The organism is Flavobacterium sp. HJJ, assembly GCF_015351475.1.
GTDB lineage: Bacteria > Bacteroidota > Bacteroidia > Flavobacteriales > Flavobacteriaceae > Flavobacterium > Flavobacterium marginilacus.
This window is the reverse complement of record NZ_JADKPR010000014.1, coordinates 57,672-115,342: the sequence shown is the minus strand read 5'-3', so window position 1 is coordinate 115,342 and position 57,671 is coordinate 57,672. Positions and strand designations below refer to the sequence as shown.

Genomic DNA, 57,671 nt, shown 5'->3' with positions numbered 1-57,671 from the left:
CAAGAATTGGCCGAAGCACTGCGTATTAAAGGCTTGCCTACCTTGATGATATATAAAGAAGGAATGATGATCTGGAGACAATCCGGCGAGCTTGATGCCAATACTTTAATTGGAATTGTACAAGAACAATTGTAGATAATCCTTGTTTTTAATGGATTGTGTCAAATGTAAAACCTCTTTCTTTTAGGATTTGTAATGACCGAGGGAGTACATATTTCAGATTTTTATAAGCTTTTACACTGTCGTGGAAAATAATTATACTTCCCGAAACAGTATTTTTGAGTACGTTTTCAAGACATTTTTCTGGTGTTATGGTTTGGTCAAAATCGGCACTGAGAACATCCCACATGATTATTTTGTAACCCAGTCTTCGCAATTCTTTAGATTGTGATTTTTTTATTTTGCCATATGGCGGACGGAATAATCTGCTGTTTTCAGGATGCAGTTTGTCGATGAGATTTTGACATTCTGTGACATTTGTTAAATAATCATCTGCTTTTGTTTTCCAGCCATTAAAATGATTAAAAGTGTGATTTCCTATTGCATGACCTTCATTGATTACTTTTTGAAATAAACCTGGGCTGTTTTCTATATTCTTTCCAATGCAAAAAAATGTTGCTTTTGCCTGATGCTTTTTTAGTTCTTCCAAAACCCATTCAGTTACTTCATGAGTTGGCCCGTCGTCAAAAGTGAGGTAGATTTTATTCTCTGCATTGGGAATATCCCATGTAAAATTGGAGAATATTTTTTTTATAAACGTATTTGTCTTAATCCAATAGAATTTCATAATTCAATAGTACAATTAAATTCAATTTTAAGCAAAAAAAATGTAGTGCCTTTTTTAGTTGCACTACATTTTAATTGTTTTGATTTATATCAGATAATTATTCTTTTTTGCGTCCAAATCGGGCAAATATTTCAATATAAGTGTTAAATGTTTTTTTACTTGAATTGTAATATGCCTGATCTTTACTTTCCTGCATTACGGTCAACAAGCTTCTGTAACGCTCAATGTCGGTAATGATTTCAATACTTACATCAGATTGTTCTGAAGGAGCTAATTTGGCATAATAATTAAGGTTTTCGCGATATTTGTTTATCAATTTTTCTAATAAATCATGTGCTTTAGCCTTTTCGCCAACATCATAGTAACCTTTAGCAAATGGTTCAACTAAGGAGTAATATCCAAATTTTTCCAAAGGCATTTTTGTCATTGCTAACTCAATGATTTTTTTGGCTTTGTCAATTTTTCCTTCAGCGATCAGCTGTTTCATCAATCGGGCCAAATTCATTCGGTAAGTAAGACTTTCTCTGCGCGTTTCTGGATCATGATATATTTTGTCACTGTCGCTGTTCCCCCAATCCCACGCCATTACTTTGGCATACATGTTTTCAGTGTCAATTCGTCCCATATCCATTTGACCAGAATCTTCAGTGAATGCTGTTTTTATTGGAACTAATTTATAAACCATACCTTCTAATTGAAGATAATCTTTCATCCATAAATAATCTTCCGCATCAAATGCGCCTCCGCTAAAATAAACAGGTCTTTTCCAGTTGTTGTTGTTGATAAGGTCAAGCATCATCAGTCTGTTTTTGTAGATGGCACTTCCTTTTATATCAATATCAATATAAGGAACAATTGAATCGTATAATTTTGGATTGACAATTTTGTTCTTTATAATGTTGTCTTTATTAATAGGAATTCTGATTTTATTAGTCGGATAAAAATGTATGGTTTGTCCATTTTGCATTTCTACAGTAGATCTAGGGTCTTTTATGAATTTTATAAAAGCGGGTAAATCCCAGCGGCTTTCGGTTTTTTGAATATGTGCTACATAGTCAAGTTTATCTCCCACATATTCATTATGTGTAAATGAAATTGGCAGGGCATTGGATTGATATGCTTTTCTCTTCATTTGATCAATATACCAATCTGTCATAAATAAACTTGTATTTACAATTTTAATATCGGTACGGATGCCTTCTATTTCCTGAGCATACCAAAGAGGAAATGTGTCGTTATCTCCAATGGTAAATAAAATAGCATTTGGATCACATGATTCTAAATAGGCTTTTGCCATAGCGGTTGCTGTGTATTTCCCTGAACGGTCGTGATCATCCCAGTTTTGATAAGCCATTAATACTGGTGCTACCAATAATGAAGCTCCTATGAATACAGGACCTGCAATTTTTGGAGAAAGGTATTTTTGAAAACTTTCATATAATGAATATACGCCAAAACCTATCCAAATGGCAAATACGTAAAATGATCCTACTAAGGCATAGTCTCTTTCACGCGGTTCAAATGGTCTTTCGTTCAGGTATATTTTTAACGCAATTCCCATAAAAAGGAAAAGTGCTAATAAAACATAAAAGCTTTTTCTGTCTTTGCTCGCATGATGCATAATTCCAATTAACCCAAGTATAAATGGTAAAAAGAAATATACGTTTCTTCCTTTATTGTTTAAAGTATCTGTTGGTAAATTGTCTTGAGAAACTAAGTGTAAATTGTCTACAAATGGAATACCGCTTATCCAGTTTCCGTCAAGATAGTCATATCTGCCCTGTTCGTCGTTTTGTCTTCCAACAAAATTCCACATTAAATACCTCCAGTACATGTATCCAAATTGGTATTCGAACATAAAGCTGAAGTTGTCTGCGGTGGTTGGTTTTTCTATAATTAAATAGTCGCTATAATGTTTTAGAAAAGCAACATATCCTTCATTGTCAATTTGTTTTTGAGCATAAGCCTGTCTGAACTCAGATACCGTTTTTTCAGTTTCATTTTTTAATTGTGCAACTGCTTTGTTGTAATCTTCTTCACTTAATTTGCTTGGATCCAATCCATATTTTACAAGATCTTCATCATAATCATGGTTTGGATTTATTCTAAATGCCGGCGGATGTGTGAAGTTAATATAGTTTTCAATATGTTCTGTGCTCCACATTCTTGGAAGAATTGTTTTTTGGCTGTTGTCTGAATTTTGTTCGGCATTCTTGTAATTGTTTACAATAACATATTTGCCGGTTTTGTAATCTCTCTCGTAGTTAGGAGCTTTGTCTAAATATGGAGTTTCTGGGTCTAATCCTGTAAAAGCCTCGGTGTATTGAGGACCATAAAATAATGGGTTAACTCCGTATTGCTCTCTGTTGTAATATGCTAAAACTTCGGCAGCATCAGATGGTTTGTTTTCATTGATGACAGTTTCAGAATTGGCACGAATTGGCAACATCAGCCATGTTGAAAATCCTATAAGAATGAAAAGAATACAAAGAATAAGAGTGTTATAGTGTACTAATCCTTTACTGCGGGTATAATTCAATCCAAAATAGAAGAAAGCTATTAGAAGCAGTGTTACAAAAATAGTTCCTGAGTTAAAAGGCAGTCCCATTGAATTAACCATGAAGACTTCGGTTTTACCAAAGAAAGCCATTGTTAAAGGTAATAATAATTTGAAGATGAAAAGTAAAACAGAAACAACTACAATGTTGGCAATTATGAAATTTTTTACTGTTACTACTTTGTAGTTTTTAAAATAATATAAAAATCCAATAGCAGGAATAGTTAACAAGGCCATGAAGTGCACTCCAAATGATAATCCAACTACAAGTGAAATTAACAATAACCATTTATGACCTCTAGGAGTATCCATATCCTGTTCCCAGCGTAATCCCAGCCATAAAAGCAGAGAAATTAATAAACTGGCCATTGCATAAACTTCAGCTTCTACTGCATTAAACCAAAAACTGTCCGAAAAAGTATAAGCAAGCGAACCTACTAAAGAACTTCCAAGTATTACAATAGCATTACTGCTGTTTATTTCGGTATACTGACTTATAACTTTTTTCAAAATTATAGTTGATGACCAAAACATAAATAATATGGTGAAAGCACTTGAAAATACAGATGTCATGTTTACCATCAATGCAATATGTTCTTTGTCTAAAGCAAACATTGCAAAGAAAGCACCAATCATTTGGAACAAAGGTGCTCCTGGCGGATGCCCAACCTCTAGTTTTGCAGCAGTAGCAATATATTCTCCACAATCCCAAAAGCTCATGGTAGGCTCAACAGTAAGCGTATAAGTTATTAAAGCGATTGAAAAGGCAAACCAACCTGTAATGGTATTCCATTTGTTGAAATTGAATGATGTCATATACTTGTCTTCTGTTTTTTTTTACATGTTTTAAAAAGTGATACAAAGAAAATGTTTTTTTTTTTAAAGTGAAGTCGCATTATTATAATTTTATTGAAAATAATCATTTTGGTAAAGGCTTTGTAATTCAATGTTTTAATCAGATTTTGATTTTTAAATTGAAATTTGTTTCAATTTTTTTGAAGAAAAAGGCAAAAAAAGTTTGCACAACTAGGAATTTGTTCTAAATTTGCACTCGCTAAGCAGAAATGCTCGCAGAAAAGCTGGTCTATGGTGTAATGGTAACACAACTGTTTTTGGTGCAGTCTTTCTAGGTTCGAGTCCTAGTAGACCAACAAAAAAAGCCTCTCAATCGAGAGGCTTTTTTTATGAAATTATTTTAAACTGTACGCGTTTGAAAAGTAAAGCCTCTCTTTTTTTTGGAGAGGCTTTCTTTTTTAAAATTATACTCTAAAAGTTAATACTGGCTTTTGAGAGTGATTTACTAGATCTTCAGAAATGCTTCCAGTGAAGAAATGGTTTAATGCAGTTCTTCCATGTGTGCAGAAAGCAATTATGTCTCCATTGTTTTCATTAGAGTAATTTATGATTCCTTTTTCAATGTTGCTTTCGTTGTATGTTTCAAAAGTGTACTCTGGCATATCAAATTCAGCAACGAATTCATTTATGATTTTGCGTGCAGCCGAAGTGCTTTTGAAGCTGTTTGGAGTGCAGATCATTACAAGGTTTAATTTTGCTTCAAATATTTTAGCAAATTCAATAACCTTTTTGAAAGGTTTTTTGATTTCGTTAGAGAAATCTGAAGCGAAAATGATGTTTGCTGCTTTGAAGTTTTCTAGTTTGTTTTTGATTACTAAAACTGGAACTTCAGATTGTCTTACGACTTTTTCGGTATTTGAACCTACTAGGATTTCATTAAGACCGGTTGCTCCGTGAGATCCCATTACAATTAAGTCAAAATCGCTGTTTTGTTTAATGTAGTTGTTGATTCCTTTGTAAGCACCATCGAGTCTGACAACTTCGGTTACAGTGATTCCGTCTAGATATGGACGGTTTTTTATGCTTTTTAGAGTTTCTTCTGCTTTGCGTTTGAATAGCATAATTTCCGGGATGCTTGTTTCGCCGGATATGGCGTCATTCATGTGTGTAGGTAGTTCCAGCATGTGAATTAAGACAATTTCGCTGTTGTTTTTTTTTGCAATTTGTGCGCCAACTTCTATAGCTTCATCAGCATATTTTGAAAAATCAGTTGGGATAAGAATTTTTTTCATTGTAATTGGGGTTTGTTTAAGTATGAATTATTTGTTAATTGATAGATTAAAGATATATTATTTTTTAATAGTAATCAATTTTTTTGATTTAAAAAAAACACTATATTTGCACCGTTATTTAGTAAAGTTTAAATAATGAGGGGACTAACGTCCCCTCTTTTTATAAAGATATGACATTTAAAGAGAAAGTAAAGCGGGTATTAGAAGAGGTTCTTCTGGAAAAACCATCTATTTTTTTAATTGACTTGACTGTAACGGATAGTTTTAAAATTATTATTGGGATTGATGGGGATAATGGAGTGGTTTTGCAGGACTGTATTGATATAAGTCGTGCTGTTGAGGGTAACTTAGACAGAGAAGAACAGGATTTCTCATTAGAAGTCGCTTCGGTAGGAGTAGGTTCTCCTTTAAAATTAGTTAGGCAGTATAAAAAGAATATTGGCAGAACATTAATTGTTAAAACCAATCAAGAAAATATTGAGGCAGAATTAGTTGAAGCTAATGATCTTTTTATAATTTTGTCTTGGAAAGCTAGAGAAGCCAAAAAAGTGGGTAAGGGAAAAGAGACGGTTCAAAAGGAATTGCAGATACCTTATGCAGATATTAAAGAAGCAGTTGTTACAGTAACATTTTAATTTAAAGAATTCGCATGGAAAATTTAGCATTAATCGATTCATTTTCAGAGTTTAAAGATGATAAACTTATTGATCGTGTAACGCTTATGGCAATTTTGGAAGATGTATTTAGAAATGCATTGAAAAAAAAATACGGTTCAGATGATAATTTTGACATCATCATAAATCCTGACAAAGGAGATATGGAGATTTGGAGAAGAAGAGTAATCGTTGCTGACGAGGATTTGGATTTTGAAAATGAAGAAATTACATTAACTGAAGCTAGAAAAATCGAAGCCGATTTCGAAATTGGAGAGGAAGTTTCAGAAGAAGTTAAATTGATAGATTTAGGAAGAAGAGCGATATTGGCTTTAAGACAAAATTTAATATCAAAAATACACGAACACGATAATACGAATCTTTACAAGCAATTTAAGGATATTATTGGTGATATTTATACTGCAGAAGTGCATCATGTTCGTCCAAGAGTTGTAATTTTGGTGGATGATGACGGAAACGAAATCATTTTACCAAAAGAAAAACAAATTCCTTCTGATTTTTTCCGTAAAGGAGATAATGTTAGAGGTATAATTGAAAGTGTTGAACTAAAAGGAAACAAACCTCAGATTATTATGTCCAGAACTTCAGATAAGTTCTTGGAAAAATTATTTGAACAAGAAATCCCTGAAGTTTTTGATGGTTTAATTATGGTTAAAAATGTAGTGAGAATTCCTGGTGAAAAAGCAAAAGTAGCTGTAGATTCTTATGATGACCGTATCGATCCAGTTGGAGCTTGTGTTGGTATGAAAGGATCTCGTATTCACGGAATTGTTCGTGAATTAGGAAATGAAAATATTGATGTGATTAACTATACAAGCAATGTTCAATTGTATATTACCAGAGCGTTAAGTCCTGCGAAAGTTTCTTCTATCAAAATTAATGAAGAAGCTAAAAGAGCCGAAGTGTTTTTGAAATTAGAAGAAGTTTCTAAAGCAATTGGTAGAGGAGGTCATAACATTCGTTTGGCTGGACAGTTAACAGGTTATGAATTAGATGTAATTCGTGAAGGTGATGTTGCCGGAACTACAGCTGATGATGATGATGTTGAATTAACTGAGTTCTCAGATGAGATCGAAGAGTGGGTTATAGAAGAATTTGCAAAAATTGGTTTGGATACTGCTAAAAGTATTTTGAAACACGATGTTGAAGATTTAGTTAGAAGAACTGACCTAGAAGAGGAAACGATTTTAGATGTAATTAGAATATTAAATGAAGAATTTGATAGTTAACAGACTGTTAATTCCTCATATAAAATAAATTTCTATTTTTAATGTAAGGTAAAAATGGAACAACGAATAAGGTAAAAATAAAAAGATTTTATGTCTGAAGAGAGAATTATTAGAATAAACAAGGTTTTAAGGGAATTAAATATTTCGTTAGAAAGAGCTGTGGATTATCTTAAGGATAAGGGAATTGCTATTGAGGCAAATCCAAATGCTAAAATTTCTGACAATGAATTTAATATCCTACAAAGTCAGTTTGCAGGCGACAAGGGGAATAAAGAAGCTTCCAAGGAAGTAGGTGAAGAGAAAAGAAAAGAAAAAGAGGCATTGCGTATTGAGCGTGAAAAAGAAGTTGAAGATAAACGCAAACTAGAGGAAGAGCGTTTGAAACAACAAGAAGTTATTAAAGCCAGGGCTACATTGTCTGGGCCGGTTCAAGTTGGTAAAATTGATCTTAATCCTAAAAAAGCCGCTCCTGCTCCTGAACCTATTGTTGCTGAAAAAGTAATTACTCCTATAGATATAACTTCAAATGAAGCACCTGTTTCTAAAGAAGATGTGAAAAAAGTTACTGCTGAAACTGTAGAAATAAAACAGCCAGTAGTAGAAAAAATCATAAAAGAGATACCTAAGGTTCAAGAAAATGAGGCTGTTGAAAAACCTAAATTCAAGGAAGTTAAAAGTGCCGAAAAACAGCCTGAAGCTGTAGTAGAGAAAAAGGCAGTAAGCACTGCTAATGAAGCTCCAGTCGAAGAATCGATTACTACACAATACCAAAAACTTTCTGGTGCAACTCTAACCGGTCAAGTGATTGACTTGTCTCAGTTTAATAAACCGAAGAAGAAAAAAGAAGATCCAAAAATTACGCCTAACAAGCCTGGTACTCCTGGAGTTGCTGGTGCTAATAATGCGAATAAAAATAAACGCAAGAGAATTGCTCCTAAACCGGGAGCTCCTAAATCTCCTGCAACTCCAGGTGTTCCTGGAGCGCCAAATCCTAATAAGATTACTCCGAATACAGGTGGAGGCGGTTTTAATGCAAATAGAAGTGCAAGACCTGGATTTGTAAAAGGCAATAGACCTGCAATTGTTGCAAAAGTTGAGCCAACAGAAGAAGAAGTTAAAAATCAAATTCGCGAAACTTTAGAGAAACTTCAAGGTAAAGGAGGGAAGTCTAAAGCGGCAAAATATAGAAGAGATAAAAGAGATACGCATCGTCAAAAATCTGATGACGAGCAAAGAGCTTTGGACGAAGGAAGTAAAACGATTAAAGTTACTGAGTTTGTTACTGTAGGTGAAATTGCAATAATGATGGATGTGCCGATTACAAAAGTGATTGGAACTTGTATGTCTCTTGGAATCATGGTTACGATGAATCAGCGTCTGGATGCTGAAACATTGACAATTGTTGCTGATGAATTTGGTTATGACGTTGAATTCATAACAGTAGATATCGAAGAAGCTATTGAGGTAGTTGAAGATAAAGAGGAAGATTTAGTTACCAGAGCACCAATCGTTACTGTAATGGGACACGTTGATCACGGTAAAACATCTTTGCTGGATTACATTCGTAAAGAAAATGTTATTGCAGGTGAGTCAGGAGGTATTACACAGCACATTGGAGCTTACGGAGTAACATTGGATAACGGACAAAAAATTGCGTTCCTTGATACACCAGGTCACGAAGCGTTTACTGCGATGCGTGCCCGTGGGGCTCAGGTTACCGATATTGCTATTATTGTGGTAGCTGCGGATGATGATATTATGCCACAGACCAAAGAGGCTATTTCTCATGCTCAGGCGGCTGGTGTTCCGATTATATTTGCAATCAATAAAATCGATAAGCCAAATGCTAACGTTGAAAAAATTAAAGAACGTTTGGCAGGCATGAATTTACTTGTGGAAGATTGGGGTGGAAAAATTCAATCTCATGATATTTCTGCAAAAATTGGTACAGGTGTTAAAGAATTATTGGAAAAAGTATTGTTAGAAGCTGAAATTTTAGATCTGAAAGCAAATCCAAATAAAGCTGCGCAGGGTACAGTTGTTGAAGCTTTCTTAGATAAAGGAAAAGGGTATGTTTCTACAATTTTAGTACAGCATGGTACTCTTAAAATTGGTGATTATATGCTGGCAGGAAAGCATCATGGAAAAATTAAAGCGATGCACGATGAAAGAGGTAAAACTGTTACTATAGCAGGGCCTTCTACTCCTGTTTCGGTTTTAGGACTTGATGGAGCTCCTACAGCTGGTGATAAGTTCAATATTTTTGAAGATGAAAAAGAGGCAAAACAAATTGCGGCGAAACGTTCTCAATTAATGCGTGAACAATCAGTACGTACACAGCGTCACATTACATTAGACGAGATTGGACGTAGAATCGCATTAGGTCAGTTTAAAGAGTTGAACATTATTCTTAAAGGTGACGTGGATGGTTCTGTAGAAGCCTTGTCTGATTCGTTCTCTAAATTATCAACCGAAGAAATCCAGATCAATATTATTCATAAAGGTGTTGGAGCAATTACAGAATCTGACGTTATGTTAGCTTCTGCTTCTGATGCGATTATTATAGGATTTAACGTTCGTCCTGCTGGAAATGCTAGACAATTAGCTGATAAAGAAGAAATCGATATCCGTTATTATTCTATTATCTATGCTGCTATCGATGATTTGAAAGATGCGATGGAAGGAATGTTAGCTCCAGAAATGAAAGAGGAAGTTCTTGGTACTGCTGAAATCAGAGAATTGTTCAAAATTTCTAAAGTGGGTACAATTGCCGGCTGTATGGTTACGGATGGTAAAATTACCAGAAATGGTAAAATTAGAATTGTTAGAGACGGCGTAGTAGTTCATGAAGGTGAATTAATTGCACTGAAACGTTTCAAAGACGATGTAAAAGAAGTTACCAAAGGCTACGATTGCGGTATTCAGATAAAAGGTTATAATGACATCGAAGAAAGAGATGTTATTGAAGCTTACCACGAAGTGGCTATCAAAAAGAAATTGAAGTAATATTCACTTGTTATATAATTTAAAATCCCAATTCGTTGGGATTTTTTTTGTTTAGAATGTCGTTTTACTTAGGTGTTGATTGTTTAATTGAGAGCAGTAATATAAGGTGTTTTTTTATATGATTATTGCTCTTGCAAGTGAATTGTTACGCTGGGAGTAATTTTAAAGCTTCTTTGTTGTTATTGTTAAATGTTTTCACAATGATGCAAGGTATTCGCTTTTAAAGAATAAATATTACTTTGTCATTTTGCAAAACAGTTAAATTTGCACGTATCCCAAGGATTAAACAGATTAGGATGGGTTTTTTATAACTCCGTTAAGAATTTAATTGGAATCTGTGCAAAATCCATTCAATCCGAGTCATTTGTGTGCCATTTTTTTATACTTTGAGTGTGTTGAAATTAAAAGTTTTAAAAGCAAATGTCTTATCAATGATGGTTTGTGATTTATTGTATAAATGGTTTTTGTTATGAATAAAAGACGGATTAATGCCTAAAGAAATTAATGGCATTGTCACTCTCCTTGCAGATAAAAAGGAAATTGTAAAAGGAATGCGAACTTATTATACAGGTACGATAAATAATGTTGAAGCTATAGTAGTGTTTTTACGGTGGGGCAAAGTCGCTTCTAACTCACTTGATTGCAGAATTCGGAATAACTGAATTTTTATTTACAGGAGTTGCCAGTGCAGTAGAGCGGACTTAAATATCGGTGATATTGTTGTTGCGAATAGCCTTGTGCAGCATGATTTGGATGCCCGTCCTATAATCAAATAAATTGGAATCCCGTTCTTAGGTATAAGTGAACTCTTTCTTCCAAAAGAAGTTTTGGATAATTACAGTAGAAAGGATTGGTGAGTTAGTTAAATGGAAACCTGATTGATTTAGTTTCTTTAAAACAACAGAAAGATATTCATTGATAATTCAAAAAAAAGTAATGGTTGGATAAAATATAAGCGGGAATCAATTCTTTTTAGTAATCTTGAATAAGAAAATATTCTAGCTGTCTTTCCAGATGTTTTGTGTGTAGTATGGAAGGATCAGTTCTGGTTCAGGTATGTTTTGAATATAATATTCCTTTTGTGATTATCTGTACAATTTCTGATGATGCGAATGAGAATTCTGTAATAGATTTCAATGAGTTTATATCACAGGTTGCTTCTAAATTTAGTCTGTATATTATTAAAAAATTTATAAAACAGCTTAGATTTTAAATGTAGTTTAGTGTTTAAAAATTTATTTGCTAGGCTTTATTAAAAAAACGTTTTTATATCTTTTTTTAATATCAATAAGATTTCGTTCGGCTTCCATTCTAGTTCTGAAATTTCCAACCCAAACTTTATAATTTGGTGTATTGAAAATAATTGTTCCGTCGAGGTCTTTGAATTCTTGTTTAAATTCTGACAAAGTTTTTTTGGCAGTTTCACTTACACCGTTGAATATTTGAATTTTGTACCTGTCATTATAAGATAAATTAGGGTTTGATTTTCTTTTTTCTGTCAGTAATTGTTCGAATTTTGGATCCTGATTAAGTGTTAAATTCGAATTTTGAGCTCCTGTTTTTATTGTAGTTAAACAAAATAAAAGAGCTGATACTAATGGCTGTGCTAATCTTAAAAATCTCATAATCTGATTATTTATTTTACAAAAATAACATTTTAACAGGAAATTGAAATTACATTCCTTATTTAGATTTGATATAAATTATAATTAAGATTATTTTAAGGTTTTGAGAATAGTTCTTAAGTCGTATTTTTGTCGCAGTTTTTAAAATAAGGAGGGTTTCGTCTTCTAGTTTATTTGACAATAAGCGAACAATTTTTAGTAGATAATCAATATATTAATATGAAAAAGGTGGGTAACCATAATTCGAATTCAAGGAAATTATTTTTAAGCTTAGCATTAATGTTGAGTATTTCCGTAGCTTCGCTTGCACAAGATGCTGCTCCAGCAGCAGATGCTGCAGCTGCTGCGCCAGCTGCCAGTTCTGGAGGTGATGCGGCAAAAGGGAAAGAGCTTTTTAATACCAATTGTGCCGCATGTCATAAGTTAGATGCAAAATCTACAGGTCCTGCCTTGAGAGGTGTGTCTGCAAGGCATGATATGGCTTGGATTTATAAATGGGTTCACAATAGTTCTGATTTAATTAAATCAGGAGATAAAGTTGCAGTAAAACTTTTTGAAGATAATAATAAAGTTCCGATGACTCCTTTTCCTCAGTTATCTGAAGGAGATATTGATAATATTATAGCATATACTTCTGAACCTAAGGCTGAAGTTGCTGCGCCAGCTGGTGGTGTTCCTGGTGCTGTAAAAGACGCTTCGCAAGAGGCTGGTATTTCAAATAATGTTATTTTAGGTGCTTTGTCATTAGTAATGGCAATACTTATTGTGATGTTGGTTTTGGTAAACAAAGTTTTAAGAAAAGTTGCAGCTGCAAATGGTATTGAAGTTGCTGCAAAAGAACCTACTTTGCCTATTTGGAAGGCTTTTGTTAAAAATCAATTCTTAGTATTGGTTTCGGCTATTTTCTTACTGCTGGCTGGGGCTTATATGGTTTATGGTTTTTTAATGCAGGTTGGTGTGGATCAAAACTACGAACCAATTCAGCCAATTCACTACTCTCATAGAATACACGCAGGAGATAATGAAATCAACTGTAAATATTGCCACTCTGCTTCTAGAGTGAGTAAAACTGCTGGAATTCCTTCTTTAAATGTTTGTATGAATTGTCATAAAAGTATTAGTGAAGTTGCTGAAACTACTGCAACTCCAGAATACAGTAAGGCTTTCTATGACGAGCAGATTAAAAAATTATACAAAGCTGTTGGCTGGGACGCATCTAGTCAGTCTTATACTGGAAAGACCGAGCCTGTAAAATGGGTGCGTATTCATAACTTGCCTGATTTTGTTTATTTTAATCACTCGCAGCATGTTACTACAGCTGGAATTGAATGCCAGACTTGTCACGGTCCTGTTCAGGAATTTGAAATCATGAAACAGTTCTCTCCATTAACAATGGGATGGTGTATTAACTGCCACAGAAAAACTGATGTTAAAATGGAAGGTAATGAGTACTACAAAAAAATACACGAACAGCTTTCTAAAAAATATGGTGTTGATAAATTAACTGCTGCTCAGATGGGCGGGTTAGAATGCGGTAAATGCCACTACTAAAAAGTTTAAAGTTTCAGCTTTCAAGTTTAGTATAATTTGAAAGCTGAAGCAAATAAAGCTTGAAACTAAAAAGAAATTATTAAGATTAATATTTATATATAATATGTCATCAAACAAAAAATACTGGAAAAGTGTTGAAGAACTAGACGGAAATAGTTCTATTGTTGAGGCGCTTAGAAATAACGAATTTGTTGAAGAGATTCCTACTGATGAGTTTTTAGGAAATGAGTCGGCTTTGTCTTCTTCTTCAACTACACGTCGTGACTTTTTAAAGTACGTTGGTTTTAGTACAGCAGCGGCTTCTTTAGCTGCTTGTGAGGGTCCTGTGCATTTGTCAATTCCTTATGTGCTGCAGCCAGAACAAATTATTCCTGGAGTAGCAGATTATTATGCAACTTCGGTTTTTGATGGATTTGATTTCGCAAACCTTTTGGTTAAAACTCGTGAAGGGCGTCCAATTAAAATTGATAATAACACTATTGCTGGGGCTAAGTTTGCTGCTAATGCCAGAGTTCATGCTTCTATATTATCATTGTATGATAATATGCGTTTGAAAGAGCCTAAACTTGATGCTAAAAAAGCTTCTTGGTCTGCAGTTGATTCAAAAATAAAATCTAGTATTGTTGATGCTAAAGCAAAAGGAGGGCAAGTTGTATTTTTGACAAATACATTGGCAAGTCCGTCTACTGAAAAGTTGATTGCTGACTTTATCGCTAAGAATCCTAATGCTAAACATGTTATATATGACGCTGTTTCTTCTTCAGAAGCTTTAGATGCTTTTGAGGCTGTTTATGGAGAAAGAGCTTTAGTGGATTATGATTTTTCAAAAGCTTCATTAATCCTTTCTGTTGGTGCTGATTTCCTTGGAGATTGGCAAGGTGGGGGGTATGATTCAGGTTATGCTAAAGGCAGAATTCCATCTGGAGCAGTTGGAAAGAAAATAATATCTAAACACGTACAACTAGAATCTAATATGACGTTGTCTGGTGCAGCTGCTGATAAGCGTATTGCTATGTCTACGGCTAACCAAAAACAAGCATTAGTTCATATTTATAATATTATTACCGGATCATCTGTTGCTGCATCATTAGATGCTGCTTTCAAAGCGGATGTAACTAAAGCGGCTCAGCAATTGAAAGCGGCAGGTTCTAAAGGAGTTTTAGTATCTGGTATTCAAGATAAAAATGCTCAGTTATTAGTTCTTGCCATTAATCAAGTTTTGGCAAGTGAAGCTTTTAATACTTCGGGAACAAGACAAATCCGTAAAGGATCTAACGAAAAAGTCGCTCAATTAGTAAAAGACATGAATGCTGGAAGTGTTCATACTTTAATCATGAGCGGCGTTAATCCAGTTTATACTTTAGCTGACAGTAAATCATTTGCTGAAGGATTGAAAAAAGTAAAAACTTCAGTTGCATTATCTTTAAAAGAAGATGAAACTGCTTCATTGACAACAATTGCTGCTCCAGTGCCTCATTATTTGGAAGCTTGGGGGGATTTAGCATTGACAAAAGGAACTTATAGTTTGACACAGCCAACTATTCGTCCATTATTCGACACAAAACAATTTCAAGATATTTTATTATCTATAAACGGAATTCCTGGAACTTATTATGATTATCTGAAAGCATTTTCAGCTTCAATAATCGCTGGTTCTTCTTGGAATAAAGTTTTGCATGACGGTGTATTTGTAGGTGCTGTTCAAGTTTCTGCCGCAGGTACTGCTGATTACGCTGGTGCTGCAAGTGCTTTAGCGCAGTCAAAAGCTGCTGGTCTTGAATTAGTATTATATACAAAAACTGGAATGGGAGACGGGCAGCAGGCAAACAACCCTTGGCTGCAAGAGTTTCCAGATCCATTAACAAGAGTTTCTTGGGATAATTATGTTACTGTTTCAAATGCTGATGCTAAGAAATGGGGAATGACAAATGAAATCGTTGCTAACGGTGGATTGAATGGTAGTTATGCTAATTTGAGTGTTAATGGCGTAAAACTTGAAAAAGTTCCAGTAATTGTTCAGCCGGGTCAAGCTGTTGGAACTGTTGGTATGGCTTTAGGATATGGCCGTAAAGCTGCTTTGAAAGAAGAGATGCAGGTTGGTATTAATGCTTACGCTGTATATGGAGGATTCAATAATGTGCAGTCTGTTACTATTGAAAAAGCAAATGGAGAACATGAATTTGCTTGCGTTCAAGGTCAGAAAACATTAATGGGAAGAGGTGATATTATTAAAGAAACTACTCTTGAAATATTTAATACTAAAGATGCTGAAGTTTGGAATGAAAAACCAGTTGTATCTTTAGATCACAAAGAAGTTCCAACTACTTCAGTGGATTTGTGGGGTTCATTTGACCGTTCTACTGGACATCATTTTAATCTTTCTATCGATCTGAATGCTTGTACTGGTTGTGGTGCCTGTGTAATTGCTTGTCATGCTGAAAATAACGTACCAGTTGTTGGAAAAGATGAAGTAAGAAGAAGCAGGGATATGCATTGGTTGCGTATCGACAGATACTATTCTTCTGAGAGTACTTTTGAAGGTGATAACGAAAGAAAAGAGAATATCGCTGGATTATCAAGTTCATTGTCTACTTTCAATGAAATGGAAAAAGCAGGAGATAATCCACAAGTTTCTTTCCAGCCAGTAATGTGTCAGCACTGTAATCACGCTCCTTGTGAGACTGTTTGTCCAGTTGCTGCAACTTCTCACGGTCGTCAAGGTCAAAACCAAATGGCTTATAATAGATGTGTTGGTACTCGTTACTGTGCTAATAACTGTCCTTATAAAGTTCGTCGTTTTAACTGGTTCTTGTATAACAAAAACAGTGAATTCGATTATCATATGAATGATGATTTAGGACGAATGGTTTTAAATCCTGATGTAAATGTTCGTTCTCGTGGTGTAATGGAAAAATGTTCAATGTGTATTCAAATGACACAAGCAACAATTTTGAAAGCTAAAAATGAAGGAAGAGCAATTAAAGACGGAGAATTCCAAACTGCTTGTTCAAATGCTTGTTCTACTGGAGCAATGATATTTGGAGATGTAAATGATAAAGAGGCTGCTGTCACTAAATTGGCAGAAGATGATAGAAGCTATCATTTATTGGAGCATGTTGGTACTAAGCCAAATGTTGTTTACCACGTTAAAGTTAGAAATACCTAGTACAAAAATTATTAATTAAGAATCAAATAAAGGATTATGTCGTCTCACTACGAAGCAGCCATTAGAAAACCCTTAGTTATAGGTGATAAGTCTTATCACGATATAACTGTTGATGTAGCCGCACCTATTGAAGGTAAAGCAAATAAACAATGGTGGATTGTATTTTCAATCGCATTAATAGCCTTCCTTTGGGGATTAGGCTGCATTATATACACAGTGTCTACAGGTATTGGTACTTGGGGATTAAATAAAACAGTTGGCTGGGCTTGGGATATTACTAACTTCGTTTGGTGGGTTGGTATTGGTCACGCAGGAACACTTATTTCTGCAGTACTTTTGTTATTCCGTCAGCGTTGGAGAATGGCAATTAACCGTTCTGCAGAGGCAATGACCATTTTCTCTGTAATCCAGGCAGGTTTATTTCCAATTATTCACATGGGGCGTCCTTGGCTGGCATATTGGGTATTGCCAATTCCAAATCAATTTGGATCTCTTTGGGTGAATTTTAACTCGCCATTGCTTTGGGACGTATTTGCAATCTCAACTTATTTATCTGTTTCGTTAGTTTTCTGGTGGACTGGTTTATTGCCTGATTTCGCAATGCTCCGTGACAGAGCTGTTACACCTTTCAACAAAAGAGTATATTCTATCTTGAGTTTTGGATGGAGCGGTAGAGCAAAAGACTGGCAGCGTTTTGAAGAAGTTTCATTAGTTCTTGCTGGTTTGGCAACTCCTCTTGTACTTTCGGTGCATACTATTGTATCCATGGACTTTGCTACTTCTGTAATTCCAGGATGGCATACTACAATTTTCCCTCCATACTTTGTTGCTGGAGCAGTTTTCTCTGGATTTGCGATGGTAAATACCTTACTTATCATTATGAGAAAAGTTATTAATCTTGAAGCTTATATCACTATTCAGCATATCGAATTAATGAACATTGTAATTATGATTACAGGTTCTATCGTAGGTGTTGCTTATATAACTGAGTTATTCATTGCATGGTACTCTGGTGTGGAGTATGAACAATATGCTTTCTTGAACAGAGCAACAGGGCCTTATGCTTGGGCATATTGGGCTATGATGACATGTAATGTGTTCTCTCCACAATTTATGTGGTTTAAAAAATTAAGAACGAGTATTATGTTTTCTTTCATAATCTCAATTGTGGTAAACATTGGTATGTGGTTCGAAAGATTTGTAATTATCGTTACTTCATTACATAGAGATTATTTACCATCTTCATGGACTATGTTCTCTCCAACTTTTGTTGATATTGGTATTTTTATCGGAACAATAGGTTTCTTCTTTGTTTTATTCTTATTGTACGCAAGAACATTCCCTGTTATTGCACAAGCAGAGGTTAAAACTATATTGAAAGCTACAGGAGAAAATTACATTAAAGAAAGAGAAGCTAATAAACATTCACATCATGAGTAATAAAGTTATATACGCCATTTATAATGACGATGATATTTTGATGGATGCAGTAAAAAAGACACGTGCAGCCCACCACCATATCGAAGAAGTATTTACGCCATTTCCAGTTCACGGATTGGACAAAGCAATGGGGCTTGCTCCAACGCGTTTAGCAATTTGTGCTTTTATCTACGGATTGTGTGGTTTGTCTTTTGGAACTTTCTTGATGGACTTTGTTATGATTCAGGACTGGCCTCAAGATATTGGAGGTAAGCCAAGTTTCAGTTATATTGATAATATGCCGGCTTTTGTGCCTATTATGTTTGAAGAGACTGTATTTTTTGCAGCTCACTTAATGGTTATTACTTTTTATATGAGAAGTAGATTATGGCCATTTAAAGAAGCTGAAAATCCTGATGTAAGAACCACTGATGATCACTTCTTGATGGAAGTAGCAGTTAACGGAAATGAAGAAGATCTGGTTTCTTTTTTTGAAGGTACAGGTGCAGTAGAAGTTAAAGTAATTGAAAAGCATTAATTGTAGATATGAAAAGTTTATATAAAATAACGCTTGTATTGGGTTTAATGATATTGGTTTCATCTTGTTTTAATAAAGATAAACCGAACTATCAATATTTTCCAAATATGTATGAAGCTGTAAGTGCAGAAACTTATGCACCGGCTCCAGTTGATGTATTTAAAAACGGTAAAGAAGGCCAGCTTCCTGCTGTTGGTTCAATAAACAGAGGTTTTGAACCTTTCGAATATGAAAATACTCCAGAGGGATATGCTTTAGCGAAAGCTAATTTAAAATCTCCTTTAGATTCATTAGCTAGAAATTCTGATAAAGGAAAAGAGCTTTTTGAAATTTACTGCATTAGCTGTCATGGTGCTGCTGGTGACGGTAAAGGAAAATTGGTAGAAAGAGAAAAATTTCTTGGTGTTCCTAATTACAAAGACAGAGAGATTACTGAAGGAAGTATTTTCTTTGTTGAAACTTATGGTTTAAATGCTATGGGTTCACATGCTAATCAAATGAGTGCTCACGAACGCTGGTTAGTTGCTGACTATGTTCTTAAACTAAAAGCACAATAATAATTGTTGAACAAACTGATCGTAATAGATATGTATACATTTTCAAGTAAATTAAAAACTTTTTCTTTCGTCTTAATGGCCATTGGTTTTTTAGGAATTGGATATGGTTTTTTGAGTGCACCTAAAAATATTCAAGAAGTTGAAGCTCTTCTTGCAGCTGATTCACATGGAGGACATGGTTCTGAAAGTGCTCATGAAGCAGCTTCTTCTGAACATGCGTCTGCTGAGGCAAAACATGATGTTAAAGCTGATTCTGAACATAAAGAACATTTAGAGCATGTATTTCACCAATTAAGCAATAAACCTTGGTCTGCATTATATGTGGCTTGTATTTTCTTTATGTTGCTTTCTTTGGGAACTTTAGCTTTTTACGCTATTCAACAAGTTGCACAAGCTGGATGGTCTCCAGTTTTGTTTAGAGTAATGCAAGGGATAACTGCTTATTTGCCTGTAGGTTCAGTTATATTCTTTATTATACTTGTACTTTGTGGTCTTCACTTTAATCATTTGTTTATTTGGTTAGATCCTGAAGTTGTAAAGCATGATGAATTAATTCAGACTAAATCTGGTTTCTTGAATTTTCCTTTTTGGATTGTTAGAGCTGCAGTATTTTTGACTGGTTGGAACTTATACCGTTATTTTTCTAGAAAAAACTGTTTAGCTCAAGATGAGTCAAATGATAATAGTTTTTATAAAAAGAATTTTAATTATTCAGCTGGATTTTTAGTATTCTTTATTGTTACAGAATCTATTATGTCTTGGGACTGGATTATGTCTATTGATCCGCACTGGTTCAGTACTTTGTTTGGATGGTATGTGTTTGCAAGTTTCTTTGTAAGCGGTATTACTATGATCTGTATGGTAACTCTTTACTTGAAATCTAGAGGATATTTAGAGCATGTAAATACAAGCCATGTTCATGATTTAGCTAAGTTTATGTTTGGAATCAGCGTATTCTGGACTTACTTATGGTTCTCTCAGTTTATGCTGATCTGGTATGCTAATATCCCTGAAGAGATTACTTATTTTATAACAAGAATTCAAGTATATAACCTGCCTTTCTTTGGAGCTGTTGTTATGAATTTCTTGTTTCCGGTTTTAATTTTGATTAATACTGATTTCAAACGAATTACTTGGGTTTTGGTTATGGCTGGAATTGTAATATTGTTAGGTCACTATGTTGACTTCTTTAATATGATTATGCCTGGTACTGTTGGAGGCAGCTGGTTTATTGGTGTGCCAGAAATTGCATCAGTTTTATTCTTTCTTGGATTGTTTATTTTTGTTGTATTCTCGGCATTAACTAAAGCTCCTTTATTAGCAAAAAGAAATCCATTCATAGAAGAGAGTAAACATTTTCATTATTAATATTTAAAGAGATAAACAGATGACAAGTTTGTTGGTAATTATAGTTTTAGTTTTATTGGCTGTTGCTGTTTGGCAATTGACGAAGATATTCGATTTAACGCAAGTTGCTTCGACTTCTGACAATTCGCAAGTTGCAACCGATGATGATAATAATGTACAGGGATATTTGATGTTTGGATTTTTAGCCTTCATCTATATCTTTACAATATATGGAGTTTACACATGGGGTCATTTAGTACTTCATACTCCTGCTTCTGATCATGGTGCATTAATTGACCGCCTAATGAATATTACTTGGGTGTTAATTTTTACTGTTCAGGCAATTACTCAGGTTTTGTTGCATTACTTTGCTTTCAAATACAGAGGTAATAAAGATAAAAGAGCCTTATATTTTGCAGATAACAATAAATTAGAAGCAATTTGGAGTGTTATTCCAGCTGTTGTTTTAGCGGGATTAATCCTTTATGGTTTATATGCTTGGACTAACATTATGTTTGTTGATGAAGATGAAGACACTATTGTTATTGAGTTATATGCACAGCAATTTAAATGGACTGCAAGGTATGCTGGTGCTGATAATGTTTTAGGTAAAGCAAATGTTAGATTAATTGAAGGTGTTAATACTTTAGGTGTTGATTTGTCAGACCCTTATGCTCAGGATGATATTGTGGTTTCTGAACTGCATATTCCCAAAGGTAAAAAGATACATTTCAAAATGAGATCTCAGGATGTATTGCACTCTGCTTACTTCCCATATTTTAGAGCTCAGATGAACTGTGTTCCAGGAATGGTTACAGAATTTGCTTTTACTCCAATTTATACTACAGCTGAATACCAAGCTTTGCCTTATATGGTTGAAAAAGTTGCTAATATTAATGCAATCAGAGCGAAAAAAAGTATTGAATTAGTTGCAAAAGGAGAGCCTGGATTAGATCCATACACTTTTGAATATTTGTTATTATGTAACAAAATTTGCGGAGCTTCTCACTATAATATGCAAATGAAAGTTGTAGTTGATACTCCTGAAGATTATAAAAAATGGTTGAGTGAAAAAACAGCTCTAGTTGCTGAAGTAAAAGCTTCTAAAACTGAACCAGCTGCACCAGAAGCTTCTTCAGCGAAAGATTCAACTGTTGCAAAAGATACTGCAGCTGTTGCGAAAATAGCAATGAAATAATTATTATTAAGAAAATTTAAAGTATAAATATATGTCAGCAGAAGGTCACGATCACGGACACGATCACGAACACGAACACCACCATAAAGACACTTTCATTACTAAATATATTTTTAGTATTGATCACAAAATGATTGCTAAGCAATATTTGTTAACTGGTATCATAATGGGTGTTATCGGTGTAAGTATGTCTTTGCTTTTTAGAATGCAATTGGCTTGGCCAGAAGAGTCTTTTAAGATTTTTAATGTTTTGTTGGGTGATAAATTTGCGCCAAATGGTGTAATGGCTAATGATATTTATCTGGCCTTGGTTACTATACATGGTACCATTATGGTTTTCTTTGTATTGACCGCAGGTTTGAGCGGAACCTTTAGTAATTTACTTATTCCGCTTCAAATTGGAGCTCGAGATATGGCTTCAGGTTTTATGAATATGATATCGTATTGGTTATTCTTTTTATCAAGTGTAATCATGATCTGTTCTCTTTTTGTTGAAGCTGGACCAGCTTCTGCAGGATGGACAATTTATCCTCCTTTAAGTGCCTTGCCACAAGCGATTCCTGGTTCGGGATTAGGTATGACTTTATGGTTAGTTTCTATGGCAATTTTCATTGCTTCTTCTTTAATGGGATCTTTAAACTATGTTGTTACCGTTATTAATTTAAGAACAAAAGGAATGTCTATGACAAGATTGCCTCTTACTATCTGGGCTTTCTTTGTTACAGCAATTATCGGTATCGTTTCGTTCCCAGTATTATTATCAGCTGCTTTGTTGTTGATTTTTGATAGAAGTTTTGGTACTTCATTCTTCTTGTCAGATATTTATATAGCTGGTGAAGTTTTACATTATCAAGGTGGTTCTCCTGTACTTTTTGAACACTTGTTCTGGTTCTTAGGACACCCTGAGGTATATATTGTAATCTTGCCTGCATTAGGAATCACTTCTGAAATTATTGCTACAAACTCTCGTAAGCCAATCTTTGGTTACAGAGCGATGATTATGTCAATTATTGCAATTGCGTTTTTGTCAACAATCGTTTGGGGTCACCACATGTTTATCTCAGGTATGAATCCATTCTTGGGGTCTGTGTTTACATTTACAACATTATTGATTGCAATTCCATCTGCTGTAAAAGCATTTAATTATATTACTACACTTTGGAAAGGTAATCTTCAGATGAATCCAGCAATGTTGTTTTCAATTGGTTTGGTTTCGACTTTCATCACTGGAGGTTTAACAGGAATTATTCTTGGAGACAGTACTTTGGATATTAACGTTCATGATACTTATTTCGTTGTTGCTCACTTTCACTTGGTAATGGGGATATCTGCACTATACGGAATGTTTGCTGGGGTTTACCACTGGTATCCAAAAATGTTTGGAAGAATGTTAAACAAAAATTTAGGTTATGTTCACTTCTGGGTAACTGCAGTCTGTGCTTATGGAGTTTTCTTCCCAATGCACTTCATCGGATTAGCTGGTTTACCAAGACGTTATTATACAAATACTAACTTCCCATTATTTGATGATCTGCAAAATGTTAACGTATTGATTACAACTTTTGCCTTAATCGGTGGAGCTTTCCAATTAGTATTTTTGTATAACTTCTTCGTTAGTATTTTCTACGGTAAAAAAGCGGAGCAAAATCCATGGAAATCTAATACTTTGGAATGGACTACTCCAGTAGAACATATCCACGGTAACTGGCCTGGAGAAATTCCTCACGTACACCGTTGGCCTTATGATTACAGTAATCCTGGACATGAAGAGGATTTTGTTCCTCAGACAGTTCCAATGAAAGAGGGAGAAGTAGTTTTACATCACTAGAATTTCACAAAAATTATATAAATGCCTTTCATTATTGAGAGGCATTTTTTTATTGCAATGATTACTTTTTTTATCTTTATCGAATGAATGAGAATTTAGATCCTACGAATAATAATTTCAGTCCAGAAGAACTTGATATCGAGAAAAGATTAAGGCCATTATCCTTTGATGATTTTTCTGGTCAGGATCAGGTATTGGAAAATCTTAAAGTTTTTGTTGCAGCGGCTAATCAAAGGCACGAGGCTCTTGATCATACTCTTTTTCACGGGCCTCCAGGTTTGGGTAAGACAACTTTGGCAAATATTCTGGCAAATGAATTGAAAGTAGGAATTAAAATTACTTCGGGACCTGTTTTGGATAAACCGGGTGATTTGGCAGGACTGCTGACTAATCTTGAAGAGCGTGATGTTTTATTTATAGATGAAATTCACCGTTTGAGTCCAATAGTTGAAGAGTACCTGTATTCGGCTATGGAGGATTTTAAGATTGATATTATGATTGAATCGGGGCCAAATGCCAGAACTGTTCAGATTAATTTGAATCCATTTACACTTATTGGTGCAACAACTCGCTCTGGACTTTTGACTGCCCCTATGCGTGCCCGTTTTGGAATTTCTTCCCGTCTGCAATATTACACAACGGAACTTTTGACAACTATCGTTGAACGCAGTGCAATGATTTTTAAAATGCCGATTACTATGGAAGCGGCTATTGAAATTGCCGGCAGGAGCAGGGGGACGCCACGTATTGCTAACGCATTATTGAGACGTGTTAGGGATTTTGCCCAAATTAAAGGAAATGGTACTATAGATATTGAAATTGCCCGTTATGCCTTGAAAGCATTGAATGTAGATGCTCACGGTCTTGATGAAATGGATAATAAAATCCTGAATACTATTATCGATAAATTCAAAGGAGGTCCTGTGGGGTTAACTACGCTTGCCACTGCCGTATCTGAAAGCAGTGAAACGATCGAAGAAGTTTATGAACCTTTTTTGATTCAAGAAGGGTTTATTATGCGAACTCCTAGAGGAAGAGAAGTTACTGAAAAAGCCTATAAGCATTTGGGTAAAATTAAAACGAATATACAAGGCGGACTTTTTTAAAATTTTGTGCCAATTGCGATGAAGAAGAAATACAATTATCCTGAAAGACTTTCAATAGTTAATTTCTTTTTAGATGCTGAAGGTATTCGTAAAAATCCGATTCCTTTTCATAAAAAATATTTTGACAAATTAGGTGATACTTTTTCTGTTAGAATAGGCAGGAATAAACATCTGGTTCTGTCAAGGGATAATGAAATAGCCATTTACATATTACAGAAAAACCATAAAAATTATTATAAGTCCAATATTCAGACAGTATATCTGTCAAAATATCTTGGGAAAGGTCTTTTGACTTCCGATGGCGAATTTTGGCTGAAGCAAAGAAGATTAATTCAGCCAGCTTTTCATAAGCAGAAAATGAATGAACTGGTTGTCAATATGGAACAGATTATAGTCTCTGAATTAAATAATTTGCCTGAAGAAAAACCAGTCGATATATTTCCTGTAATGAGTCAGCTGGCATATACTGTTGTTGCAAAATCATTATTTCATCTTTCTGCTTCAAAAGAAAAATTAAATAGAATAAAATTTATTGTTGATGAAGTTCAAAAGTTCTTAATTAAAGAAGTAAGACTTCCGCATAAAGGATGGTGGTTTTATTTGAGCGGAGAAACAAAAAAGCACTTTCTATTATCATTAGAGAACAATAATATTATTAAAGAAATTATTGAGGAGAGAACAGCTTCAGATGTACAAACTAATGATTTGCTGAATATGCTTCTTGAAACACGATATGAAGATACTGGCGAAGGAATGTCAATTTCTCAATTAATAGACGAAATTAAAATCCTTTTTGTCGCTGGTTACGAAACAACTGCAAATGCCCTGACTTTTACGCTTTATCTTTTAGCAAAACATCCTGATGTGCAGCAAAAAGTTTGGGAAGAAATTATAGAAATTGAATCCTATGAAAGTGACACTGTTACTCAGCTGCAGAGGATGACTTATATTAATGCTGTTCTAAATGAATCCATGCGTCTGTATCCGCCAGCTTGGATTGTGGACAGGCAGAATGTTACTGATGATATTATTGGTTCTTATCATATAAAAAAAGGAACGCTTATTGGTATTTCATTATATGAACTGCACCGGAATCCAAAATATTGGAAGAATCCGGACGAGTTTAATCCCGAGCGTTTTTTAGGTGATGAAAAAAAACATTCCATGCAGTATTTTTATCCTTTCGGGGCTGGGCCTAGGATGTGTATAGGTACCGGTTTTGCCATTTATGAAATGTGTCTTACGCTTTTTAAAATTGTAAAAAAATATGAGACAAAACCAGTAAGCGGAGAAGTTCAGTTTAATCCGCTGGTTACTTTGAAACCTGTAGGTGTTGAAGTTTTATTTGCAAAAAGATGACAATCAATTCTAAAGAAATCTATTCTAAATTTATAAAAGCTGAAGCTAAGCGCCTTGGATTTTTGTCTTGCGGTATCTCGAAGGCAGGCTTTCTTGAGCAGGAAGCTCCCCGTTTAGAAAATTGGCTGAATAAAAATTATAATGGACAGATGTCCTATATGGCAAATCACTTTGATAAGCGTTTAGATCCAACTGTATTAGTAGATGATGCCAAAAGCGTGGTTTCCCTATTATTGAACTATTATCCTTCGGAAACCCAAAATCCTGATTCCTATAAGATTTCTAAATATGCGTATGGTCAGGATTATCATTTTGTCATCAGAGAAAAACTTAATGAATTTTTGTTTTCAATTCAGCAGCATATTGGTGAAGTGTCAGGCCGTGCTTTTGTGGATTCTGCACCGGTATTGGATAAGGCCTGGGCTGCCAAAAGCGGTTTGGGCTGGATTGGCAAGAACAGTAATTTGCTGACTCAAAAAACAGGGTCTTTTTATTTTATCGCCGAACTTATTATTGATCTTGATTTAGAATACGATCATGCCGTTACTGATCATTGTGGTTCGTGTACCGCATGTCTGGATGCATGTCCCACACAGGCAATTGTTGCTCCGTATGTTGTTGACGGCAGTAAATGTATTTCTTATTTTACAATTGAACTGAAAGATAATATTCCAATGGAAATGAAAGGAAAATTCGATGACTGGGCTTTTGGTTGTGACGTTTGTCAGGACGTCTGTCCCTGGAACCGTTTTTCTAAACCGCACAATGAGCCTTTGTTAAAAGCCAATCCTGAATTGCTTTCTATGTCCAAAAAAGATTGGATAGAAATTACCGAAGAAACCTTCAAAAAGGTTTTTAAAGATTCCCCTCTTAAAAGATCAAAATTTAAAGGCTTAAAGAGAAATATCCTTTTCCTTGAATAAATTACGAAACTGGCAGTTTTTACTTTTTAATGACTGGTTTTGGACCTAAAAAAACAAATAGATAATTAACATTTTGCATTCTATGACAGAATTTATTTTCAGTATTTTGTTAGTTCATTTAGATTTCAATTTTGGTTTCAAAGATTAAATTTTGATTTTTTTGGTTTTTGTATATCTTTTTTTTCTAAATTTAACTTTCTAAAATTTATCTATTATGACTGTAAATCAGATACTAAGAAAAAAAGGGTCGGAGGTATATTCTATTGTTTCGGACTTTACCGTATTCGAAGCATTACGGGTTATGGGAGAAAAAAACATAGGAGCGATACTTGTAATTGACAATGGAGTTTTAAAAGGGATTTTATCGGAAAGGGATTATGCGAGAAAAATTGTTTTAAAAGATAAGTCATCTAAAAAAACATCTGTAAGTGAAATCATGGAGAGTGATGTTGTAACCGTTAAGCCTTCAGATAATTTGGAATATTGCATGGGATTAATGAGCGGAAGAAGAATAAGACATCTGCCAGTGATTGAAAATGAAGTGATAATTGGACTTGTGTCTATCGGTGATGTTGTAAAAGCTATAATTGAAGTTCAAAAAGAAACAATTAAGCATCTGGATTCATATATTTCACAGTAACAGTGAGTTGAGATTTTTATTAAATAGCTGCATTTCAATGCAGCTATTTTTTTTAGTTATAAATTACATCAAAATAGTAAAAGATTGTGATAAAAGCTTCAGTTTTAAAGCTGGTGGCTTATCTTTGTTACTAGTAAAAAAAATAAAAAATGGACAATAATAGTAAAAGAACCGAAGCGTTATTGTATCACGCTAAACCGACTCCAGGGAAAATACAAGTAGTTCCAACCAAAAAATATGCAACACAAAGAGATTTGTCTTTGGCTTATTCTCCAGGAGTTGCAGAACCTTGTTTAGAAATTGCTAAAGACATAAATAATGTTTATAAATATACGGCAAAAGGAAATCTGGTAGCTGTAATCTCAAATGGAACAGCTGTTTTGGGGCTTGGTGATATTGGACCAGAAGCTTCAAAGCCCGTAATGGAAGGAAAAGGTCTTTTGTTCAAAATATTTTCGGATATTGATGTATTTGATATTGAGATTGGAACTAAGGATGTTGAAGAATTTATACAGACTGTAAAAAATATAGCACCAACATTTGGAGGCATAAATCTAGAAGATATTAAAGCACCAGAATCTTTTGAAATTGAGCGCAGATTAGTGGAAGAACTCAATATTCCTGTGATGCATGATGATCAGCATGGAACGGCTATTATATCTTCGGCAGCTTTGATTAACGCATTAGAATTGTCTGATAAAAAAGCTGAAGATGTAAAAATGGTTGTTTCCGGAGCAGGATCTGCAGCTATTGCATGTGCCGATTTGTATGTTTTATTGGGAGTAAAAAAAGAGAACATTTTAATGTACAACAGCAAAGGTCTTTTGACAAAAGATAACCCTAATCTGTCTGAATTGCAGCTTAAATATGCAATTGATGGTGCTTCTATTAGTCTTGAAGAAGCAGTAAAAGGATCGGATATTTTCTTAGGACTCTCAACAGCTAATGTAATGTCAGCTGAAATGTTATTGTCAATGGCAGCGAACCCAATCGTTTTTGCAATGGCAAATCCAAATCCTGAAATTGCCTATGATCTTGCTGTTGCTACACGTAAAGATGTAATTATGGCAACAGGACGTTCGGATCATCCTAATCAGGTTAATAATGTACTCGGGTTTCCATATATTTTCAGAGGAGCACTTGATGTTCGTGCTACAAAGATAAATGAGGCTATGAAAATGGCAGCTGTAAAATCTCTTGCAGCACTTGCTAAAGAGAATGTGCCTGAACAGGTAAATATAGCGTATGGTGCTACAAAACTGGTTTTTGGAAGGGAATATATTATCCCGAAGCCTTTTGATCCAAGATTAATATCTGAGGTTGCTCCTGCGGTTGCAAAGGCTGCTATGGAATCTGGGGTTGCATTGAATCCAATTACAGATTGGGATAAGTATAAAGAAGAATTATTGGAACGTCTTGGTAATGACAATAAAATGATTCGCCTGATTACCAATAGAGCAAAAACAGATCCTAAACGAATTGTCTTTGCCGAAGCTGAACAATTAGATGTTTTAAAAGCGGCTCAGATTGTTTATGAAGAAGGTATTGGTTTTCCTATTTTATTAGGGAATAAAGAAATTATATCTGAGTTAAAAGGCGAACTGGGTTTTGATGCTGATCTACAGATTATTGACCCAAAACTTAATGAGGAGGAAGAAAGAAGAACCAGATATGCAGCTGTACTATGGGAATCTAGAAAAAGGAATGGAATCTCGTTTTATGATGCTGAAAAGTTCATGAGAGAACGCAATTATTTTGCGGCCATGATGGTAAACACTGGTGAAGCAGATGCAATGGTTTCCGGGCATTCCAGAAGTTATCCCTCGGTTGTTAAGCCGCTGCTGCAGATTATAGGGAAGGCACCTAATGTTTCGTTAGTAGCGACAACTAATATTATGATGACAGCCAGAGGACCAATGTTTTTATCAGATACTGCAATAAACGTGAATCCAACGGCAGAAGAATTAGCAAAAATTGCTGTCATGACTGCTAACACTGCAAAAATGTTTGGTGTCGAGCCTGTCATAGCAATGGTGTCGTATTCAAATTTTGGTTCTTCAGGAAATCCAAGTGCTTCAAAAGTAAAAGAAGCTGTAGCCTACCTGCATGAGCACCATCCTGAAATTATTGTAGATGGTGAGGTTCAGGCTGATTTTGCCTTAAACCCGGATATGTTATCTGCTAAATTTCCTTTTTCAAAATTGGCAGGCAAAAAAGTAAATACTTTGGTTTTTCCAAATCTTGAGTCAGCTAATATTACATATAAGTTAATGAAGGAACTGAATAAAGCGGGATCAATCGGGCCGATTATGATGGGAATGAAACATCCAGTGCATGTTTTCCAGTTAGGAGCAAGAGTAGAAGAAATGGTAAATATGGCTGCAATAGCAGTAATTGATGCTCAAGAAAAAAGCGCAAGATTGAAAGGATAATAATAGCAAAATACTTACGATTAAAATTTGAGGTTTTAAGAAAGAAATGACATCTGTTAGTTTACATCCGGAAATGAGTAATCTAATATCAGCAGTGCATTTATCTTTTAATCTCAAATTTTTATTATATTTGAATAGATAATTTATTTTATGATAGCACATTTGCAAGGAAAATTAGTAGAGAAAAACCCCACCGAAGTGGTAATTGAATGTGGCGGAGTTGGTTATCATGTAAATATATCCCTTCATACATATGCTTTATTGCCTAATACAGATTTTATTAAGCTGTTTACTTATCTGCAGATAAAGGAAGATGCACACACTTTGTTTGGTTTTGTTGAGAAGTCTGAAAGAGAAATTTTTAAAATGCTGATATCAGTTTCCGGAATTGGTGCAGGCATAGCACGAACAATGCTTTCGTCTCTGGAACCCAAGCAGATTATTAATGCAATTGCTTCTGGTGATGTTGCAGCAATTCAGAGAATAAAAGGGATTGGAGCCAAAACTGCCCAAAGAGCCATACTCGATTTAAAAGAAAAAGTGTTAAAATTGTATGATTTGGACGAAGTTTCAATGATGCAGAGCAATACTAACAAAGATGAAGCGTTATCTGCTCTAGAAGTTCTTGGTTTTGTTAGGAAGACTTCTGAAAAAGTTATTGAAAAAATCATTAAAGAAGATCCAGAGGCTACTGTGGAAACAATAATTAAAAAAGCTTTAAAAAATTTATAAGGTCATTTACCAAGCCTAATTGATATGCATAAAATATACATTTTTTTGCTGGTATTTTTTTGTGGCTTCGTGTCTCAGGCTCAAGTGCAGGATGCTGTTCAGGATACTATAAAAAAAGGATATGATGTTGGAGAGCTTCAATTAGCAAATCCTAAAAGCATATTGTCTGCCTATACCTATGATCCAGTTACTAATACTTATGTTTATACCAGTTCGGTAGATGATTTCAATATCAATTATCCTATTGTTTTAACTCCAGCAGAATATGAAAAACTGATGTTAAAAGAATCCATGAATCAGTATTTTGGAAAAAAACTGGATGCTATTGATGGAAATAAAAAAGGGAGCGATGCGGCAAAAAAAGATTTATTGCCTCGTTATTACATAAAATCAGGACTTTTTGAATCTATTTTTGGGAGTAATACTATCGACGTAAAACCTACCGGATCGATTGAAGTAGATTTAGGATTATTGTATACTAAACAAGATAATCCAGCATTCTCACCCAGAAACCGCACAAATACTTCATTCGATTTTAATCAGCGGATAAGTATGAGTCTGTTGGGTAAAGTTGGTACAAGACTTAATGTGAATGCTAATTTTGATACCCAATCCACATTTGCTTTTCAAAATTTATTAAAACTGGAATACACTCCGGCAGATGATGATATTGTCCGAAAAATTGAGGTTGGAAATGTCAGCATGCCTTTAAACAGTACTTTGATTCAGGGAGCTCAAAGTTTATTTGGGGTAAAAACCGAACTGCAGTTTGGTAAAACTACAGTTACAGGGGTTTTCTCTGAACAAAAATCGCAGGCCAAAAAAGTAACGGCCCAAGGTGGCGGAACCATTCAGGAATTTGAAATGTATGGTTTGGATTATGATAATGACAGGCATTTCTTCCTGTCGCAATATTTTAGAGACAAATACGATGCTTCGTTAAAAGATTATCCTTTCATTAAATCCAGAGTTCAGATTACCCGGATAGAAGTATGGGTAACCAATAAACAAAATAGGGTGAATACTACCAGCAATAATTTAAGAAATATTATTGCACTTCAGGATTTAGGAGAAGCTCAATTAACAGGTTTGCCTGATGGAAAGGTTGTAGTACTGGAAGATGGTGCTTCTGGAGGACCTCCAGCAGGAATGTTTCTTAAACCTGTGAATTCTCCTGCCGATAATGGAAACAATAATTACGATCCAGCTAGAATTAAGTCTGGGAATGGTTATCTGAATAGCAATATTAGAGAAATTGTAACCGCCAATGATGGTTTTTTGCTTCCTGGGAGCACTAAGGCCAGTGAGGGCCAGGATTATTCAAAGTTAGAAAACGCTCGAAAGTTATTGCCTAACGAATACACTTTTCATCCACAGCTAGGATATATCTCCTTGCAGCAAAGATTAGGAAATGACGAGATTCTGGCTGTAGCTTATCAATATTCGATTGGAGAAAATACATACCAGGTAGGGGAATTTGGGAATGACGGTGTCGAAGCAACAGTGGTTGGAGGAAGTCAGGGTTCTAATCAAACTGTTGTTTCTCAGACTTTAGTATTAAAAATGCTAAAAAGCAGTCTGCTAAATGTTGCAGATCCAGTTTGGAACCTGATGATGAAAAATATTTATCAGATTCAGGGAGCTTATCAGTTACAGCAAGAAGACTTTAGGCTAAATATATTATATAAAAACCCATCTGCGTTAAATTATATTACACCAGTTACAGGTCCTAAATTTCCGCCAAATCCCGATCCTGCCGTTACGGTTGATAATACTACTTTATTAAAAGTCTTAGAAGTAGACAAACTCAATTATAATAATGATCCCCAAGCAGGCGGTGACGGTTTTTTTGATTTTATTCCTGGGATGACCGTCGATACTCAAAACGGAAGATTGATTTTTACAACTAAAGAACCTTTTGGGGAATTACTGTTTTCTAAGTTGAAAACTAATGACTCTGCCGAAAATTATAATGATGTATCTACTTATAATGAGAATCAGAAAAAATATGTGAATCCTTATATGTACAGCGTTACACAAGCAAAGGCAATTCAATTTCCAGAGCTGAATAAATTTCTTTTGCGCGGTAAGTATAAAGCTGTAGGCAGTGACGGAATTCCAATAGGAGCTTTCAATGTTCCTATAGGTTCTGTGAGAGTTACAGCAGCGGGCAGGGTTTTGGTGGAAGGAGTAGATTATAGCGTTAATTATCAGTTAGGAAAAGTCCAGATTCTAGATCCTTCTCTTCAGGGATCTAGTACGCCAGTCGAAATTTCGTTAGAAAATAATTCGGTTTTTGGTCAGCAGACCAGAAGATTTTTTGGTGTGAATGTCGACCATCTAATTTCTGAAAACTTTATGGTTGGTGCCACTTTTTTGAATCTAAAAGAAAAACCATTTACCCAAAAATCCAGTTACGGACAAGAATCTGTCGATAATAGTATATTTGGACTGCATGGAAATTATTCTTCTCAGGTTCCATTTTTTACCCGTCTGGTTAATAAGCTTCCTAATATAGATACAGATGCTCCTTCATCTGTTACAGTAAGCGGTGAGTTTGCTTATTTGATGCCGAATGCATCTAAAGGGGATAAGTTTGAAGGAGAATCTACCATATATGTTGATGATTTTGAAAGTTCTCAGTCATCAATAGATCTGCGTTCTCCATATGCATGGGCTTTATCTTCTACACCGGCAAATAGCAGCAGAAGCACTTATAATTTTAATGGAAACTCAGAAGGGCTGGACTATGGTTTCAAAAGAGGAAAACTTTCATGGTATTCAATTGATCCTGTTTTTTACACTTCAAAACCGTCAGGAATAACCAATGATGATTTGTCTACCAATGCAACAAGGAGAGTTTATAGTGAAGAGTTATACCCGTTAACAGATATTGTTCAGGGGCAGTCACTTGTTGTGAGTACTTTCGATTTGAGTTTTTATCCAAAGGAACGAGGTCCTTACAATAATAATTTAAATGTTTCTGATACACCCAGAGAAAATTACGGAGGAATTATAAGATCTTTAAGTTCTACAAATTTTGAGCAAAGCAACGTGGAGTATATCCAGTTTTGGGTTATGGATCCTTATGTAGGAGCGGGGAAAACATCAAATACAAATTCAGGTAAAATTTATTTTAATTTGGGCGAAATCTCCGAAGATGTTTTGAAAGATGGTCGAAAAGTCTATGAAAATGGTCTTGGACCCGATCAGGTTTTGGTAAATCCACCGCCAGTTTGGGGTAATGCACCAGCGTCGCAATCATTGATTTATGCTTTTGATAATAATGAAAACAACCGTATCAATCAGGATATTGGTTTTGATGGACTTGCGTCAAAAGATGAAGCAAAAGTATATAACAATTATGCCTCTGATCCCGACCCGGCGGCAGATGATTACACATATTATCTCAATACTACAGGCAGTGTGCTTGATCGGTATAAAAATTATAATGGGGTCGAAAATAATTCAACGGTTAATATTAATTCCCCTAACAGAGGTTCTACAACAATTCCAGATGTTGAAGATGTGAATAGAGATAATACGATGAATACTATTAATGCGTATTATGAATACAGCATTGATATGAAACCAGATATGAAAGTGGGGCAGAATTATATTTCGGATGAACGAAATACGGTTGTAACCTTGCCAAACGGTACTACTACAGATGCAAGATGGATTCAGTTTAAAATCCCTATTTCTCAGCCACAGGATACTATTGGAAAAATTTCAGATTTTAGGTCAATTCGTTTCATGAGAATGTTCATGACCAATTTTACAGATCAGGTTACTTTGCGTTTCGGTGCTTTAGATTTAATGCGAGGAGAATGGAGACGTTATGCAAATTCATTAGATCCTAATGATATAAATGTTAATGATGATGCAACTGTTTTTGAAACGGCCTCGGTTAATATTGAAGAGAACTCCAATAAATGTCCTATCAATTATGTAAGTCCGCCTAGTGTTAAAAGAGAACAGCTGTATAACAATAATACGGTTGTCAATCAGGACGAACAGTCTTTGTCAATGCGGATTTCTGGAGGTGGTTTAGAACCTTTGGACGGGCGCGGTGCTTTCAAGAGTTTCAATATTGATATGCGTCAGTATAATAAACTCAAAATGTTTCTGCATGCAGAATCTTTGCCGTTTGAAACCGAGTTAAAAGACAATCAGATGGTTGCTTTCCTGCGTATTGGGGCCGATTATTCTAATGATTTTTATCAAATAGAAATTCCGTTAAAGGTAACAGTAGCTTCTTCTTCATCTGATAAAAACTGTCCGCCGACTAGTGCTGATTTAGTTTGGCCAACAGATAATGAGATCGATTTATCTTTGAAATTATTGACGGATTTAAAATTGAAGTCCTTAAAAATTGACAAAACGACTTTGCCTGCAGATGGAATTTATTATTCGGATGATGATCCAAATGTAAAAGACGGAGATGGGGACAGTAAACTGCGTTTGGGGATAAAAGGAAATCCAAATTTAGGTCTGATTCGAAATATTATGCTTGGGGTTAAAAGTAATGAACCCCATCAGGATATTAAAGGAGAAGTTTGGTTCAATGAACTCCGTTTGGCGGATATGGATAATAAAGGCGGGATAGCTGCTTTGTTAAATGTCGATACAAATTTTGCAGATTTAGCAACAGTTTCATTCACAGGAAATATGAAAAATTTTGGTTTCGGAACAATTGAGCAAGGACCAAATGAAAGAAGCAGAGAAGATATTCAGCAGTATAATGTAGTAACTAATATTAATTTAGGAAGGTTTCTGCCGAAAAAATGGGGTGTTAATCTGCCTTTTAATTATTCGGTAGGAGAAGAAATTATCACGCCGGAATATGACCCGTTTTATGAAGATATTAAATTAAAACAGGTTTTGGATGATGCCGATACTGACGCTGAAAGAAAAGCCAAACGGACTCAGGCAATAGATTATACCAAACGTAAAAGTATCAACTTAATTGGTGTGAGAAAAGATCGGAGCGCAGAGAAAAAACCAATGCCTTATGATGTAGAAAATTTCACTTTTTCACAGTATTACAACGAAGTTGAGCGTCATGATTTTGAAATAGAAAAAAATGTTGATCAGCAGTCCCGAACAACATTGGATTATGCTTTTGCATTTCAGCCAAAACCGGTAGAGCCTTTTCAAAAAACAAAGTTTATGAAAAAAAGCACCTATTGGAAGTTTTTGAGCGATCTTAATTTTAATTATCTGCCTTCCAGCGTTACTTTCAGTACCAATGTGATTAGACAGAGTAATGAACAGCAGTTTAGACAGGTTGAAGATATTGGTATTGGTTTTGAGCCATTGTTCAGAAGGAATTTTGGATTTAACTATCAATATGGATTTAATTTTAATCTGACTAAATCTTTAAAAATAAATTATACTGCAGCTTCCAGAAATTTAGTTAAAAACTATCTGGACGAATTTAATGAACCCATTGATAATGTAACTATCTGGGATGGTTATCTAGACACGGGAACTGCTAATTTTCATATGCAGCAGTTTATTTTGAACTATGAAATACCGCTGAATAAAATTCCTGTTTTAGGTTTTATAAAGGCTAATTATTCTTATACTGGAGATTACAGCTGGCAAAAATCTTCTGAAGCTTTAAATAATGTGTCTATTGGGGATGTATCTTACGATTTAGGGAATACGGTGCAAAATGCTAAATCGAGCACTCTTAATACAACTTTCAATATGGAAACTCTTTATAAATATATAGGGATTTCTAAAAGTGCTCCTAAAAGCCCCCCAAAAACTTTGGCACCGCCAAAACCAGGTGAAAAAATTGTCAAATCTGATCCTATAAAACAGATTAATCATAATCAGTTTATTGACGGTTTGAAGGGTGTGCTCACGAGTGTGAAAAATATTCAGTTGACTTTTACAGAAAATCAAGGAACAGTTTTGCCTGGATACACGCCAAGTGTTGGTTTTTTTGGATCGTCGAAACCAACTTTAGGTTTTGTTTTTGGAAGCCAGAGCGATGTTCGCTTTGAGGCGGCCAAGAATGGCTGGTTAACCAATTATCCAGAGTTTAATCAAAACTATGCTACTGTAAATAAACAAGAGTTTAAGGGTTCTGCCAATTTGGAAATAATCCCTGATCTTAAAATTGATCTGCTGGCAGACCGTTCATATTCTGAAAATTTTTCAGAACAATATGATGTAACAACAGATAATGGTTCCTTAAAATATAATTCTAGGTCTCCTTATAATTATGGAATATTCTCCATTTCAACGCTACTGATCGGAACTTCCTTTTCAACAAGTAATGAAGTTCGTTCTACAGCTTTTGATCAGTTTAGAAATAATAGGCTTACTGTGGCTAACAGGCTTGCTGTGGAAAGAGGAATAGATATTACAAATCCTGCTAATCTTGATTCGAAAGGTTTTCCGCTTGGTTTTTCAAGCTCGAGCCAAGCTGTTTTACTGCCTTCATTTTTGGCTGCTTATTCAGGAAGCAGTGCTGATAATGTTTCTTTTGATATTTTTAAAAGTTTTCCAGTCCCCAATTGGGCAATTACATACAATGGATTGATGCGGTATGAGTTTTTCAAAAAAACTTTTAAACGTTTCTCATTGAAGCAAAATTATAGGGCTTCCTATACCGTTAATTCTTTTAGATCTAATTTTAATTACACTAAGGATCCTAATGGATTAGATGACAGCGGTAATTATTACAGTCCGACTATTATGTCGAATGTTACTTTGGTAGAGCAGTTTAATCCTTTGGTGCGCATCGATTTTGAATTAAAAAATTCGTTTAAATTACTGACTCAGATAAATAGGGACAGAGCTTTGTCTATGAGTTTTGATAATAATTTATTAACGGAAGTGCATGGAGTTGAGTATGTTGTTGGGTTGGGATACAGAATTAAAGATGTAATTTTTTCTTCTAAATTGGCCGATAATCCAACAGGTATTATAAAAAGCGATATTAATATTAAGGCCGATTTGACTTATAGAGACAGCCAGACTATTGTACGTTATTTAGATTACGATAATAATCAGTTAGGAGGCGGACAAAATATATGGACATTGAATACTACGGCAGATTATTCTTTGAGTAAAAACCTAACTATAATCTTTTATTACAATCATTCGTTTTCTAAGCCGGTTATTTCGACTTCATTTCCTTTAACCAATATTAGTTCAGGATTTACATTCCGCTATAATTTTGGAAATTAATTTTTAAAAATCTAAACCATATTTGTACATAAGATTGTTACATTTGTGCAAAAAATAATTATTAATTATCAATTATCATTTTATGAGCATACCAGCAAATTTAAAGTACACTAAAGATCACGAATGGGTAAGTCTTGAAGGCGATGTTGCAACCGTGGGAATTACACATTTTGCGCAAAAAGAGTTAGGAGATATTGTATATGTTGAGGTAGAAACATTGGATCAGACTTTAGATAAAGATGAGGTTTTTGGTACAGTTGAGGCAGTAAAAACAGTATCTGATTTATTTCTTCCGTTATCAGGAGAAATTATTGCTTTCAATGATGCTTTAGAAAGTGCTCCGGAAAGCGTAAATTCAGATCCATATGGTGATGGATGGATGATTAAGGTAAAAATATCGAATGCTTCTGAAGTAGAACAATTACTTTCAAGTGAAGAATATAAAGAACTTATAGGTGCCTAAAAAATATATTCTGTTTTTAATTGCTTTATTTTGGGCAGGAGTAATTGCTTATTTTTGCTTAGTAAAATCTAGTGATCTTCCAGTTGTAAATATTCCAAATATTGATAAGTGTATTCATACTTTTTTTCATTTTGTATTTACATTCGTGTGGTTCCTGTTTTTTAGAAAGCAGTTAAAATTTAAATACGATTTAAAGCCTTTATTATTATCTTTATTACTGTCGGTGGTTTTTGGATTATTAATCGAGCTGTTGCAGGAATTGTTTACTTTGACAAGACATGCCGATGTTTTGGATGTTGCTGCTAATTTGACAGGAGCAGTATTGGCAGTTTTAGCAGTGCTGATTTGTAATAAATTGAATATTTTAAGTTCTATATTAAAAAATTAATTCCCACTTCGGTGGGTTTTTTTGCTTCTGTTGCGGCTTGTTTGAAGCCATTTCATCCGAATAACGTAATTTTGTCTTTTAATTTCTTAGATTGTGAAAATGGATATTAAGAATTATTTAGATTCTACCTATTTAAAAACAAATAGTCAGGCTGGATTAAGCGAAAGTGAAAATAAAGCTGTTGCTAAAGATTTTATTCAGGAAGCGATAGACGAGGGATTTAAACTGATAATGATTCGTCCTGATAGAGTTGCTTTGGCTAGAAAAATGATTGCTGATGCTGATTCAAAAGTTTTAATAGGAACGGTTATAGATTTTCCTGAAGGAACATCTTCTATTGATAAAAAGCTGGAGGAAGCATTTGAGTGTATTCAAAACGGTGCTGATGAGCTGGATTATGTTTGCAATTATGGCGCCTTTAAGGCTGGAAATACTGATTTGGTTAAAGATGAAGTTTTAAAAGGCACTCAGCTGGCACTCAATAATAACAAAATTGCAAAATGGATTATTGAAGTGGCAGCATTGAATAATGTTCAAATCGCAGCGATTACTGCATTAATAAAAAATGTGGTTATTGCTAATTTTAGTCCTGAATCATATGGTTCTGTTTTTGTAAAATCATCAACGGGTTTTTATAAAACTGAAAACAATCTGCCTAATGGTGCTACCATAGCTTCAATTACAATAATGCTTGAAAATGCTGGACCGCTTCCTGTAAAAGCGGCTGGCGGTGTAAGAACTTATAATGAAGCTGTTGAAATGGTAGGGCTTGGAGTGAAACGTATTGGCACATCGGGAGCAAAAGCTATTGCAAAAGGAGAAGAAACTTCTTCGGAATATTGATTTTACACAAAATAAAATGATTAAAAAAGTACTAACTCTTCTTTTAATTTTTTCTGCATTTGTAATAAATGCACAAACTCCGGATAATAAAAATTCTGAATCTTCGGATGAACGTTTTCCTGTTTTTTCAAATTGTAAAAATTTAGAAAATCAAGATTTGGAAAATTGTTTTTATAATGAAGTACAGCAGTTTGTATTTCAAAATTTCCAAGTGCCCGAAAAATTAAAGCAGAGCCAATATAAAGGAACTGTAAAAGTGCTTTTTGAAGTTAATTCTAAAGGTAAGTTCGAAGTGCTATTTGTAAATTCAAATAATGAAGAACTGATAGCCGAAACCAAAAGAGTTTTTGGAAGTTTACCTCAAATAGATCCGCCAACTTATAATGGAAATCCAACGTATTCGAAATTTAATATAAGTATTGCGATACCATTATTGTCTCCCGAAGAGATAGTGGCAGCTGCAAAAGCTAAAAAAGAAAACATCAATATTAATGCAGGTTTGACAGAATTAGACAGCATTGTTAACAAACGTTTTGATAATCCTCAATTTACAAGTCATTTAAGTATTCCTTTTTCTCATAGTTATTATGCTCAGTTTGATGAGGCAATGAATAAAGTTGGAAGTAATAATCATACTGCTTCGAAGCCTTATACTTATTCTGAAGTTGAGAAATATTATAATTTTCAAAAGGTCAATGCGGGTTTAATGAAGAATAAAACGAGCTGGTGGGGACGAAAAACATGGAATGAAAATTTAGCCGAAATTCAAGGAGAAGGGTATTGGTTTGCTGTAAATTTTTTATTTAATGTTCAAGGCGGAATTTCTAACCCTAGTAAAAGTGATTATACATATGTAAATACAAGAGCTCTTAATTTTAAAGCTGGTCTTGGATCCCGTTTTAATTTTACGACAACTTTTTATGAGAGCCAAGGACGTTTTGCCGATTATTATAATGATTATGCTAATTCAATAAAGCCGTCTGGCGGGAATCCTGCAATTGTTCCTGGAATAGGTATTGCCAAGCAATTCAAAACAGATTCTTATGATTTTCCTTTGGCAGATGCCAATATTACGTATAATGCCGCTAAGTTTTTGGATCTGCAGTTAGGATATGGTAAAAATTTTATTGGAGATGGATATCGTTCGCTGTTACTAAGCGACGGAAGCAGTCCATATCCTTTTTTTAAGATTAATGCCAATTTTTGGAAAGTTAAGTATACTGTAGATTATATCTGGCTGAAGGATGTTCGTCCTGATGTCACAGTAGATAAAACCTATGCAACAAAATATGCAGTAAATCATTATTTGAGCTGGAATGTTTCAAATAGACTGAACTTAGGTTTTTTTGAATCTGTTGTTTGGACTAATACAAACGGAAGAGGTTTTGATGCTAATTTTGTAAATCCGGTTGTTTTTTACCGCGCTGTTGAGTTTTCTTCTTCTTCCAAAAGCGGTAATGCTCTTTTGGGACTGACTTCTAAATATAAATGGAATAATCAGGTAAATCTTTATGCGCAGCTTCTTATTGATGAATTTTCTACAGGTGATATTTTTGCCGGAGAAGGAAGCTGGAAAAATAAATTGGGCTATCAGTTTGGAGCAAAATATTTCAAGGCTTTTAATGTTGATAATTTAACACTGCAGTTAGAGTTCAATCATGTGCGTCCTTATGTGTACTCACATAGTGAGCCAATTACAAATTATGCTCACAACAACCAGAGTTTGGGACATCAATGGGGAGGAAATTTTCAGGAATTGGTTTTGTTAGGTTATTATACTAAAGATAGGTTTTATGCTAATACTAAGCTTACTGTTGGCACGCGCGGTTTTGATTTTGATACTGCAGCTGATAAGTTCAACTACGGGCAAAACATTTACAAAGACTATGATTTGAATAGGCCTTATGATAAAGGTGTTAAAGTTGGGCAAGGAAATAAAACGAGTGTTTTTATTTCAGAAGTTCAAGTGGGTTATTTAGTAAATCCAGCCACTAACTTTAAATTTTTCGGAAACTTTTTATTTAGGAATTTTGATCCGACAGCTAATACTGCGACTGTTTTTAAAAATCAAACAACTTGGTTTACAGTTGGATTTAGATCAGATGTTTTTAATTGGTATTTTGATTATTAGTTTTATTGGATTATAAACAAAGAATTGAAACTCAGTAATTACTAATTGTGCCGTAAAAACCGACTAAAAAAATATCTGTTATTTCAAATGTATAATTCATAGACTGTTTTTGAATCTTACTTTGTATATTTGCAGCAGTTTTCAAAAAATACACCAATTTTATCTGCATTGAGTACAACATCAAACCCTATTTCGTTCAAGTCTATTTATGTTGATTTTAAGGCAATTACAAAAGCTGGATTAGCTATAAGTGTTGTTTTTTCTTCAATTGCAGGTTATGTTCTTGGATTTGATGACACTCATTCTTTTAGTTTCTTGATTTTGCTGAAACTGGCAATTGGAGGATATTGTATGGTTGGGGCTTCCAATGCTTATAATCAGGTTATAGAAAAAGATTTGGATGCTCTGATGGACCGTACCAAAAATCGTCCTGTTGCATCTGGAAGAATGTCTCCCCGTTTGGCATTGATTGTAGCAAGTTTCCTTACGCTTTTAGGAATAGCTTTACTGTATACGATAAATCCAAAATCGGCCATGTTTGGTGCAATTTCGATTTTTTTATATACCAGTATTTATACACCGCTGAAAACATTAACACCGCTTTCTGTTTTTGTTGGTGCTTTTCCTGGAGCAATACCTTTTATGTTAGGATGGGTTGCTGCTACAAATGAATTTGGGATAGAAGCAGGAACCTTGTTTTTGATTCAGTTTTTCTGGCAATTTCCTCATTTTTGGGCTATTGGCTGGTTTTTATATGAGGATTATGAAAAGGCAGGTTTCTTTATGCTGCCTACTGGCAAAAAAGATAAAGGAACTTCACTGCAGATTATTTTGTACAGCGTATGGCTGATAATCGCATCATTGCTGCCTGCGTTGGGATATACAGGGCGTTTGTTTATTTCGCCGATAGCTGCAGTTTTGGTGTTATTCCTTGGACTTTGGGTTCTTTTTTATGCAGTTCGTCTGTATCAGATAAAAACAGCAAAAGCTGCGAGAACATTAATGTTAGTTAGTGTTTCGTATATAACGTTATTACAATTAGTATATATAGTAGATAAATTTTTAAGATAATTATGGAAGTTACAATGACAGCCGAAGATTATAAGTCAAGAACGGCAAGATCGTACAAGCTGATTTTACTGTTCGCTATGGTGAGCATGACAATGATGTTTGCAGGTCTCACTAGTGCCTATGTGGTAAGTCAGTCAAGAGCAGACTGGCTGAAGGATTTTCAATTGCCATCTGGTTTTTATTTTAGTACTATAGCTATTATTGGATGTAGTGTTACATTTCATTTAGCTAAAAAAGCAATTCAAAAAGACAATCAAAAGAAGACTACCTCGTTGCTTTTGGCTACTTTGGCTTTGGGTATTGCATTTGTAGTACTGCAGTTTGTTGGTTTTGGACAGATAGTAGAAAACGGGTATTATTTTACAGGAAGTGCAAGTTCTATTACTACAACATTTTTATACATTGTAGTAATTGTTCATTTATTGCATCTCGCTGGAGGTATGATATCATTGCTGGTTATTATTTATAATCATTTTAAACAAAAATATAATTCAACTCAAACTCTTGGAATAGAACTAGGTGCGATGTACTGGCACTTTCTTGATTTCTTGTGGGTTTATTTATTTTTATTTTTATATTTCTTTAAATAAGAAAAAAACGTAAATTTGGGAACTTTTTAACGAATAACTTTTATGGGAGCGACAGTTACTACTGCAAATAATGAAAAAACTTGGGGAGGCGGAAATGAGCCAATGGGAGCAAGTTATGGTAAATTGATGATGTGGTTTTTTATCGTATCGGATGCCTTAACATTCTCTGGATTTTTAGCAGCTTACGGGTTTTCTAGATTTAAATTTATTGAAACTTGGCCTTTGGCCGATGAGGTGTTTACACACTTTCCATTTTTACACGGTGTATCTGCACCTATGTATTATGTGGCATTAATGACTTTTATTTTGATTTTCTCATCTGTAACAATGGTTTTAGCTGTTGATGCAGGACATCAGATGAAAAAGGATAAAGTAGCCCTTTATATGTTTTTAACAATCATTGGAGGTCTTATATTTGTTGGTTCTCAAGCTTGGGAATGGAAAAATTTTATTAAAGGAGAATATGGTGCTGTTGAAACTACAGGAGGAAGTCTGCTTCAGTTTGTTGATAAAGAAGGACACCGTATTGCTTTAGAAGATTTTGCCGCTAAACTACCTGTTGAAAGAGAACAGTTATCTAGAGCTAAAGCAAAATGGTTTATGGAAGAATCTTCTATTCCTAGTTATACAGTTGCTGAGGTTCAGGCTGGTTTTAAAGCACATCCTAAAGTTTTGGTTAGAATTGAAACTTTAAATAAAAACAAAGAAAAAATTGTTCTTTCAAGAGAAGATTCTCAAAAGCGTTTAGATCAGGCAAAATTAGTAATTGAAGGAGCTAATCTTACTCATAATGAATATGGAAGTAAGCTTTTTGCTGATTTCTTTTTCTTTATCACTGGTTTCCACGGATTCCACGTATTTTCAGGTATCGTAATCAATATTATTATTTTCTTTAATGTTCTTTTAGGAACTTATGAGAAAAGAGGAAGTTATGAAATGGTTGAAAAAGTGGGGTTATATTGGCACTTTGTTGATTTAGTTTGGGTATTCGTATTCACATTCTTCTATTTAGTTTAATTTTAGATTTATTATTATGTCACACGAACATGTTTCTAACACAAAAAGAATCTGGACTGTTTTTGGAATTCTTTCTTTGATCACAACTATTGAGGTTGGTTTTGGTATCATCCGGCCAGATGCTCTATATATGCACAATTTTTTAACAATGAGTTTATTGAACTGGTTGTTTATCATATTAACATTGGTTAAAGCTTACTATATTGTATGGGCTTTCATGCATATGGAAGGAGAGGAAAGATCATTAAGAAATGCAGTTGTTTATCCTTTAATTTTCTTAGTTTGTTATCTGCTTTTTATTTTATTGACTGAAGGAGATTATGTATTTGAGGTTTTTAAAAATTCTACAATTAAATGGAATTTTTAACTAGATATTAATTCAATATAAAAGGTGTCCATATTAGTGGATGCCTTTTTTTATTTTAATACAATAAATTTTATAATATCTAATGAAAAAAAATATTGTTCTTTTTGTGTTGTTTATATTACCTATCGTAGCATATCTTTTTTTTGCTTCGGGGGTTAATAGTTTTACAAAATTGCCAGTTATTACACCAAAGATTTCTGATTTTGGTAAATGGAAATCTCTTAATGGTGAAAAAGTAACTTTGAATGACAAAATCACAATTCTTGGTTTTTCGGGTACAGAAATTCTTAAAAACAGAGGTAATTATTTCAATTTAAATGAAAAGATTTACCAGCGTTATCATGATTTTAAAGATTTACAGTTTGTTGTCGTAGCTCCATTGGGAACAGAGGAAGAAGTTAAAAGTGTACTTAGTGCTTTGGGAACTTTTACAGATGTGAGTCAATGGCATTTTATTTTTACTACTCCTGAAGAGATTAAATTATATTACAGCGGACTGAAATTAAAAGGTAATTTAGATGCAGATTTAGGAACTTCTTATGTTTACATTGTAGATAAGGAAAGGAATTTAAGAGGAAGAAAAGAAAAGAAAGATTACAAAGAAGGATACAGTACGTTTCATCCGGCAGAATTAAGTAATGAAATGCTGGATGATTTTAAGATTATCCTTTATGAATATAGAGCAGCATTAAAAAAGAATCATAACGCAACAAAACAATTAGATGTTAAAAAATAAATCATACATAGGGATTTCTTTTATTATATTGGTTTTTGGGATATATGCTATTCCAAAAATTGTTGATAGAGTAGAAAAAAACAGTATTGTTCAAGGTGACCGTTTAGATAAAGTGGACGGTTCTAAAGAATCTGATCAAAAGTTGGTAAAGGTTGGACCAGCTCCAAAATTTGAACTAATAAATCAGGATAACGTAAAAATTTCTAATGATTTTTATAAAGGGAAAGTTTATGTTCTGGAATTTTTCTTCGCAACCTGCCCGTCAATCTGTCCAAAAATGAATGCCAATATGGTAACGCTGCAGAATACTTTTTTTGGAAACCCAAATTTTGGTATTGCTTCGATTACTATAGATCCAGAGCATGATACTCCAGCTGTTTTAAAAGAACACGGAGAATTGTTAGGAGCAAAATTGGCGAACTGGAATTTCCTGACTGGTGACAAACAGTATATTTATGATTTATCTAATAAAGGTTTTAATATTTATGTTGGTGAAAACAGCAAGGTGCAGGGAGGTTTTGAGCATTCTGGACTTTTTGCTCTGATAGATAAAAATGGTAATATAAGATGCAGGAAAGATGATTATGGAAATCCTATTTTATATTATGATGGTTTAGAAAAAAAGGGAGTTAGAGAAATTCAGCAGGACATTCAGATTTTGCTCAAAGAATAAATTAAAGAAGAGATTAGTATACAATGGAAAATAATACCGTAGAACAAAAATATAATAAATGGATTGTGCTGTTATCAATAGCTATTCCTGTTGTGGTTGCCGTTCTTTTTAAAGTGAAGTTAAAAGATTTTGGGTTTGATGTGGTGCCATTAACGTTTTTGCCTCCTATTTACGCAGCAATAAACGGAATAACTGCAATACTGCTGGTTTCGGCTGTTATTGCAATTAAAAGCGGAAACAGAAAGCGTCATGAGCTGTTAATGAAAATGGCTATTGGATGTTCCGTTGCTTTTTTAGCAATGTATGTAGCCTATCATATGACTGCGGAGTCTGTTAAATACGGCGGAGACGGAATATTGAAGTATGTATATTTCTTTATTTTAATAACGCATATATTTTTATCAGTTGTTATCATTCCATTAGTTTTGATAACTTATGTTCGTGCGTTAGCACATAAATTTGACAAACATAAAAAAATTGCAAAAATTACTTTTCCAATTTGGCTGTATGTTGCCGTGACTGGAGTAATTGTGTATCTAATGATTTCGCCGTATTATGTTTAAAATTATAAATTTCAAAACTCAAATTTCAAAATCCAAGATTAGAACTGTTCTTTTTGGAATCTGTTTTTTCTTTATTGGAGCGTCATCACATGCCCAATGCGCAATGTGCCGTGCGGCTTTGACTGGTGATGAAAACAAAACACAGGCGGCAGCTGTAAATGACGGAATCGTTTATCTTATGGTGATCCCATATGTACTTGTAGGTGGTCTTGGTTATTATATTTATCAAATGAAAAAAAAGAAACAGTGATTTTTGGCATTAATTATTTGCTTTGAATCGAATAGTATAAAATTAAATAAGGCTCAAAAAACTTTTTTTTGAGCCTTATTTTTTCTGAATACTTAATTTTTTGAACTGCTTTCCTATTTCAGTCCGTCAATTGAAACGTTTATTACACCATTTACTTTTATAAAAGCAATAATAGCTTGATTTGTCAGCTGTGTTTTCTCAAACTGAATGTCATCCATTTTTCCGTTAATGAAAACACCAGGCATAGGGGAATAATTTTTTAAGTAAACAGCCATGCTTTGTTTGGCTTCGTCTAGATTTTGTTTAATTGAATAACGGCAGCTTTCCTGCATCTTTTTTAATATGATTCCTTGAGCCAGCCAGTTAGCGGTTCTCATTAATCTGCTTTTGGTATCTAAAACATAATCTAATTTATCAAAATAGATTTCTTTGGCAGTGTCGTTATATTGAGGAATTCCATTTAGATAAACGGTTCCGTTTACAGCCCCTAAAAGATCCAAAGCAATAACAATTTTTCCGTCTTTATGCCAAATCGCAACATTTTGAACTTTTACTTTTTTGCTTCCTGAGCCAAATTCCTGTCCGACAAAATTTGCAGTCATTATTCTCGATGCTTCTTGATAAGTCGAAACGGCAGCTATGTTAGCTGTGATTTGTTCTGGAATTTTATCTACAGCTTTTAGTGTAATTTTGTTTTTTTCAAATTTTGATTCAGGTTTTTTGCCAATCAATGTCTCCATATTGCATTTCATGCCCATGTTAAGTAAAAATGAATCATTTTTAAGTTTAGCATTTGTTGAATATACTTCTAAAGGCACAATTCTAAGCCAGCTTTTATATTCTTGACTCATCTCAAAAGGTGTGCTTATTTTAGAAATTGCATCTAAAACATTTGGTTTGAAATCCATAGAATCTTCAATTGCTGTGTCTATGCTTTTTTCTATTTGTGATTTAAAAAGACTTACTGCCGGATTAATAAGGTAAGTTACCGGCATGTTTTTACCAAAAACGGTCATTGTTGGGCTTTCTACCCAGTCAAGAGATTTTAGACTTGTTTTGGAGCTAAGCTTCCAGTTGTTTAAGCTCACACTGCTCAACAATGTAATTACTCCGTTTAGATTAAATTCCTGATTTTTGTATAAATCAACTCCCATGGTTTTTGTCCCGATTCGGTATTTTACCCAAACTTTTAACGGTAAAACAGTTTTTATTTTTTCACCCTCTTTGCCATGGTCATTAACGATGGTTATTGGAGCCTGTTTCCAGACTTTTATTTCAATATTGTCATCTTCAATCTTGTTGTCTTCATAGATTAATCCGTTTAATAAAGTGTTTGTTTGGTTTTCAATATCCTTTAGCTTAATGCTGACCGGCAGATTGATAAACGAAGGAGTGCTTGTGTAAGTTAATGGTACAGCATCGTCTGGTTCAGGTTTTAAGGCTTCAATTTTTTGAGAGACAGAAGAACAGCTTATGTTTAAAGCTGATATTGCTGTGAAAATAATGAGGGCAGATAAATATTTTTGCATTTGTATGTTGTTTTTTACGGCAAATTTAATTAAACAAATATATTTTTTAAATGCAGCTGTAACATTTTTGTCGGAAATAAGTCTTATGTATTGAATTGATAAGCAGCATTTTTTTCTTATTGATTTTTTGGACTTAGTTATTATGTTTTAAAAGATAGGCAATCATGATTGAAATTAAAGACTTACATAAATCATACAAAATGGGACATACTGAACTGCATGTTCTAAAAGGAATTAATTTCAATATCAAAGAAGGTGAATTGGTTGCTATTATGGGTTCGTCAGGTTCCGGTAAATCTACGCTGCTGAATATTTTAGGAATTCTTGATGAAGCCGATTCCGGACTTTATACTTTGGATAATGTGCCTATTAAAAAATTAAACGAAACTGTTGCTTCAAAATACAGAAACCAATTCCTTGGTTTTGTTTTTCAATCTTTCAACTTGATAAGTTATAAAAGTGCATTGGATAATGTAGCTCTGCCGTTGTATTATCAGGGGATAAAAAGGAAAGAACGCAATGAGATTGCAATGAAATATTTAGAAAAAGTAGGTTTGGCTTCGCATTCACACCATTTGCCAAGTGAACTTTCCGGAGGACAAAAACAGCGTGTTGCAATTGCCAGAGCTTTGGCTTCAAATCCAAAAGTATTATTGGCAGATGAGCCAACAGGGGCATTGGATACATTGACTTCTTATGAAGTGATGGAATTGATACAGGGAATTAATGACGAAGGAAAAACTATTTTGATAGTGACCCACGAGCCTGATATTGCTGCAATGTGCAAAAGAAATGTAGTCCTCAAAGATGGATTAATCATTGATGATAAAATGGTAGAACAAGTTAGAGCTTCTTCTTATGTTTAATATAGAGCGCTGGCAGGAAATATTTGAGGCTATCGCCAAGAATAAACTGAGAACTTTCCTCACTGGAGTTTCGGTTGCTTCGGGTATCTTTATTTTGGTGATTTTGCTGGGAGTTGGTAAAGGATTGCAAAATGGAATTGAAAAGCAATTTGAAAGAGATGCGGCTGGTGTAATTGAGGTTTGGTCCGGAACAACAACCAAAGCCTACAAGGGATTAAATCCTGGAAGAGAAATCCAATTTAGAAATAGCGATTTCGATCTTGCAGTTCAAAAATACGGGGACCAATTGGATAAAAATGGAGCTACTGCTACTGGCTGGGGAATTACCGTAAGTTATGGAAAGGAATCAGGAAATTATCAATACAGAGGTGTTAACACAGACGGTATGGAAATAGAAAATGTATCAGTTATAAAAGGCAGGTACATTAATGCAAATGATTTGAAAAACAATGTAAAAGCAGCTGTGATTGGACAAAAAGTCAAATTAGATCTGTTTAAAGAAAAAAATCCTATAGGAGAACAAATCACTGTGGCGAATATCAATTTTAAAGTTGTTGGAGTATTTACTGATCCTGGAGGGGAAAGAGAAGAAAGTAGAGTATTTGTACCTTTAACTACAGCACAGCAGGTTTTTGGATTAGGAGATAAAATAAGTTATATGGCTTATACTATGAAAAAGAAAGACACTTATGAGGAAGCTGTAGCCGAGTCCGAACAATTTAAAAATGATTATGGAAAATTATTGAGAAGTAAAAATGGTGCTGCTCCTGATGATGAAAGTGCTGTTGGAATTTTTAATTCTGTTAAAGAAGCCAAAAAGTTTTATGATTTAAATCTTTATATCCGATTGTTTTTTTGGTGGGTTGGAATATGTACGATCATTGCAGGTGTTGTTGGCGTAAGTAATATAATGATGATTATTGTAAAAGAACGAACCAAGGAAATTGGTATTCGAAAAGCACTTGGTGCTTCGCCAGTTTCAATTATTCTAATGATTTTGCATGAATCTATTTTTATTACTACTATTTCTGGATTTATTGGATTATTAACAGGATTAGCTCTTTTAGAATTGGTTGGTCCCCATGCGCAAAGCGAGTATTTTCAGAATCCGCAGGTCGATTTTACTGTTGCGACATCAACCTTAATTGTTTTGGTCGTTGCAGGGGCTTTAGCAGGATTTGTTCCAGCTTACAGAGCAGCAAAAATTAGACCTATTGTAGCACTTAGAGACGAATAATTATGTTTGACAGAGAAAATTGGAACGAAATTTTAGAAGCTTTAACTGCTAATACATTCCGAACGCTGCTTACAGCTTTTGGTGTGTTTTGGGGAATATTCATTTTGGTGATATTATTGGCTGCATCCAATGGTTTGGAGAACGGTGTCAAAAAAGGATTTGATGGTATTGCTACTAATACCATGTTTATGTGGACACAGACTACATCAAAACCATATAAGGGATTACCTAAAACCAGAAGATATGATTTTAAAAATAGTGATGTTGATGCTTTAAAACAAAAATTTCCTGATTTATTGTATGTTTCTCCCCGTAATCAGTTAGGTGATTTTAATGGAGTCAGTAATGTCGTTAGAGGGACTAAAACGGGAGCTTATACTATTTATGGAGATTATCCTGAACTAGTAAAGCAAGAGCAGATGGATATTGTAAAAGGACGTTTTGTAAATCAGCAGGATATTCTTTTGAAACGTAAAGTAACTATAATAGGGCAGGGTGTAATTAATGAATTGTATAAAAATGCCGAAGAAGTAATGGGGACTTACATTAAAATAAATGGAGTCAACTTTATGGTAGTTGGAGTATATAAGTCGAAAGGGCAGAATAATGGAAATGCTGAATCGGCCCAGAAAAATATTTTCATTCCTTTTACTACATTTCAGCAGGCTTTTAATTTTGGAGATAAAGTAGGCTGGATGGCGCTTACTGCAAATGATGATGCCTCAATTACCGAACTTAGACCAGGAATTCTGGCGTTTATGAGAGAGAGACATTCTATTCACCCTGACGATGAAAGAGCTGTAGGTAATTTTGATCTATTTGCCGAGTTTCAAAAAGTGCAGGATTTGTTTATGGTACTTAAATTCATTGCCTATTTTGTTGGCACTTTAGTACTATTATCAGGTATTATTGGAATTTCAAATATCATGCTGATTGTGGTGAAGGAACGCACCAAGGAAATAGGAATTAGAAGGGCATTAGGAGCAACTCCCGGTGCTATTCGATCCCAGATATTATTAGAAGCAATCTTTTTAACAATAATTGCAGGTATGTTTGGAATTGCAACAGCTACTGGTTTAATTGCTGTTTTGAACATGATTTTATCCTCAATGCCATCAGAAGGGATGATGTTTGTTAATCCTAGTGTAGATTTAGTGGTTGTTTTTATAGCCTTGTTAATATTAGTGGGTTCTGGATTGTTAGCAGGTCTTATTCCTGCCCAAACTGCCATAAATGTCAAGCCAGTAGAAGCATTACGAACAGAATAAAAGTCAATCAAAAAATAATAATCGAATAAAAAATTTATAAAATGAAAAAAGGAGTAACCATAACCATATTGATTCTAATTGCAATAGTTTTTTTCGGGGCACTGTATTATTTATATGCCAAAAATCAGGAATCTCCTATCGTTTTTGAAACAGATAAAGTAGAAGTAAAAACTATTGTAAAAAGCACGCTTGCAACTGGAAATATTGTTCCTGATGAAGAGGTATTGATCAAGCCAAATATTTCTGGAATTATTGATGCAGTATTTATTAAAGCAGGAGAGTCTGTTAAAGCAGGTGATATGATTGCCAAAATTAGAGTGGTTGCCAATGTTTCTAATTTGAGTAATTCTCAAAATCAGGTGAAAACGGCTCGAATTGAATTAGATAACCAGGAGAAACTGTATCACAGACAAAAAACATTATTTGATAAAGGAGTTATTTCTGCTAATGATTTTGATGCTGCACAATTGGCTTATAATCAGGCAAAGCAAAACTATAGTGCATCAATCCAAGGATTTGATATCGTAAAAACCGGAACAAGTTCGGGATTAGGAAATTATGCCAATACATTGATACGATCTACTGTAAACGGAATGGTGCTAGACGTTCCTGTTAAAGTTGGAAACCAGGTTATTGAAAGTAATAATTTTAATGAAGGAACTACTATAGCGAGCGTTGCCGATATTGGAAGAATGATATTTGTTGGTAAAGTAGATGAATCTGAAGTTGGAAAGATAAAATTAAATATGCCTATCGAAATTACAGTTGGAGCAATTGAAAATAAAAAGTTTACTGCTGTTTTGACCTACATTGCACCAAAAGGGAAAACCGAAAACGGAGCTATTCAATTTGAAATTAAAGCAACTTTAACCAATAAAGATGATACTTTTATTAGAGCTGGATTAAGTGCGAATGCATCAATTATCCTTGAAAAAGCAGATAAAGTACAGGCAGTAAAAGAATCATTAGTTCAATTTGATAAAAAAACTTTAAAGCCGTATGTTGAAGTTCAGGTAAGCGGACAAAAGTTCGAAAGAAAAGACGTAACACTTGGTGTAAGTGACGGAATCTATGTTGAAGTAAAAAGCGGTATTAAAGCTTCGGATAAAATCAAAGTTTGGAATCAGGGATTGCTAAAAACAGAAGAAGTAAAAAAGTAAAACTCTAAAATAGCTTTTGATATAAAAAATAAGTTAAATATGCGTGGTTTTCTTATTACGCTTTTATTCCAATTAAAAATGAAAAAAATAAATTGTATAAAAATTGCTTTGGTATTCCTGATTGGATTCTCCTCTCAGGCACAAACTAAAGTATGGACTTTAGAAGAGTGTGTGAGATATGCATTAGATAATAACATTACGATAAAAAATTCGGAATTAGATCTTGAAAATGCTGATATTAATAGAAAAGATGCGTTTGGTAATTATCTTCCATCAGTAAATGGAAATGCTTCTCATTCTTGGAATATTGGTCTGAATCAAGATGTTACAACCGGAGTTTTACGTAATCAGACTACTCAGTATTCATCAGTTGGGATAAGTGCAGGAATTGATATTTATAAAGGTTTACAAAATCTAAATACGTATCGAAGAGCAAAATTATCAGTTATTGCATCTAAATATCAATTATTAAAAATACAGGAAGATGTTTCGCTTAATGTAGCGAATGCCTTTCTTCAGATTTTATCTTTTAAAGAAGATTTAAAAGTTAAAAAAGAACAATTAGCTATTGATGAAAAACGTTTAAAACGTTCTGAAGAAATGGTAAATGCCGGAACAATCCCTAGAGGTGATTTGTTTGATTTAAAAGCTACTATAGCGACTGATAAACAAAATATTACGGTTTCTGAGAATAATTTGCTAATTTCAAAATTAAGTTTAGCACAGCTTTTACAATTAAAAGAATTTGCAGATTTTGATGTTGTGGATGATACAAATGTTAAGGATGAAAATAATATTATGTCTCAAAAACCAATTGATATTTATAATAAAGCAAAAGAAACAAGAACTGAATTAAAATTAGCACAAACTAATCTTGAAATAGCTGAAAAAAATGTTGCTATTGCTAAAGGAGCATATCAGCCAACTTTGAGTTCTTTTTATGGTTTTAATACAAGGGCTAGTTATAGTGATCAAATTAAATTTGATGCAAATAACAAACCATATACTGTTGGCCCGGATCCAATATTTAACCAGTTTAGTAATAATAAAGGTCACAACTTTGGGTTTCAATTAAGTGTGCCAATTTTTAATGGTTTCTCTGTTAGAAATAATGTAGAACGCAATAAAGTAAGTTTAGAAAAATCTAAAATAGATTTAGAACAGAAAAGTTTAGATTTGCAGCGTAATGTTTATACAGCATTTACAGATGCAAAAGGAGCTCTTAATACGTATGAGTCAGCTACAGTTGCTTTGGAGGCGAGACAACAGTCATATAACTATGCTAGAGAAAAGTATGATGTAGGATTAATGAATTCTTTTGATTTTACGCAGGCACAAACATTGTTGACAAATGCTCAAACAGATGTTATAAGAACAAAATACGAATACATGTTCAGAATAAAAATACTTGAATTCTATTTCGGAATTCCAATTGTCCCAATTACCAAAAAATAGTTTATTATGTCAAAAAAAACAATTTATATCATATTAGGAGCAGCAGTAGTAATTATTGGATTATTAATAGGGCTTTCAAAAGCAGGAGTTATTGGAAATAAAGATAAAGGGAAGGAAGTAGAAATTGCCAATGCAGAAACCGGTACAGTAGTAGAAACGGTGTCTGCAACGGGTAAGATCCAGCCTGAAATTGAGGTTAAAATTGCCTCTATGGTTTCTGGCGAAATTATTGATCTGCCTATAAAAGAAGGACAGGTTGTCAAAAAAGGTGATTTATTAGTTAAAATAAATCCCGATTTATATACGTCTGGATTGAACAGGAGTGTTGCAAATCTGTCAGGTTCGAAAGCAGGTTTGAGCCAGTCTGATGCATCATTTAATGAAGCTAAGGCAAATTACGAAAGAAATAAAACACTTTTTGAGAAAGGGATTATTTCCAAATCAGACTGGGACAAGGCAGTTTCTTCGTTTGAAGTTGCAAAAGCTAATAAACAATCAGCATATTATAATGTTCAAAGTGCTTCGGCAACTGTAAATGAAGCTAAAGATAATTTAGGAAGAACAGTGATTTACGCGCCTGCAGACGGAACAATATCGGTATTAAATGTAGAGCTTGGCGAAAGAGTTTTGGGAACACAGCAGATGGCCGGTACCGAACTTTTGAGAGTTGCTAACTTAAATAATATGGAAGTTGTGGTTGATGTTAATGAAAATGATATTGTGAAAATAAAAGTGGGCGATTTGGCTAATGTAGAAGTGGATGCTTATTTGAAAAAACAATTTAAAGGAGTTGTTACAAGCATTTCTAATTCTGCCAGTACGGCTTTAACAGCAGATCAGGTGACTAATTTTAAAGTAAAAGTTAGAATTCTGAAAGATTCGTATAAAGATTTAGTGGTAGGAAAACCTGCTTCTTATTCTCCATTTCGTCCAGGAATGACTGCGACAGTTGATATTATCACGACTACAAAAACAAATGTAGTTAAAGTTCCGATAAGTTCTGTTGTGGTAAAATCTGATACAACAGCAGTTAAAATAGGACAGGCAGACGGTCCTGAATCTGATGAAAAAAAGCCAGCTCCTAAAAGTGATAAAAAACTGGAATGTGTTTTTGTAAAAGTGGGTGATAAAGCCAAAATCAAAATCATAAAAACAGGAATCCAGGATGATACTAATATTGAAGTGTTGTCAGGGCTTAAAAAGGGAGATGTGGTAATTACTGGACCTTATACTACAGTTTCTAAAGAATTAAACTCTGGTGATAAAGTATTTGTTCAATCTGAAGAGGGTAAGAAAAAATAGTTTTAATTACGGGTTTTTTCCAAAAAGAATAAAACACTTCTTGAAGTATTCAGGAGGTGTTTCTTTTTTTATAAATATTTCAAAAATCGAAGTAAATTTGCAGGAAGCAATTTGCAATCTAAATTCAATAATTTAAAATCAGCAATCAAAGTGTCTTATATCCTCAATATTGAAACCGCTACCAAAAATTGTTCTGTTGCCTTGGCAAAAAACGGAGAAACCATATTGTGCAAAGAAATTGCCGAAGAAGGATATTCTCATGCAGAACGGTTACATGTTTTTATTGAAGAAATTATCAGTGAAGCTGGTATTCAATTTAAGGATTTGGCTGCAATTGCCGTGAGTCAGGGGCCTGGCTCTTATACAGGTTTGAGAATAGGAGTTTCCGCAGCTAAAGGTTTGTGCTATGCGTTGAATATTCCATTGATAGCGGTAGATACTCTGCAGGCATTGGCTTCTAAAGTTAAAATCTCAGAAGGATTAATTGTCCCAATGATTGATGCCCGCAGAATGGAAGTTTATAGTGCTGTTTTTTCAGCAGATTTGAATAAAAAAAGAGAAGTTTTGGCAGAAATTATTACTGAAAATTCTTTTGAAGATTTTACCGAGAAAGTATATTTTGTTGGAGATTGTAACGAGAAGTGCAAAGCCGTTTTAACAAAAGACAATTTCGTTTTTTTAGATGAAATTAAGTATCCATCGGCTAGTGAAATGAGCGCTTTGAGTTTTGATAAATACAAAATAAGCGACACTGTAGATGTCGCTTATTTTGAACCTTATTATTTGAAAGACTTTTTAATTGCCAGTCCTAAAAAAAGTTAGGATTCATTATTTGTTGTTGTTCGATAGTTCTGAAACATAAGGCTGGAAAGTAATACCTGCATTATCAAAGGCCAATTTACAGTCTTCTAAAGTCGTTGCAACAACACTACTGAAATCTTCGTTTTTAGCCCAAGGTCTTACAGCCAGTTGAATAGAACTATCTGTTAAGTTTTTAACTGATACTTCTGCGGCAGGTGAAGGCAATACTTTTGGATTGTCAGCCAAAGCTTTAGTTATAATGTCCTTTGCTTTTTTTAAGTCGGTTCCATAAGATATTGAAATGGTCAAATCGGCCCTTCTTGTTCCCTGCATCGAATAATTAGTAATGATTCCGTTTGACAAAGAGCCGTTTGGAACAAAAATGGTCTGGTTGTTTCCGGTTACCAATTTGGTAACAAAAATTTGTATTTCAAGTACAGTTGCCATAACTCCCTGAGCTTCGATAGTGTCTCCCACTTTGAAAGGTTTGAAGAGAATAATCAAGATTCCACCGGCAAAATTAGACAATGAGCCCTGCAGCGACATACCAATTGCAAACCCCATAGTTGCCAGAATGGTAACGAATGAAGTAGTTCCGATGCCCAGTTTATCGATGACGGTTACAAATAACAGTCCTCTTAAAACCCAAAGTAAAATGTCGGCCAGAAATTTGGATAATGTTGGATCCAAATTTCGTTTAATCATTAATTTTCTAACAAGTCTATTGATGATTCGAATTGCATAGAGTCCAATAAATAAAATAATAAGAGCAGAAATAACCTCAGGGGAATATTCTGCTATTTTTTTTATGAAAAAATCGGCGTAAGTGGAAATGTAATTTGGATCTAAGGTCATATTTTAATTCATGAAATTCTCTATGAAGAGAGTTGTATATTGAACTGCAAAAATACGATTTTATATTTTTTATAAAAGCTATTCGTGATCTTCTTCTTCCTTTTTTAATGGAGTTTCAAGAGTGTTTGGGTCAGAA

The 57,671-nt window shown here is 34.2% G+C and carries 46 protein-coding genes and 1 tRNA gene (2 of these 47 cut by a window edge); 40 read left to right on the top strand and 7 right to left on the bottom strand.

Annotated elements, in window-relative coordinates; translation table 11 throughout:
- On the top strand, positions 1-135 hold the 3' end of the coding sequence (locus tag IRZ80_RS12605) for a thioredoxin family protein (RefSeq protein WP_194641919.1). The gene continues 162 nt to the left of window position 1, outside the view; 135 of the gene's 297 nt are visible here — the last part of the coding sequence; its start codon lies beyond the left edge, outside the window; it ends in the stop codon at positions 133-135.
- Positions 136-148: 13 nt separating this feature from the next.
- On the opposite strand, the gene IRZ80_RS12600 is transcribed toward IRZ80_RS12605, so the two are convergent.
- A complete protein-coding gene (locus tag IRZ80_RS12600; protein ID WP_194641918.1) occupies positions 149-787 on the bottom strand; it encodes a polysaccharide deacetylase family protein in 639 nt (212 codons plus the stop codon).
- Between the two features lie 97 nt (positions 788-884).
- Positions 885-4,160, bottom strand: a complete 3,276-nt coding sequence (locus IRZ80_RS12595) for a DUF2723 domain-containing protein (RefSeq protein WP_194641917.1) — start codon at positions 4,158-4,160, stop codon at positions 885-887.
- 264 nt (positions 4,161-4,424) lie between these two features.
- On the opposite strand from IRZ80_RS12595, the gene IRZ80_RS12590 reads away from it, so the two are divergent.
- A tRNA-Gln gene (locus IRZ80_RS12590) sits at positions 4,425-4,495 on the top strand.
- A gap of 108 nt (positions 4,496-4,603) precedes the next feature.
- Here IRZ80_RS12590 and IRZ80_RS12585 read toward each other — a convergent pair.
- Positions 4,604-5,431, bottom strand: a complete 828-nt coding sequence (locus IRZ80_RS12585) for a universal stress protein (RefSeq protein WP_194641916.1) — start codon at positions 5,429-5,431, stop codon at positions 4,604-4,606.
- A 170-nt stretch (positions 5,432-5,601) separates the two neighbouring features.
- Between IRZ80_RS12585 and rimP the strand changes: the two genes are divergently transcribed.
- The 4 genes from rimP to IRZ80_RS21260 all read left to right on the top strand — a co-directional run bounded on the left by rimP (position 5,602) and on the right by IRZ80_RS21260 (position 11,553).
- A complete protein-coding gene (gene rimP / locus IRZ80_RS12580) occupies positions 5,602-6,066 on the top strand; it encodes a ribosome assembly cofactor RimP (RefSeq protein ID WP_194641915.1) in 465 nt (154 codons plus the stop codon).
- A 14-nt stretch (positions 6,067-6,080) separates the two neighbouring features.
- On the top strand, positions 6,081-7,334 hold the full coding sequence (gene nusA / locus IRZ80_RS12575) for a transcription termination factor NusA (RefSeq protein WP_115811312.1): 1,254 nt from the start codon (positions 6,081-6,083) through the stop codon (positions 7,332-7,334).
- 90 nt (positions 7,335-7,424) lie between these two features.
- Positions 7,425-10,340: a translation initiation factor IF-2 gene (infB, locus tag IRZ80_RS12570; RefSeq protein WP_194641914.1), complete on the top strand. Its 2,916-nt coding sequence runs from the start codon at positions 7,425-7,427 to the stop codon at positions 10,338-10,340.
- A 1,030-nt stretch (positions 10,341-11,370) separates the two neighbouring features.
- Positions 11,371-11,553, top strand: coding sequence for a hypothetical protein (locus tag IRZ80_RS21260; protein ID WP_194641913.1), 183 nt, complete (start codon positions 11,371-11,373; stop codon positions 11,551-11,553).
- Positions 11,554-11,575: 22 nt separating this feature from the next.
- Here IRZ80_RS21260 and IRZ80_RS12560 read toward each other — a convergent pair whose 3' ends face one another.
- A complete protein-coding gene (locus IRZ80_RS12560; protein ID WP_194641912.1) occupies positions 11,576-11,965 on the bottom strand; it encodes an SPOR domain-containing protein in 390 nt (129 codons plus the stop codon).
- A 219-nt stretch (positions 11,966-12,184) separates the two neighbouring features.
- Between IRZ80_RS12560 and IRZ80_RS12555 the strand changes: the two genes are divergently transcribed.
- The 27 genes from IRZ80_RS12555 to IRZ80_RS12425 all read left to right on the top strand — a co-directional run bounded on the left by IRZ80_RS12555 (position 12,185) and on the right by IRZ80_RS12425 (position 47,062).
- Complete coding sequence (locus tag IRZ80_RS12555; protein ID WP_194641911.1) at positions 12,185-13,516, top strand: c-type cytochrome; 1,332 nt, start codon at positions 12,185-12,187, stop codon at positions 13,514-13,516.
- Positions 13,517-13,619: 103 nt separating this feature from the next.
- Positions 13,620-16,682, top strand: a complete 3,063-nt coding sequence (locus IRZ80_RS12550) for a TAT-variant-translocated molybdopterin oxidoreductase (RefSeq protein ID WP_194641910.1) — start codon at positions 13,620-13,622, stop codon at positions 16,680-16,682.
- A 36-nt stretch (positions 16,683-16,718) separates the two neighbouring features.
- Complete coding sequence (gene nrfD / locus IRZ80_RS12545; protein WP_194641909.1) at positions 16,719-18,122, top strand: NrfD/PsrC family molybdoenzyme membrane anchor subunit; 1,404 nt, start codon at positions 16,719-16,721, stop codon at positions 18,120-18,122.
- Complete coding sequence (locus IRZ80_RS12540) at positions 18,115-18,639, top strand: DUF3341 domain-containing protein (RefSeq protein ID WP_194641908.1); 525 nt, start codon at positions 18,115-18,117, stop codon at positions 18,637-18,639. Before nrfD ends, IRZ80_RS12540 begins: the two co-directional genes overlap by 8 nt.
- Positions 18,640-18,647: 8 nt before the next feature.
- Entirely contained in the window at positions 18,648-19,196 is a 549-nt protein-coding gene (locus IRZ80_RS12535) for a c-type cytochrome (RefSeq protein ID WP_194641907.1), read from the top strand.
- Positions 19,197-19,226: 30 nt separating this feature from the next.
- On the top strand, positions 19,227-20,564 hold the full coding sequence (locus IRZ80_RS12530) for a quinol:cytochrome C oxidoreductase (protein WP_194641906.1): 1,338 nt from the start codon (positions 19,227-19,229) through the stop codon (positions 20,562-20,564).
- 19 nt (positions 20,565-20,583) lie between these two features.
- Positions 20,584-21,741 (top strand): cytochrome c oxidase subunit II, encoded by a 1,158-nt coding sequence (locus IRZ80_RS12525; RefSeq protein WP_194641905.1) that lies wholly within the window; start codon positions 20,584-20,586, stop codon positions 21,739-21,741.
- A gap of 31 nt (positions 21,742-21,772) precedes the next feature.
- Positions 21,773-23,569, top strand: coding sequence for a cbb3-type cytochrome c oxidase subunit I (locus IRZ80_RS12520; RefSeq protein ID WP_194641904.1), 1,797 nt, complete (start codon positions 21,773-21,775; stop codon positions 23,567-23,569).
- Between the two features lie 83 nt (positions 23,570-23,652).
- Complete coding sequence (gene ruvB, locus IRZ80_RS12515; RefSeq protein ID WP_194641903.1) at positions 23,653-24,675, top strand: Holliday junction branch migration DNA helicase RuvB; 1,023 nt, start codon at positions 23,653-23,655, stop codon at positions 24,673-24,675.
- A gap of 18 nt (positions 24,676-24,693) precedes the next feature.
- Entirely contained in the window at positions 24,694-26,034 is a 1,341-nt protein-coding gene (locus tag IRZ80_RS12510; RefSeq protein ID WP_228520899.1) for a cytochrome P450, read from the top strand.
- Entirely contained in the window at positions 26,031-26,957 is a 927-nt protein-coding gene (gene queG / locus IRZ80_RS12505) for a tRNA epoxyqueuosine(34) reductase QueG (RefSeq protein WP_194641902.1), read from the top strand. The genes IRZ80_RS12510 and queG overlap by 4 nt, the downstream gene beginning before the upstream one ends.
- Before the next feature lie 214 nt (positions 26,958-27,171).
- Entirely contained in the window at positions 27,172-27,597 is a 426-nt protein-coding gene (locus tag IRZ80_RS12500) for a CBS domain-containing protein (protein ID WP_228520898.1), read from the top strand.
- 149 nt (positions 27,598-27,746) lie between these two features.
- Positions 27,747-30,029, top strand: a complete 2,283-nt coding sequence (locus IRZ80_RS12495; protein WP_194641901.1) for an NADP-dependent malic enzyme — start codon at positions 27,747-27,749, stop codon at positions 30,027-30,029.
- Between the two features lie 150 nt (positions 30,030-30,179).
- The gene (ruvA, locus tag IRZ80_RS12490; RefSeq protein WP_194641900.1) at positions 30,180-30,761 is read left to right on the top strand and encodes a Holliday junction branch migration protein RuvA; all 582 of its coding nucleotides are present in this window, start codon (positions 30,180-30,182) and stop codon (positions 30,759-30,761) included.
- Between the two features lie 24 nt (positions 30,762-30,785).
- A complete protein-coding gene (gene sprA, locus IRZ80_RS12485) occupies positions 30,786-37,970 on the top strand; it encodes a cell surface protein SprA (protein ID WP_194641899.1) in 7,185 nt (2,394 codons plus the stop codon).
- A gap of 82 nt (positions 37,971-38,052) precedes the next feature.
- Entirely contained in the window at positions 38,053-38,433 is a 381-nt protein-coding gene (gene gcvH / locus IRZ80_RS12480; protein ID WP_194641898.1) for a glycine cleavage system protein GcvH, read from the top strand.
- Positions 38,426-38,821: a VanZ family protein gene (locus tag IRZ80_RS12475; RefSeq protein WP_194641897.1), complete on the top strand. Its 396-nt coding sequence runs from the start codon at positions 38,426-38,428 to the stop codon at positions 38,819-38,821. Before gcvH ends, IRZ80_RS12475 begins: the two co-directional genes overlap by 8 nt.
- Before the next feature lie 99 nt (positions 38,822-38,920).
- Positions 38,921-39,664: a deoxyribose-phosphate aldolase gene (deoC, locus tag IRZ80_RS12470; RefSeq protein WP_194641896.1), complete on the top strand. Its 744-nt coding sequence runs from the start codon at positions 38,921-38,923 to the stop codon at positions 39,662-39,664.
- A 16-nt stretch (positions 39,665-39,680) separates the two neighbouring features.
- Positions 39,681-41,795, top strand: coding sequence for a gliding motility protein RemB (locus IRZ80_RS12465; RefSeq protein WP_194641895.1), 2,115 nt, complete (start codon positions 39,681-39,683; stop codon positions 41,793-41,795).
- Positions 41,796-41,963: 168 nt separating this feature from the next.
- A complete protein-coding gene (cyoE, locus tag IRZ80_RS12460; protein WP_194641894.1) occupies positions 41,964-42,866 on the top strand; it encodes a heme o synthase in 903 nt (300 codons plus the stop codon).
- 2 nt (positions 42,867-42,868) lie between these two features.
- Positions 42,869-43,456, top strand: a complete 588-nt coding sequence (locus IRZ80_RS12455) for a heme-copper oxidase subunit III (RefSeq protein ID WP_194641893.1) — start codon at positions 42,869-42,871, stop codon at positions 43,454-43,456.
- Positions 43,457-43,498: 42 nt separating this feature from the next.
- Positions 43,499-44,473: a cytochrome c oxidase subunit 3 gene (locus IRZ80_RS12450; protein ID WP_194641892.1), complete on the top strand. Its 975-nt coding sequence runs from the start codon at positions 43,499-43,501 to the stop codon at positions 44,471-44,473.
- Positions 44,474-44,489: 16 nt separating this feature from the next.
- Positions 44,490-44,840 (top strand): cytochrome C oxidase subunit IV family protein, encoded by a 351-nt coding sequence (locus tag IRZ80_RS12445; RefSeq protein WP_194641891.1) that lies wholly within the window; start codon positions 44,490-44,492, stop codon positions 44,838-44,840.
- Between the two features lie 82 nt (positions 44,841-44,922).
- A complete protein-coding gene (locus IRZ80_RS12440) occupies positions 44,923-45,576 on the top strand; it encodes a hypothetical protein (RefSeq protein ID WP_194641890.1) in 654 nt (217 codons plus the stop codon).
- Positions 45,563-46,249: an SCO family protein gene (locus IRZ80_RS12435; protein WP_194641889.1), complete on the top strand. Its 687-nt coding sequence runs from the start codon at positions 45,563-45,565 to the stop codon at positions 46,247-46,249. The genes IRZ80_RS12440 and IRZ80_RS12435 overlap by 14 nt, the downstream gene beginning before the upstream one ends.
- A 23-nt stretch (positions 46,250-46,272) precedes the next feature.
- Complete coding sequence (locus tag IRZ80_RS12430; protein WP_194641888.1) at positions 46,273-46,812, top strand: DUF420 domain-containing protein; 540 nt, start codon at positions 46,273-46,275, stop codon at positions 46,810-46,812.
- Positions 46,805-47,062, top strand: coding sequence for a hypothetical protein (locus IRZ80_RS12425; RefSeq protein ID WP_194641887.1), 258 nt, complete (start codon positions 46,805-46,807; stop codon positions 47,060-47,062). The genes IRZ80_RS12430 and IRZ80_RS12425 overlap by 8 nt, the downstream gene beginning before the upstream one ends.
- 113 nt (positions 47,063-47,175) lie before the next feature.
- On the opposite strand, the gene IRZ80_RS12420 is transcribed toward IRZ80_RS12425, so the two are convergent.
- Positions 47,176-48,591 (bottom strand): DUF4403 family protein, encoded by a 1,416-nt coding sequence (locus tag IRZ80_RS12420; RefSeq protein WP_194641886.1) that lies wholly within the window; start codon positions 48,589-48,591, stop codon positions 47,176-47,178.
- Positions 48,592-48,755: 164 nt separating this feature from the next.
- On the opposite strand from IRZ80_RS12420, the gene IRZ80_RS12415 reads away from it, so the two are divergent.
- The 7 genes from IRZ80_RS12415 (at position 48,756) to tsaB (ending at position 56,701) form a co-directional block, all read left to right on the top strand.
- A complete protein-coding gene (locus IRZ80_RS12415; protein WP_194641885.1) occupies positions 48,756-49,457 on the top strand; it encodes an ABC transporter ATP-binding protein in 702 nt (233 codons plus the stop codon).
- A complete protein-coding gene (locus tag IRZ80_RS12410) occupies positions 49,450-50,694 on the top strand; it encodes an ABC transporter permease (protein WP_194641884.1) in 1,245 nt (414 codons plus the stop codon). Before IRZ80_RS12415 ends, IRZ80_RS12410 begins: the two co-directional genes overlap by 8 nt.
- Positions 50,695-50,696: 2 nt before the next feature.
- Positions 50,697-51,962 (top strand): ABC transporter permease, encoded by a 1,266-nt coding sequence (locus tag IRZ80_RS12405; RefSeq protein WP_194641883.1) that lies wholly within the window; start codon positions 50,697-50,699, stop codon positions 51,960-51,962.
- A 41-nt stretch (positions 51,963-52,003) separates the two neighbouring features.
- On the top strand, positions 52,004-53,122 hold the full coding sequence (locus IRZ80_RS12400; RefSeq protein ID WP_194641882.1) for an efflux RND transporter periplasmic adaptor subunit: 1,119 nt from the start codon (positions 52,004-52,006) through the stop codon (positions 53,120-53,122).
- A 78-nt stretch (positions 53,123-53,200) separates the two neighbouring features.
- Complete coding sequence (locus tag IRZ80_RS12395) at positions 53,201-54,577, top strand: TolC family protein (protein ID WP_194641881.1); 1,377 nt, start codon at positions 53,201-53,203, stop codon at positions 54,575-54,577.
- A gap of 6 nt (positions 54,578-54,583) precedes the next feature.
- Complete coding sequence (locus IRZ80_RS12390; protein ID WP_194641880.1) at positions 54,584-55,879, top strand: efflux RND transporter periplasmic adaptor subunit; 1,296 nt, start codon at positions 54,584-54,586, stop codon at positions 55,877-55,879.
- Positions 55,880-56,029: 150 nt separating this feature from the next.
- Positions 56,030-56,701 carry a tRNA (adenosine(37)-N6)-threonylcarbamoyltransferase complex dimerization subunit type 1 TsaB gene (tsaB, locus tag IRZ80_RS12385; protein ID WP_194641879.1) on the top strand — a complete coding sequence of 224 codons (672 nt, stop codon included), beginning with the start codon at positions 56,030-56,032 and terminating at the stop codon, positions 56,699-56,701.
- A gap of 6 nt (positions 56,702-56,707) precedes the next feature.
- Here the strand turns inward: tsaB and IRZ80_RS12380 are convergent, their stop codons facing one another.
- Positions 56,708-57,535, bottom strand: coding sequence for a mechanosensitive ion channel family protein (locus IRZ80_RS12380; protein WP_194641878.1), 828 nt, complete (start codon positions 57,533-57,535; stop codon positions 56,708-56,710).
- 78 nt (positions 57,536-57,613) lie between these two features.
- Positions 57,614-57,671: the 3' portion of a hypothetical protein gene (locus tag IRZ80_RS12375; protein ID WP_194641877.1), read on the bottom strand. It continues 530 nt past the right edge of the window; only the last 58 of its 588 coding nucleotides appear in the window; its start codon lies beyond the right edge, outside the window; the stop codon is at positions 57,614-57,616.

What these genes read in the sequence shown, in the direction of transcription:
- IRZ80_RS12535 (WP_194641907.1), top strand. Translation starts at nt 18,648, where the DNA reads ATGAAAAGTTTATATAAAATAACGCTTGTATTGGGTTTAATGATATTG.
- IRZ80_RS12390 (WP_194641880.1), top strand. Translation starts at nt 54,584, where the DNA reads ATGTCAAAAAAAACAATTTATATCATATTAGGAGCAGCAGTAGTAATT.
- IRZ80_RS21260 (WP_194641913.1), top strand. Translation starts at nt 11,371, where the DNA reads ATGGAAGGATCAGTTCTGGTTCAGGTATGTTTTGAATATAATATTCCT.
- nusA (WP_115811312.1), top strand. Translation starts at nt 6,081, where the DNA reads ATGGAAAATTTAGCATTAATCGATTCATTTTCAGAGTTTAAAGATGAT.
- IRZ80_RS12430 (WP_194641888.1), top strand. Translation starts at nt 46,273, where the DNA reads ATGGAAAATAATACCGTAGAACAAAAATATAATAAATGGATTGTGCTG.
- sprA (WP_194641899.1), top strand. Translation starts at nt 30,786, where the DNA reads ATGCATAAAATATACATTTTTTTGCTGGTATTTTTTTGTGGCTTCGTG.
- IRZ80_RS12500 (WP_228520898.1), top strand. Translation starts at nt 27,172, where the DNA reads ATGACTGTAAATCAGATACTAAGAAAAAAAGGGTCGGAGGTATATTCT.
- IRZ80_RS12425 (WP_194641887.1), top strand. Translation starts at nt 46,805, where the DNA reads ATGTTTAAAATTATAAATTTCAAAACTCAAATTTCAAAATCCAAGATT.
- IRZ80_RS12510 (WP_228520899.1), top strand. Translation starts at nt 24,694, where the DNA reads ATGAAGAAGAAATACAATTATCCTGAAAGACTTTCAATAGTTAATTTC.
- IRZ80_RS12495 (WP_194641901.1), top strand. Translation starts at nt 27,747, where the DNA reads ATGGACAATAATAGTAAAAGAACCGAAGCGTTATTGTATCACGCTAAA.
- IRZ80_RS12555 (WP_194641911.1), top strand. Translation starts at nt 12,185, where the DNA reads ATGAAAAAGGTGGGTAACCATAATTCGAATTCAAGGAAATTATTTTTA.
- IRZ80_RS12400 (WP_194641882.1), top strand. Translation starts at nt 52,004, where the DNA reads ATGAAAAAAGGAGTAACCATAACCATATTGATTCTAATTGCAATAGTT.
- IRZ80_RS12440 (WP_194641890.1), top strand. Translation starts at nt 44,923, where the DNA reads ATGAAAAAAAATATTGTTCTTTTTGTGTTGTTTATATTACCTATCGTA.
- IRZ80_RS12600 (WP_194641918.1), bottom strand. Translation starts at nt 787, where the DNA reads ATGAAATTCTATTGGATTAAGACAAATACGTTTATAAAAAAAATATTC.
- IRZ80_RS12405 (WP_194641883.1), top strand. Translation starts at nt 50,697, where the DNA reads ATGTTTGACAGAGAAAATTGGAACGAAATTTTAGAAGCTTTAACTGCT.
- IRZ80_RS12395 (WP_194641881.1), top strand. Translation starts at nt 53,201, where the DNA reads ATGAAAAAAATAAATTGTATAAAAATTGCTTTGGTATTCCTGATTGGA.
- infB (WP_194641914.1), top strand. Translation starts at nt 7,425, where the DNA reads ATGTCTGAAGAGAGAATTATTAGAATAAACAAGGTTTTAAGGGAATTA.
- queG (WP_194641902.1), top strand. Translation starts at nt 26,031, where the DNA reads ATGACAATCAATTCTAAAGAAATCTATTCTAAATTTATAAAAGCTGAA.
- gcvH (WP_194641898.1), top strand. Translation starts at nt 38,053, where the DNA reads ATGAGCATACCAGCAAATTTAAAGTACACTAAAGATCACGAATGGGTA.
- IRZ80_RS12560 (WP_194641912.1), bottom strand. Translation starts at nt 11,965, where the DNA reads ATGAGATTTTTAAGATTAGCACAGCCATTAGTATCAGCTCTTTTATTT.
- IRZ80_RS12595 (WP_194641917.1), bottom strand. Translation starts at nt 4,160, where the DNA reads ATGACATCATTCAATTTCAACAAATGGAATACCATTACAGGTTGGTTT.
- IRZ80_RS12465 (WP_194641895.1), top strand. Translation starts at nt 39,681, where the DNA reads ATGATTAAAAAAGTACTAACTCTTCTTTTAATTTTTTCTGCATTTGTA.
- IRZ80_RS12550 (WP_194641910.1), top strand. Translation starts at nt 13,620, where the DNA reads ATGTCATCAAACAAAAAATACTGGAAAAGTGTTGAAGAACTAGACGGA.
- ruvB (WP_194641903.1), top strand. Translation starts at nt 23,653, where the DNA reads ATGAATGAGAATTTAGATCCTACGAATAATAATTTCAGTCCAGAAGAA.
- IRZ80_RS12415 (WP_194641885.1), top strand. Translation starts at nt 48,756, where the DNA reads ATGATTGAAATTAAAGACTTACATAAATCATACAAAATGGGACATACT.
- nrfD (WP_194641909.1), top strand. Translation starts at nt 16,719, where the DNA reads ATGTCGTCTCACTACGAAGCAGCCATTAGAAAACCCTTAGTTATAGGT.
- ruvA (WP_194641900.1), top strand. Translation starts at nt 30,180, where the DNA reads ATGATAGCACATTTGCAAGGAAAATTAGTAGAGAAAAACCCCACCGAA.
- deoC (WP_194641896.1), top strand. Translation starts at nt 38,921, where the DNA reads ATGGATATTAAGAATTATTTAGATTCTACCTATTTAAAAACAAATAGT.
- IRZ80_RS12540 (WP_194641908.1), top strand. Translation starts at nt 18,115, where the DNA reads ATGAGTAATAAAGTTATATACGCCATTTATAATGACGATGATATTTTG.
- IRZ80_RS12520 (WP_194641904.1), top strand. Translation starts at nt 21,773, where the DNA reads ATGTCAGCAGAAGGTCACGATCACGGACACGATCACGAACACGAACAC.
- IRZ80_RS12420 (WP_194641886.1), bottom strand. Translation starts at nt 48,591, where the DNA reads ATGCAAAAATATTTATCTGCCCTCATTATTTTCACAGCAATATCAGCT.
- IRZ80_RS12585 (WP_194641916.1), bottom strand. Translation starts at nt 5,431, where the DNA reads ATGAAAAAAATTCTTATCCCAACTGATTTTTCAAAATATGCTGATGAA.
- IRZ80_RS12525 (WP_194641905.1), top strand. Translation starts at nt 20,584, where the DNA reads ATGACAAGTTTGTTGGTAATTATAGTTTTAGTTTTATTGGCTGTTGCT.
- rimP (WP_194641915.1), top strand. Translation starts at nt 5,602, where the DNA reads ATGACATTTAAAGAGAAAGTAAAGCGGGTATTAGAAGAGGTTCTTCTG.
- IRZ80_RS12410 (WP_194641884.1), top strand. Translation starts at nt 49,450, where the DNA reads ATGTTTAATATAGAGCGCTGGCAGGAAATATTTGAGGCTATCGCCAAG.
- IRZ80_RS12455 (WP_194641893.1), top strand. Translation starts at nt 42,869, where the DNA reads ATGGAAGTTACAATGACAGCCGAAGATTATAAGTCAAGAACGGCAAGA.
- IRZ80_RS12450 (WP_194641892.1), top strand. Translation starts at nt 43,499, where the DNA reads ATGGGAGCGACAGTTACTACTGCAAATAATGAAAAAACTTGGGGAGGC.
- IRZ80_RS12445 (WP_194641891.1), top strand. Translation starts at nt 44,490, where the DNA reads ATGTCACACGAACATGTTTCTAACACAAAAAGAATCTGGACTGTTTTT.
- IRZ80_RS12380 (WP_194641878.1), bottom strand. Translation starts at nt 57,535, where the DNA reads ATGACCTTAGATCCAAATTACATTTCCACTTACGCCGATTTTTTCATA.
- IRZ80_RS12435 (WP_194641889.1), top strand. Translation starts at nt 45,563, where the DNA reads ATGTTAAAAAATAAATCATACATAGGGATTTCTTTTATTATATTGGTT.
- IRZ80_RS12530 (WP_194641906.1), top strand. Translation starts at nt 19,227, where the DNA reads ATGTATACATTTTCAAGTAAATTAAAAACTTTTTCTTTCGTCTTAATG.